71 protein-coding genes (2 of these 71 running past the window's edge) are annotated in these 52,389 nt (G+C 71.1%); 50 read left to right on the top strand and 21 right to left on the bottom strand.

All coding sequences use genetic code 11. The annotated features are described in order from the left end of the window. The 6 genes from ACYVOM_RS34110 to ACYVOM_RS34085 form a co-directional block, all read right to left on the bottom strand. Positions 1 to 96, bottom strand: the 5' end (the start) of a protein-coding gene (locus tag ACYVOM_RS34110; RefSeq protein ID WP_460307708.1) for a hypothetical protein. Its footprint begins 273 nt before the window's first position; the window shows 96 of its 369 coding nt (coding positions 1–96); it begins with the start codon at positions 94 to 96; its stop codon lies off the left edge, out of view. Between the two features lie 93 nt (positions 97 to 189). Then, the gene (locus ACYVOM_RS34105) at positions 190 to 459 is read right to left on the bottom strand and encodes a hypothetical protein (protein ID WP_460307707.1); all 270 of its coding nucleotides are present in this window, start codon (positions 457 to 459) and stop codon (positions 190 to 192) included. A 493-nt stretch (positions 460 to 952) separates the two neighbouring features. Continuing rightward, complete coding sequence (locus tag ACYVOM_RS34100) at positions 953 to 1,573, bottom strand: hypothetical protein (RefSeq protein ID WP_460307706.1); 621 nt, start codon at positions 1,571 to 1,573, stop codon at positions 953 to 955. 25 nt (positions 1,574 to 1,598) lie between these two features. Continuing rightward, complete coding sequence (locus tag ACYVOM_RS34095) at positions 1,599 to 2,159, bottom strand: hypothetical protein (RefSeq protein WP_460307705.1); 561 nt, start codon at positions 2,157 to 2,159, stop codon at positions 1,599 to 1,601. Positions 2,160 to 2,284: 125 nt separating this feature from the next. After that, the gene (locus ACYVOM_RS34090; protein WP_460307704.1) at positions 2,285 to 2,794 is read right to left on the bottom strand and encodes a hypothetical protein; all 510 of its coding nucleotides are present in this window, start codon (positions 2,792 to 2,794) and stop codon (positions 2,285 to 2,287) included. A 135-nt stretch (positions 2,795 to 2,929) separates the two neighbouring features. After that, positions 2,930 to 3,277, bottom strand: a complete 348-nt coding sequence (locus tag ACYVOM_RS34085; RefSeq protein ID WP_460307703.1) for a winged helix-turn-helix domain-containing protein — start codon at positions 3,275 to 3,277, stop codon at positions 2,930 to 2,932. Positions 3,278 to 3,398: 121 nt separating this feature from the next. Here ACYVOM_RS34085 and ACYVOM_RS34080 point away from each other — a divergent pair, with 121 nt between their 5' ends. The 3 genes from ACYVOM_RS34080 to ACYVOM_RS34070 all read left to right on the top strand — a co-directional run bounded on the left by ACYVOM_RS34080 (position 3,399) and on the right by ACYVOM_RS34070 (position 10,408). Beyond that, entirely contained in the window at positions 3,399 to 6,059 is a 2,661-nt protein-coding gene (locus ACYVOM_RS34080; protein ID WP_460307702.1) for a glycosyl hydrolase family 28-related protein, read from the top strand. 97 nt (positions 6,060 to 6,156) lie between these two features. Next, a complete protein-coding gene (locus tag ACYVOM_RS34075) occupies positions 6,157 to 8,790 on the top strand; it encodes a hypothetical protein (protein WP_460307701.1) in 2,634 nt (877 codons plus the stop codon). 67 nt (positions 8,791 to 8,857) lie between these two features. Beyond that, positions 8,858 to 10,408 (top strand): PIN-like domain-containing protein, encoded by a 1,551-nt coding sequence (locus ACYVOM_RS34070; RefSeq protein WP_460307700.1) that lies wholly within the window; start codon positions 8,858 to 8,860, stop codon positions 10,406 to 10,408. Positions 10,409 to 10,522: 114 nt separating this feature from the next. On the opposite strand, the gene ACYVOM_RS34065 is transcribed toward ACYVOM_RS34070, so the two are convergent. The 7 genes from ACYVOM_RS34065 to ACYVOM_RS34035 form a co-directional block, all read right to left on the bottom strand. Beyond that, positions 10,523 to 11,410 (bottom strand): hypothetical protein, encoded by an 888-nt coding sequence (locus tag ACYVOM_RS34065; protein ID WP_460307699.1) that lies wholly within the window; start codon positions 11,408 to 11,410, stop codon positions 10,523 to 10,525. Between the two features lie 175 nt (positions 11,411 to 11,585). Beyond that, positions 11,586 to 13,595, bottom strand: coding sequence for a hypothetical protein (locus ACYVOM_RS34060; RefSeq protein WP_460307698.1), 2,010 nt, complete (start codon positions 13,593 to 13,595; stop codon positions 11,586 to 11,588). Further along, the gene (locus ACYVOM_RS34055; protein ID WP_460307697.1) at positions 13,592 to 14,224 is read right to left on the bottom strand and encodes a hypothetical protein; all 633 of its coding nucleotides are present in this window, start codon (positions 14,222 to 14,224) and stop codon (positions 13,592 to 13,594) included. The genes ACYVOM_RS34060 and ACYVOM_RS34055 overlap by 4 nt, the downstream gene beginning before the upstream one ends. Positions 14,225 to 14,236: 12 nt before the next feature. Beyond that, entirely contained in the window at positions 14,237 to 14,467 is a 231-nt protein-coding gene (locus ACYVOM_RS34050) for a hypothetical protein (RefSeq protein ID WP_460307696.1), read from the bottom strand. Continuing rightward, positions 14,464 to 14,775, bottom strand: a complete 312-nt coding sequence (locus ACYVOM_RS34045; protein ID WP_460307695.1) for a hypothetical protein — start codon at positions 14,773 to 14,775, stop codon at positions 14,464 to 14,466. The genes ACYVOM_RS34050 and ACYVOM_RS34045 overlap by 4 nt, the downstream gene beginning before the upstream one ends. Before the next feature lie 159 nt (positions 14,776 to 14,934). Further along, positions 14,935 to 15,546: a hypothetical protein gene (locus ACYVOM_RS34040; RefSeq protein ID WP_460307694.1), complete on the bottom strand. Its 612-nt coding sequence runs from the start codon at positions 15,544 to 15,546 to the stop codon at positions 14,935 to 14,937. Positions 15,547 to 15,613: 67 nt separating this feature from the next. Next, positions 15,614 to 16,129 carry an ArdC-like ssDNA-binding domain-containing protein gene (locus ACYVOM_RS34035; protein WP_460307693.1) on the bottom strand — a complete coding sequence of 172 codons (516 nt, stop codon included), beginning with the start codon at positions 16,127 to 16,129 and terminating at the stop codon, positions 15,614 to 15,616. Between the two features lie 189 nt (positions 16,130 to 16,318). On the opposite strand from ACYVOM_RS34035, the gene ACYVOM_RS34030 reads away from it, so the two are divergent. The 3 genes from ACYVOM_RS34030 (at position 16,319) to ACYVOM_RS34020 (ending at position 17,192) form a co-directional block, all read left to right on the top strand. After that, on the top strand, positions 16,319 to 16,453 hold the full coding sequence (locus ACYVOM_RS34030; protein ID WP_460307692.1) for a hypothetical protein: 135 nt from the start codon (positions 16,319 to 16,321) through the stop codon (positions 16,451 to 16,453). Further along, on the top strand, positions 16,450 to 16,743 hold the full coding sequence (locus ACYVOM_RS34025; RefSeq protein ID WP_460307691.1) for a hypothetical protein: 294 nt from the start codon (positions 16,450 to 16,452) through the stop codon (positions 16,741 to 16,743). Before ACYVOM_RS34030 ends, ACYVOM_RS34025 begins: the two co-directional genes overlap by 4 nt. A 230-nt stretch (positions 16,744 to 16,973) precedes the next feature. Further along, a complete protein-coding gene (locus ACYVOM_RS34020; RefSeq protein ID WP_460307690.1) occupies positions 16,974 to 17,192 on the top strand; it encodes a hypothetical protein in 219 nt (72 codons plus the stop codon). 98 nt (positions 17,193 to 17,290) lie between these two features. Here the strand turns inward: ACYVOM_RS34020 and ACYVOM_RS34015 are convergent, their stop codons facing one another. Both ACYVOM_RS34015 and ACYVOM_RS34010 read right to left on the bottom strand, forming a co-directional pair. Beyond that, positions 17,291 to 17,761 (bottom strand): hypothetical protein, encoded by a 471-nt coding sequence (locus ACYVOM_RS34015; protein ID WP_460307689.1) that lies wholly within the window; start codon positions 17,759 to 17,761, stop codon positions 17,291 to 17,293. Positions 17,762 to 17,878: 117 nt separating this feature from the next. Next, the gene (locus ACYVOM_RS34010) at positions 17,879 to 18,544 is read right to left on the bottom strand and encodes a hypothetical protein (RefSeq protein WP_460307688.1); all 666 of its coding nucleotides are present in this window, start codon (positions 18,542 to 18,544) and stop codon (positions 17,879 to 17,881) included. A gap of 155 nt (positions 18,545 to 18,699) precedes the next feature. On the opposite strand from ACYVOM_RS34010, the gene ACYVOM_RS34005 reads away from it, so the two are divergent. The 11 genes from ACYVOM_RS34005 to ACYVOM_RS33955 all read left to right on the top strand — a co-directional run bounded on the left by ACYVOM_RS34005 (position 18,700) and on the right by ACYVOM_RS33955 (position 27,862). After that, a complete protein-coding gene (locus ACYVOM_RS34005) occupies positions 18,700 to 19,179 on the top strand; it encodes a hypothetical protein (RefSeq protein ID WP_460307687.1) in 480 nt (159 codons plus the stop codon). Positions 19,180 to 19,252: 73 nt separating this feature from the next. Further along, positions 19,253 to 19,951, top strand: coding sequence for a hypothetical protein (locus tag ACYVOM_RS34000; protein WP_460307686.1), 699 nt, complete (start codon positions 19,253 to 19,255; stop codon positions 19,949 to 19,951). 87 nt (positions 19,952 to 20,038) lie between these two features. Then, a complete protein-coding gene (locus ACYVOM_RS33995) occupies positions 20,039 to 20,437 on the top strand; it encodes a hypothetical protein (protein ID WP_460307685.1) in 399 nt (132 codons plus the stop codon). Positions 20,438 to 20,535: 98 nt separating this feature from the next. Further along, positions 20,536 to 20,685 carry a hypothetical protein gene (locus tag ACYVOM_RS33990; RefSeq protein ID WP_460307684.1) on the top strand — a complete coding sequence of 50 codons (150 nt, stop codon included), beginning with the start codon at positions 20,536 to 20,538 and terminating at the stop codon, positions 20,683 to 20,685. Next, complete coding sequence (locus ACYVOM_RS33985) at positions 20,682 to 21,158, top strand: hypothetical protein (protein ID WP_460307683.1); 477 nt, start codon at positions 20,682 to 20,684, stop codon at positions 21,156 to 21,158. The genes ACYVOM_RS33990 and ACYVOM_RS33985 overlap by 4 nt, the downstream gene beginning before the upstream one ends. Next, the gene (locus ACYVOM_RS33980; RefSeq protein WP_460307682.1) at positions 21,155 to 21,757 is read left to right on the top strand and encodes a hypothetical protein; all 603 of its coding nucleotides are present in this window, start codon (positions 21,155 to 21,157) and stop codon (positions 21,755 to 21,757) included. The genes ACYVOM_RS33985 and ACYVOM_RS33980 overlap by 4 nt, the downstream gene beginning before the upstream one ends. Continuing rightward, positions 21,754 to 22,050: a hypothetical protein gene (locus ACYVOM_RS33975; protein WP_460307681.1), complete on the top strand. Its 297-nt coding sequence runs from the start codon at positions 21,754 to 21,756 to the stop codon at positions 22,048 to 22,050. Before ACYVOM_RS33980 ends, ACYVOM_RS33975 begins: the two co-directional genes overlap by 4 nt. Then, positions 22,047 to 22,193, top strand: coding sequence for a hypothetical protein (locus ACYVOM_RS33970; RefSeq protein WP_460307680.1), 147 nt, complete (start codon positions 22,047 to 22,049; stop codon positions 22,191 to 22,193). Before ACYVOM_RS33975 ends, ACYVOM_RS33970 begins: the two co-directional genes overlap by 4 nt. A 787-nt stretch (positions 22,194 to 22,980) precedes the next feature. After that, entirely contained in the window at positions 22,981 to 26,010 is a 3,030-nt protein-coding gene (locus tag ACYVOM_RS33965) for a Tn3 family transposase (RefSeq protein ID WP_460307679.1), read from the top strand. A gap of 20 nt (positions 26,011 to 26,030) precedes the next feature. Next, positions 26,031 to 26,762: a DUF6000 family protein gene (locus tag ACYVOM_RS33960; protein WP_460307678.1), complete on the top strand. Its 732-nt coding sequence runs from the start codon at positions 26,031 to 26,033 to the stop codon at positions 26,760 to 26,762. A 224-nt stretch (positions 26,763 to 26,986) separates the two neighbouring features. Next, entirely contained in the window at positions 26,987 to 27,862 is an 876-nt protein-coding gene (locus tag ACYVOM_RS33955; RefSeq protein WP_460307738.1) for a recombinase family protein, read from the top strand. A gap of 230 nt (positions 27,863 to 28,092) precedes the next feature. Here the strand turns inward: ACYVOM_RS33955 and ACYVOM_RS33950 are convergent, their stop codons facing one another. From ACYVOM_RS33950 to amcB, 3 genes are all read right to left on the bottom strand, one after another. Beyond that, positions 28,093 to 28,542 (bottom strand): GNAT family N-acetyltransferase, encoded by a 450-nt coding sequence (locus ACYVOM_RS33950; RefSeq protein WP_460307677.1) that lies wholly within the window; start codon positions 28,540 to 28,542, stop codon positions 28,093 to 28,095. Between the two features lie 146 nt (positions 28,543 to 28,688). Continuing rightward, complete coding sequence (locus tag ACYVOM_RS33945; protein WP_460307676.1) at positions 28,689 to 28,859, bottom strand: hypothetical protein; 171 nt, start codon at positions 28,857 to 28,859, stop codon at positions 28,689 to 28,691. Positions 28,860 to 28,875: 16 nt separating this feature from the next. Continuing rightward, complete coding sequence (amcB, locus tag ACYVOM_RS33940; RefSeq protein WP_460307675.1) at positions 28,876 to 29,991, bottom strand: cyclophane-forming radical SAM peptide maturase AmcB; 1,116 nt, start codon at positions 29,989 to 29,991, stop codon at positions 28,876 to 28,878. Between the two features lie 186 nt (positions 29,992 to 30,177). Here amcB and ACYVOM_RS33935 point away from each other — a divergent pair, with 186 nt between their 5' ends. Continuing rightward, positions 30,178 to 31,572, top strand: coding sequence for a hypothetical protein (locus ACYVOM_RS33935; RefSeq protein ID WP_460307674.1), 1,395 nt, complete (start codon positions 30,178 to 30,180; stop codon positions 31,570 to 31,572). Positions 31,573 to 31,582: 10 nt separating this feature from the next. On the opposite strand, the gene ACYVOM_RS33930 is transcribed toward ACYVOM_RS33935, so the two are convergent. Further along, a complete protein-coding gene (locus ACYVOM_RS33930) occupies positions 31,583 to 32,590 on the bottom strand; it encodes an NAD-dependent epimerase/dehydratase family protein (RefSeq protein ID WP_460307673.1) in 1,008 nt (335 codons plus the stop codon). A 66-nt stretch (positions 32,591 to 32,656) separates the two neighbouring features. Here ACYVOM_RS33930 and ACYVOM_RS33925 point away from each other — a divergent pair, with 66 nt between their 5' ends. From ACYVOM_RS33925 to ACYVOM_RS33815, 23 genes are all read left to right on the top strand, one after another. Further along, complete coding sequence (locus ACYVOM_RS33925; protein ID WP_460307672.1) at positions 32,657 to 33,268, top strand: hypothetical protein; 612 nt, start codon at positions 32,657 to 32,659, stop codon at positions 33,266 to 33,268. Between the two features lie 55 nt (positions 33,269 to 33,323). Continuing rightward, entirely contained in the window at positions 33,324 to 33,635 is a 312-nt protein-coding gene (locus ACYVOM_RS33920; RefSeq protein WP_460307671.1) for a hypothetical protein, read from the top strand. Positions 33,636 to 33,714: 79 nt separating this feature from the next. Continuing rightward, positions 33,715 to 33,894: a hypothetical protein gene (locus tag ACYVOM_RS33915; protein WP_460307670.1), complete on the top strand. Its 180-nt coding sequence runs from the start codon at positions 33,715 to 33,717 to the stop codon at positions 33,892 to 33,894. Between the two features lie 14 nt (positions 33,895 to 33,908). Further along, positions 33,909 to 34,463: a hypothetical protein gene (locus tag ACYVOM_RS33910; protein ID WP_460307669.1), complete on the top strand. Its 555-nt coding sequence runs from the start codon at positions 33,909 to 33,911 to the stop codon at positions 34,461 to 34,463. Positions 34,464 to 34,541: 78 nt separating this feature from the next. Continuing rightward, positions 34,542 to 35,126, top strand: a complete 585-nt coding sequence (locus ACYVOM_RS33905) for a hypothetical protein (RefSeq protein ID WP_460307668.1) — start codon at positions 34,542 to 34,544, stop codon at positions 35,124 to 35,126. 50 nt (positions 35,127 to 35,176) lie between these two features. Then, positions 35,177 to 35,386 carry a hypothetical protein gene (locus ACYVOM_RS33900; protein WP_460307667.1) on the top strand — a complete coding sequence of 70 codons (210 nt, stop codon included), beginning with the start codon at positions 35,177 to 35,179 and terminating at the stop codon, positions 35,384 to 35,386. Then, positions 35,383 to 36,303 carry a hypothetical protein gene (locus ACYVOM_RS33895; RefSeq protein ID WP_460307666.1) on the top strand — a complete coding sequence of 307 codons (921 nt, stop codon included), beginning with the start codon at positions 35,383 to 35,385 and terminating at the stop codon, positions 36,301 to 36,303. The genes ACYVOM_RS33900 and ACYVOM_RS33895 overlap by 4 nt, the downstream gene beginning before the upstream one ends. 72 nt (positions 36,304 to 36,375) lie before the next feature. After that, entirely contained in the window at positions 36,376 to 37,149 is a 774-nt protein-coding gene (locus ACYVOM_RS33890) for a hypothetical protein (RefSeq protein ID WP_460307665.1), read from the top strand. Positions 37,150 to 37,211: 62 nt separating this feature from the next. Beyond that, on the top strand, positions 37,212 to 37,727 hold the full coding sequence (locus ACYVOM_RS33885; protein ID WP_460307664.1) for a hypothetical protein: 516 nt from the start codon (positions 37,212 to 37,214) through the stop codon (positions 37,725 to 37,727). Between the two features lie 191 nt (positions 37,728 to 37,918). Continuing rightward, the gene (locus ACYVOM_RS33880; RefSeq protein ID WP_460307663.1) at positions 37,919 to 38,344 is read left to right on the top strand and encodes a DUF6573 family protein; all 426 of its coding nucleotides are present in this window, start codon (positions 37,919 to 37,921) and stop codon (positions 38,342 to 38,344) included. 68 nt (positions 38,345 to 38,412) lie between these two features. Next, on the top strand, positions 38,413 to 38,814 hold the full coding sequence (locus tag ACYVOM_RS33875; RefSeq protein ID WP_460307662.1) for a hypothetical protein: 402 nt from the start codon (positions 38,413 to 38,415) through the stop codon (positions 38,812 to 38,814). Positions 38,815 to 38,948: 134 nt separating this feature from the next. After that, positions 38,949 to 39,341: a hypothetical protein gene (locus tag ACYVOM_RS33870; protein ID WP_460307661.1), complete on the top strand. Its 393-nt coding sequence runs from the start codon at positions 38,949 to 38,951 to the stop codon at positions 39,339 to 39,341. 143 nt (positions 39,342 to 39,484) lie between these two features. Beyond that, positions 39,485 to 39,886 (top strand): hypothetical protein, encoded by a 402-nt coding sequence (locus ACYVOM_RS33865; protein WP_460307660.1) that lies wholly within the window; start codon positions 39,485 to 39,487, stop codon positions 39,884 to 39,886. A gap of 80 nt (positions 39,887 to 39,966) precedes the next feature. Then, complete coding sequence (locus tag ACYVOM_RS33860; RefSeq protein ID WP_460307659.1) at positions 39,967 to 40,506, top strand: hypothetical protein; 540 nt, start codon at positions 39,967 to 39,969, stop codon at positions 40,504 to 40,506. A gap of 609 nt (positions 40,507 to 41,115) precedes the next feature. Beyond that, positions 41,116 to 41,424 carry a hypothetical protein gene (locus ACYVOM_RS33855; RefSeq protein WP_460307658.1) on the top strand — a complete coding sequence of 103 codons (309 nt, stop codon included), beginning with the start codon at positions 41,116 to 41,118 and terminating at the stop codon, positions 41,422 to 41,424. A 57-nt stretch (positions 41,425 to 41,481) separates the two neighbouring features. Beyond that, positions 41,482 to 42,324, top strand: a complete 843-nt coding sequence (locus tag ACYVOM_RS33850; RefSeq protein ID WP_460307657.1) for a hypothetical protein — start codon at positions 41,482 to 41,484, stop codon at positions 42,322 to 42,324. 26 nt (positions 42,325 to 42,350) lie between these two features. Beyond that, the gene (locus ACYVOM_RS33845; protein WP_460307656.1) at positions 42,351 to 42,911 is read left to right on the top strand and encodes a hypothetical protein; all 561 of its coding nucleotides are present in this window, start codon (positions 42,351 to 42,353) and stop codon (positions 42,909 to 42,911) included. A gap of 61 nt (positions 42,912 to 42,972) precedes the next feature. Beyond that, the gene (locus ACYVOM_RS33840; RefSeq protein WP_460307655.1) at positions 42,973 to 43,521 is read left to right on the top strand and encodes a hypothetical protein; all 549 of its coding nucleotides are present in this window, start codon (positions 42,973 to 42,975) and stop codon (positions 43,519 to 43,521) included. A 50-nt stretch (positions 43,522 to 43,571) separates the two neighbouring features. Beyond that, positions 43,572 to 44,354: a hypothetical protein gene (locus ACYVOM_RS33835; protein ID WP_460307654.1), complete on the top strand. Its 783-nt coding sequence runs from the start codon at positions 43,572 to 43,574 to the stop codon at positions 44,352 to 44,354. A 72-nt stretch (positions 44,355 to 44,426) separates the two neighbouring features. After that, the gene (locus ACYVOM_RS33830) at positions 44,427 to 44,774 is read left to right on the top strand and encodes a hypothetical protein (RefSeq protein WP_460307653.1); all 348 of its coding nucleotides are present in this window, start codon (positions 44,427 to 44,429) and stop codon (positions 44,772 to 44,774) included. A gap of 103 nt (positions 44,775 to 44,877) precedes the next feature. Next, a complete protein-coding gene (locus ACYVOM_RS33825; protein WP_460307652.1) occupies positions 44,878 to 45,222 on the top strand; it encodes a DUF6247 family protein in 345 nt (114 codons plus the stop codon). A gap of 4 nt (positions 45,223 to 45,226) precedes the next feature. Further along, positions 45,227 to 45,514, top strand: a complete 288-nt coding sequence (locus tag ACYVOM_RS33820; RefSeq protein ID WP_460307651.1) for a hypothetical protein — start codon at positions 45,227 to 45,229, stop codon at positions 45,512 to 45,514. Then, positions 45,511 to 45,738: a hypothetical protein gene (locus ACYVOM_RS33815; protein WP_460307650.1), complete on the top strand. Its 228-nt coding sequence runs from the start codon at positions 45,511 to 45,513 to the stop codon at positions 45,736 to 45,738. The genes ACYVOM_RS33820 and ACYVOM_RS33815 overlap by 4 nt, the downstream gene beginning before the upstream one ends. A 273-nt stretch (positions 45,739 to 46,011) precedes the next feature. Here the strand turns inward: ACYVOM_RS33815 and ACYVOM_RS33810 are convergent, their stop codons facing one another. Then, on the bottom strand, positions 46,012 to 46,791 hold the full coding sequence (locus ACYVOM_RS33810; RefSeq protein ID WP_460307649.1) for a hypothetical protein: 780 nt from the start codon (positions 46,789 to 46,791) through the stop codon (positions 46,012 to 46,014). Positions 46,792 to 46,950: 159 nt separating this feature from the next. Beyond that, positions 46,951 to 47,838: a hypothetical protein gene (locus tag ACYVOM_RS33805; protein ID WP_460307648.1), complete on the bottom strand. Its 888-nt coding sequence runs from the start codon at positions 47,836 to 47,838 to the stop codon at positions 46,951 to 46,953. A gap of 107 nt (positions 47,839 to 47,945) precedes the next feature. Here ACYVOM_RS33805 and ACYVOM_RS33800 point away from each other — a divergent pair, with 107 nt between their 5' ends. From ACYVOM_RS33800 to ACYVOM_RS33760, 9 genes are all read left to right on the top strand, one after another. Continuing rightward, positions 47,946 to 48,953 carry an N-acetylmuramoyl-L-alanine amidase gene (locus ACYVOM_RS33800; protein ID WP_460307647.1) on the top strand — a complete coding sequence of 336 codons (1,008 nt, stop codon included), beginning with the start codon at positions 47,946 to 47,948 and terminating at the stop codon, positions 48,951 to 48,953. After that, complete coding sequence (locus tag ACYVOM_RS33795) at positions 48,953 to 49,192, top strand: hypothetical protein (protein WP_460307646.1); 240 nt, start codon at positions 48,953 to 48,955, stop codon at positions 49,190 to 49,192. Before ACYVOM_RS33800 ends, ACYVOM_RS33795 begins: the two co-directional genes overlap by 1 nt. Then, positions 49,189 to 49,911, top strand: coding sequence for a C1 family peptidase (locus ACYVOM_RS33790; protein WP_460307645.1), 723 nt, complete (start codon positions 49,189 to 49,191; stop codon positions 49,909 to 49,911). Before ACYVOM_RS33795 ends, ACYVOM_RS33790 begins: the two co-directional genes overlap by 4 nt. Continuing rightward, entirely contained in the window at positions 49,908 to 50,204 is a 297-nt protein-coding gene (locus ACYVOM_RS33785) for a hypothetical protein (protein WP_460307644.1), read from the top strand. Before ACYVOM_RS33790 ends, ACYVOM_RS33785 begins: the two co-directional genes overlap by 4 nt. A gap of 91 nt (positions 50,205 to 50,295) precedes the next feature. After that, positions 50,296 to 50,739, top strand: a complete 444-nt coding sequence (locus ACYVOM_RS33780; RefSeq protein WP_460307643.1) for a single-stranded DNA-binding protein — start codon at positions 50,296 to 50,298, stop codon at positions 50,737 to 50,739. 75 nt (positions 50,740 to 50,814) lie between these two features. Further along, positions 50,815 to 51,126, top strand: a complete 312-nt coding sequence (locus ACYVOM_RS33775) for a hypothetical protein (protein WP_460307642.1) — start codon at positions 50,815 to 50,817, stop codon at positions 51,124 to 51,126. 62 nt (positions 51,127 to 51,188) lie between these two features. Further along, the gene (locus ACYVOM_RS33770) at positions 51,189 to 51,428 is read left to right on the top strand and encodes a hypothetical protein (RefSeq protein ID WP_460307641.1); all 240 of its coding nucleotides are present in this window, start codon (positions 51,189 to 51,191) and stop codon (positions 51,426 to 51,428) included. Positions 51,429 to 51,451: 23 nt separating this feature from the next. Continuing rightward, a complete protein-coding gene (locus tag ACYVOM_RS33765) occupies positions 51,452 to 51,751 on the top strand; it encodes a WhiB family transcriptional regulator (protein ID WP_460307640.1) in 300 nt (99 codons plus the stop codon). Positions 51,752 to 51,908: 157 nt separating this feature from the next. Further along, positions 51,909 to 52,389 carry the 5' portion of a hypothetical protein gene (locus ACYVOM_RS33760; RefSeq protein WP_460307639.1) on the top strand. The gene runs 362 nt beyond the window's last position, so 481 of the gene's 843 nt are visible here — the first part of the coding sequence; it begins with the start codon at positions 51,909 to 51,911; its stop codon lies beyond the right edge, outside the window.

The raw sequence follows: 52,389 nt of genomic DNA, 5'->3' as shown, positions 1-52,389 counted from the left end.
CTCACGGCGCATCACGCGGGTCTGCTCGTTATGGCCCTCGCGGGCGTCGTCATCGCGGGCACCGTTGCGCCAGCGCGAGTCCGGACTGGTCGGCATGATCCTCCTCGTGTCTCGAACTCGCCCCGCGGGCGGCACCGATGAAGGCGGTTCCGCGCGTCCGGGCAGAGGAGACGGGCCCTGCGCTATCGGCTACCAGCCGGTGAGACGGCGGAGCTGCTCGGCCGTGACTTCCTCGCGGAACCAGCCGCGGACCCTGTCAAGCTGCGCGTGCACGTCCGAGACCGCGACCGTGAGGCCCTCCTTTTCGAACAGCAGGCGGGCGAGGTTCTTCGCCTCCGTCACCTCCACCCGGGGGACCCACCGGTCCCATCCGGACGGGCAGGGCAGCGGGTGGTACTCCGGGCGGGGCGGCTCGTTGTCGACGTCGTCGAACCAGCTCGATGAACTGCGCTCGCTCATGGATTGCGCTCCTCCGTGATGGGTCTGCACGAAGAAGACCCGCGTCATAGACACGGATCTTCTGATCTCCGCGCGCGCGGAGCAGAACCCGAACAAGGCCCCTGAAGCCATCAACGGGCCATCCCCGCAGGTGCGGGGCAGACGTGCAGCAACACCACAACGTCAACCGACGGTACATCCCCGCTAGCGCGCGGCCAAGTCCCTGGTCAGGCAGGCCTGTGGGACATCCCCGCCTACGCGGGGAACACGGCTTTGTGGATCTCGGCCGATATAAGGGCCCCCCGCTTCCGCGGGGAACAGGGTCTCGCCGATACCACCCGATATACGGGCCAACCCCGCCTTCGCGGGGAGCATGTTGCTGTGTCTGGCGCAGATATCAGGGCCACCCCCGCTTCCGCGGGGAACAGGGTCTGGCGGATGCCACCCGATATACGGGCCAACCCCGCCTGCGCGGGGAACTCTGTGCCGATGCTACGGGACGGCGCAGGAGCTGTCAGGCGTTCGGGGTGTCCTGCCCGTAGGTGGCGGCGAATGCCTCTTTGATCTGGCCGGCCGTCTCGCGGGTGATCTTCTCCCAGTATGTGACGTCGAGGGCGTGCGGGTTATCGTCCAGCAGCTCCGGCCGGGTGGGGCGGCGGCTGAGCACGACGCTGTCGCCGCCCAGGTCCGCGAGGAACGCCCGGATCGACTCGTGGGCCTCCCGCCGGTCCAGCCCGTACCGGTCGACGACCTCCTCCAGCAGGTCGTAGCTGTCGATCGCGCGGCCCGGGATCCCGTCGAACACGTCAGTGTGGGCCGCGGCGTCCTCGGCCACCCAGGCGTAAGCGGCGTCGACGCGCTGCTTGAAGTGCCGGGCGGCCAGCACGCCGGCCTCCTCGCCGTGGTGCGCCTTGTCGTAGACCGCGACGCGCTTGACCTTGGACAGCGGCCCCTCCCACACCTCGAAGGCGTCAAGGTCCGCGGTGTCGAGCAGCACCATGACCGCGCACAGGGTGCTGTCGTCGGGGTCGTGGTAGGTGAGGATCTCGTAGACGCCCCTGCCGCCCGCGCGGTCGATCGCGCGCAGGAGGTCCGCCGGGTCGTCGGCCCAGAAGTGGGCGGGGGGTTCAGCCATGATGCGCTCCTTCGTCGTGTCGGGATCAGATGTCGGCGGTGGCCCGGGCCCGCTCCAAGTACTGCCGCTCCTCGGTGGCCCGGCTCTCGGCGGCCTCGGCGCGGGCGACGTCGTCCCCCAGCGCTTCGAGGCGCATCCTGCGGTAGCCGTCCTCGCCCTGCCAGCCGCGCTCGTACGCGGCCCGACCGAGGAAGCTCCAGCGGGCGTCCCCCGCCGGGGTGGGGGTGGCCAGGTGGCCGGTGCACACGGCCGTGACGGTCGCGCCGAGCGCGGCATGCTCGCATCCGGCGACGTCGCACAGCCGGAAAGCGGGCTGCGCGTCCGGCGACAGGTCGGTGTCGACCTGGTAGCGCATGCCTCCCACGACCAGGACGGCGATGCCGTAGCCGTCCTGGTCGCGCTCGATCGCGGACTCCGCCTCGACCTCCCACGAGGTGAGCGGCAGGACGTCCCGGTCGTAGCGGCGGATGTTCGCGTCGGCGCTGACCGCGGCGATCACCAGCGCGATGGACTCTGCCTGCCAGCGCAGCCCGGCGAGGTCCAAGGTGCCCGCGTGCGCGGCGGCGAAGGCTTCAGCAAGGTTCATGGGTTTCTCCCGTGGGATGCGTGACCAGCGCGACGCGCTGGGGTGGTGGGCTGAGCGTGCCCCCGCCTTCGCAGGGAGTGGTGCGTGCCGCACGCTACGGCACCGGCCTGACAAACCTCAGGCGGTTACCGAGGGATGGCGGCGGCCGCTTCGCGGATGCCAGCGCGGATGCGGGTGACGAGCTCGGCGCAGGTGACCTTGCGCGGGCTCGCGTACCCAGCGTCCACGACGATCTCGCCGGTGACGAGGTCGACGTAGACCTTCCGGACCGCCATGAAGATCTTGGACGCCTCGCCGTTGCTGATCGGCTCACCGTCGAGGACCGCGGACGCGATGCTCCCGCTCTTGTAGCGGGAGACCTCCAGGCCGGCGAAGGCCGCCCAGCGGTCGAAGTAGACGCGGTCATGCTCGCCGCGCTGCCACCGGCTCCCGCCGATCGCCTCCAGGTTCTCGGCGGTGAGCTGGACGGGCTTCGGCTGGCTCATCTGGGCTCCGATCATGATGCGGCGCAGCAGGCTCGCGGTTGCGATCACCCAGCGGCCGGCGACCTTCGCCGCCGCGGCTGCCCAGGGTTCGACGACCGCGCCGTCACCGCCGCGGCTGCGGGCGGCGGGACGCTCAAGCTCCTCGCCCACCCGCCCTGCCCCGGCAACCTGTGCGGGACCCCCACTGGCTACGACTACGGGTGCCGCGAAGCCGCGTGCCGGGAAGCGAAGTCCGCGAAGGTCATCGCGGCCCGTAAGCGCAAGACCTGACGGTCGTGAGCCGCGCTACCGGCGCAGGGCCTTGACCTCGGTCTCCAGAGCCGTGACCCGGGCGCGCAACGCCTGGAGTTCGCCCATCAGCTCCTCGACCAGGGCAGCCGTACCGTCTTTCGCCTCGCTCGGGGCTGCGCGGTCGGCGACGAAGACGCCGCGTCCCTGCTGCCCGATCACCAGGCCCTCGGTCCGCAGTACCCCGACGGCGGTCTTCGCGACGCTCACCGACACCCCGTGCCTGCGCGCCAGCACCGCCAGGCTCGGCAGCACATCGCCAGGGCGGAGTTCGTCGGCGCGGATCTGGTCGCGGTAGTGGTCGGCGACCTGGAGGTAGGCGGCCCGCCCGGACAGTTCAACCATGGTGGGCAGCCTAGCCGCCCATGTCGCCCAGGACGAGCCGCGCGGTAGGACGTAAGCGGCATCCTCGCGGCATCGTGCCTGGTGTCGCCAGCACCCCCGCTGACCAGCGTGGGGTGCCGTCATGCCGTTCCAGACCCGTATCGTCACCGGCCGGTTCGCCAACGCCCAAGGACTGCCCGCCGCGGGCACCGTGACGTTCACGCCGTCGATGCGGCTGCGGGACTTCGCGGTCCCGGCGGGCATCGTGAACGGGCCCGCGTCGACGACGCTCGGCCCGGACGGCACGTTCCGGATCGCGCTCATTCCGACCGACGCTGGCAGCGTCGTCCCGCCCGGCTGGCACTACCACGTCGTCGAGCAGATCAACGGCCACCACCGGATCTACGACATCGTGATCCCGTCCGGCACCGGACCGCTCAACCTCGCCGACCTCGCCCCCATCCCCGACGATCCCGACCCGATTCCGTCGAGCGACTTCCTGCGCGTCGACCAGCTCGGCATCCCCGGAGGCGTTGCCGTCCTGGGCCCCGACGGGATCGTCCCCTACACGCTGCTCCCGGACCTGAGCGCCTTCGTCCCCGCCACCCGGGCGATCTCCGCCGGGCCCGGCCTGGCCGGCGGCGGCGCCCTCGACCAGGACCGCACCCTGTCCGTCGTCTTCGGCACGACGGCCGGCACCGCGGCCGCGGGCAACGACCCGCGCCTGTCCGACGCCCGGCCCGCGGCCGCCGGGTCGGTCACCGACGGCTCGGTCGCGGCCGACGCCGCGATCGCCCTGTCGAAGCTCGCCGTCGACCCGCGCGCCCGCGCCACCCACACCGGAACCCAGACCGCCGCGACCATCTCGAACTTCGACGCCGCGGTCCGCACGAACAGGCTCGATCAGCTCGCCGCCCCCATTGCGCCGGTTCCGTTCGGCGGGCAGCGCATCACCGGCCTGGCCGCCGCGGCGGCCGCCACCGACGCCGTCACCAAGCAGCAGCTCGACGACGCCGTCGCCAACGTGACGGTCGATCTGCCCTGGCTGACCGTGACGGACTTCGGGGCGGTCGGCGACGACGTGGCCGACGACATCGAAGCGTTCCAGGCAGCCGTCGACGCGCTGCCCCCGCACGGCGGCATCATCTGGATCCCGCCCGGCACCTACCGGCTCACCGCGGCCCTCATCCTGCGCTCCAACGTGACGTTTCTCGGCGCGGGCACCGACGCCACGGTGCTGCACCAGGTCACCACGACCGCGCACGGCCTGGCGGGTGTCGACGTCCACACCATCACGCTGAGGGACCTCCAGATCAAGGGGCCAGGCTCCGGTACCGGCACCGGTCTCACCCTCACCCGCGACACCGAGGACAACGTCCGCTACATCCGCTTGGACAACGTCTACATCCGCATGTTCGGCCAGGACGGCATCGAGATCAGCAACGGCATCGTCAGCAGCTTCGACCAGGTGCGGGCCGAGAACAACAACCGGCACGGCTTCTACCTGCACGGCGTCGTCGGCGGCGCCGCCGGAACGTCCCTCGCGCTGTCCGGCTGCTACGGCAACACCAACGGCCTCACCGGCTTCACCATCGTCAACATGGCCTACCTGGACCTGTCCGGCTGCGCCAGCGAGGGCCACCCGATCAACTTCGCGCTGGAGGCCTGCCAGGGCGTCGCCCTCACCGGCTGCGGCTCGGAGCTCGTCACCGCGGGCGGCACCGGCTTCAAAGTGACCGGCGGCTTCGCTATCACCTTCACCTCTTGCTGGGACCTCACCAACCGCGGCCGCGCCTACTGGATCACCGGCGGCGCCTACTGCATCAACCTCGTCGGCATCGCCGAGAACACCCCCGGCGCGGGCGCGGTCGCCTCCCTCCAGGTCGACGCCGGATGCACCGGCGTGAACCTCCACGGCATCGCCGCAACCTCGCCGCTGGCCCTCGCCCCCACCACCACGAACATCCTGAACGACGGCGCGAACGGCCTCACGATCCACGGCTACCTCTACACCGACGGAATGTCGGAGTTCAACGGCCCCGTCATCTTCGACCAGGCCGTCACCCACTACGGCACGACAACCCTCGCAGGCGACCCCACCGACCCGCTTCACGCCGCCACCAAGGCCTACGTCGACGCCCACAGCGCCGCCGTCACCTACGGCACCACGGCCGGAACCGCGGCCCAGGGCAACGACAGCCGGATCGTCGGGGCCGCCCAGAAGGCCTCCAACCTGTCCGACCTCGCCAGCGCAGCGACGGCCCGCACGAACCTCGGCCTCGGTGGCGCCGCCGTCCTGAACGTCGGCACCACCGCCGGGACCGTGGCCGCCGGAAACGACTCCCGCCTGCCGAGCGCCACCACGACGCCGCGCCTGCGCCTCGACAGGGTCGCCGACCTCACCCTCACCACCGGCGTGGTCACCGCCGTCCCGGGACTGGCCGCCGCCTACCAGATCGGCGGTACCTGGTGGACCGCCGGAGCGAACATGGTCGTGCCCCCAGGCGCCACCGGCCTGTACCTCGCCGCCGTCCGCGCCATCTTCAAGAACGCAGGAGCGAACACCGGCGAGAGGTCGGTGTGGATCCGCAAGCTCAACGGCGGCGCCCTCGTCGACGACCCGCCCATCGTCGCCATGACCACCACCGCGCCCGGCGGAGCCATCTGGCCAGACGTCACCGCCGCCAGCGCCGCACTCCTGACGGCCGGCGAAACCTACTACGTCAGCGTCCGCCAGTCCCTCGGCGCCGACGTCGTCCTGTACGGCATCGAAATGTCCTTCACCCGCATCCTCGCCACCTGACGACCAGGCAGTCTGCCCGGGACGCAAGCCCGGGCAGGCACCCATCCTGGGCTGCGCATCCCCGTGCACGGACCTTTTCACGCCCACGGGGGACACGATGGCGCTGCCGACCCGCACCGTTACCGGCCGATACCTGAACGGCCACGGCGACCCTGCCGAAGGCGTCGTCCATTTCGCACCGCCCGGCCCGCTCCGCCACATCGGCGAAGGCATCACCATCATCGGCGGCTACAGCGTTCCCCTGGACGCCACCGGGGCTTTCACCGTCGACCTCATCCCCACCGACGTCGACGGCATGGAACCCGACACGTGGGCGTACGCCGTCCTGGAGGAGATCGGCCGCACCCAACGCCGCTACTTCGTCCTCATCCCCTCCGGAACCGAGCCGCTCGACCTCACCGGCGTCCCACCCGTCTACCCCGCGACGGAACTCACCGGCTACGTCCAGCAGTCCGCCATCGGCGCGCCCAGCGGCGTCGCCTCCCTCGACCTCGCCGGCCAGGTCCCGGCCTCGCAGCTCGGCAACGTCGACACCACCAGCGTCGTCCCACTCTCCCGCATCCCCGCCCTCCCCGCCGCCCACCTCACGAGCGGCATCCTCGACCTCGACCGCATCCCCGACCTGTCCGGCCGGTACATCGTCGTCCCGGCCGCGGCCGACGACGGCACCGTCTTGACCGCCGACTCCACCGCCGCGAGCGGCTACGGCTGGGAGACCGTGCTTCGGCCCGGACTTCTCGGCGTCCCAGGCGGTATCGCCGTCCTCAGCGCCGACGGCAAACTGGTGCCCGCGCTGCTGCCCGACCTCGATGCCGCCCGCATCGCCTCCGGCATCCTCGACCTCGCCCGCATCCCCGAACTCCCCGCCTCCAAAGTCACCGCGGGCCAGTGGGCGACGGAGCAGATCCCGAACCTGCCCGCCACGAAGATCACCACCGGAAAGCTCGACCGGGCCCGCCTGCCCGACCTCGCCGCGACCGGCCTCGTCCAGCGCTCCGGCCCCCTGTACGCCTACGACTACGGGTACCGGGCCGACTCCAACCCCGCCACCGCCGTCGCCAACACCGCCGCCCTCCAGAACGCGTTGAACGACGCGGCCAACACGTGGGCGCGCGTCATCCTGCCGCCCGGCCTCGCCTACGTCACCACCCCCGGCATCGTCGTGCCTGGCCGCGTCCGCCTCGAAGGCGCCGCCAACCGCTCCAGCGTGCTCCGCCTCGCCGACGGCGCGAACTGCCACCTCATCCGCAACCACGTCTCCTCCGACGCGGGAGCCGCCGACCCCAACGGCATGTTCATCGAACTCGCCCACCTCACCCTGGACGCCCGCGGCGCCGCCCAGCCCGCCGGAGGCCCCTTCCACGGCATCTACCTCACCACCGACCCCGCCGCCGCCGCAGGAGCCGTCGACCCCGGCTTCTACGCCCGCCACCTCGTCGACGACGTCACCGTGCTGTCCGCCAAGGGCGACGCCTTCCATGTCCGCGGCCGCTCGGGCACCCGCCTGACCCGCTGCAACGCCCTCGACTCCGGACGGCACGGCTTCAACCTCGGCGGCGGCACCCGCGCCATCGACTGCGACGCAGGCGGCTCCGGGCAAGCCGCCTACCGGCTGTCCGGAGCCGACGTCATCCTGACCGGCTGCCACGCCTCCGGAGCAGGCCTCGACACCTCCGCCGCCACCGGCACCGCCCCCACCCCCGCGACCGGCCACGGCTTCCACCTCGACGGGCCCGGGGCCTCCACCCTCACCGGCTGCTACGCCGTCGACGTCACCGGCCACGGCGCCTACCTCGCCGCAGGAGCCACCGCGTGTCGCATCGACGTCGTCGTCGACGGCTCGGCCGCCGCGGCGCTCGCCCTCGACGGCTCCAGCCGCAACGTCATCCACCTCACCTCGACGCACTCCGCTGCCGTCAACGCCGTCCACCTCACCACCGCCGCCGACGGCAACACCCTCACCGTCGGCCACTCCCCCCGCACCGGCGCCGCCCCGACGACCATCCTCACCGGCACCTCCACCCTGCTCGGCAACCGCATCATCGCCAACGGCGCCCCCCTCGCCGTCCGCCAGGAATGGGCCCCGTCGACGGCCTACGTGCGCGGCCAGGAACTCACCCGCCGCGGCGCCACCTACACCGCCACCACCGACCACACCTCCCTGCCCACCTTCACCCCCAACTCCAACCTCCTGCTCACCCGCGGCCCCTGGCCGTCTATCAGCGTCCCGCCGGGCGACTACGCCCACCTGTCCGGCCCGGCCACCGGCACCGCCCAGCTCGGCACCGAGACGCTGCGGGCGTTCGCCTGGCACCTCCCCCACACCGCCACCCTCCAGAGCATCGGCGCGGAGATCGTCACCGCGGGGGACACCGGCTCGCTGTACCGGCTCGGCATCTACGCCGACACCGGCAACCAACGCCCCGGCGCCCTCATCGCCGACGCCGGAACCCTCCTCGGAGACTCCGACACCCTCCAGGACCTCGCGATCGCCCTCACCCTCGCCCCGGGCCTCTACTGGGTCGCCGGCGTCGCCCAAGCCGTCACCGCAGTGCAGCCCACCTTGCGGACCGGCTCCCCCACCATCCCCATCACCAGCGGCATCCTCGTCGAGGACGCCGCCGTCCACGGCTGGACCCACAGCACGCCCGTCCCCGGTGCGCTCCCCGCCACGTTCGTCCCCTCCGGACAGATCGGCGCGATCCCCCGCGTCCAAGTCCGCGCGGTCTAATCGGGCCGCGTCGCACCGCCGGACAACCGAGGTGCGACGCGGCCCGCCCGCGCGTACCCTGCGACCTGTGACCGATCCTCAACCCTCCGTGGGAGGAACCCTCAAAGACCTCTTCCCCGGGCTCCACACGCCCGGACAGGAGGCGCTCGAAAGCTTTTACACCAGCGGAATCGTCGCCCTCGACACGAACGCCCTGTTCGACGTCTACCGGCTCACCGGCGATGCCCGCAAACAGTTCCTCGACGCGCTCGCACTCCTGGGCGAGCGCCTGTGGATCCCCCACCGCGTCGGCAACGAGTTCATGCAGACCCGGCCCACCGTCATCCGCGACTGCCACGCCGAGACTGCGAACCTCGCCCTCAAGGTCGGCGCGACCGTCGCCGAGCTGCGAAGGATGATCGAGTACTTCGCGACCCGCCGCGGCCTCAAGGAGACCGCGGAGTACCCGGAACTGCTGGAGGTCTTCCAGGACGCCCAGAACCGGTTCGTCAGCCTCTTGGAGGCCACCACGAACGAAGCCGTCCCGGTCCGAGAGGGGACCTCTCCCGATGACGACCCGATCTACTTGCAGATCTCCGCTCTCATCGCGGACAAGATCGGGCAGCCACTGCCCGACACCGCGGCCGCGATCGACGAGGTGTTCCGCCGCTACGAGAAGAACATCCCGCCGGGAACGGCCGACAAGAAGAAGCGCGACCGGGTCGACCAGGCCGGGGACGGACTCATCTGGCTGCAACTCATCGAGCACGCCAAGGAACAGCAGAAGCCCATCCTGCTGATCACACGAGATTCGAAACCCGACTGGGTGAGACCACTCGTCACACCGAAAGACGACGCCGACCCCGCCGAGATGCCCAGCGCCCCACGGACCGAACTCATCGAGGAGATGCGGGACAAGACGGGCCAGCCCTTCCACCTCGTTGACCCCCGCACGTTCCTCATGCACGCCGAGCGCTACCTGGAGGCCGTCGTCGACGCGGGGACGGTCAGGCAAGCCGAGCACCTCAATGAGGCCAGCGGGTCCGAGGGCGAAGAAGGCGACGACGACGAGGAGGAAGACGACCGCGAAGGGCACTTCGAAGACGCCCGATCCCGGGTCGCCCAGGTCTCCCGCAGCCCCATCGAAGACATACTCAGGGGCACCGCCATTGGCCATGGCGAGGTGCCGATGCCGTCGGTCGCGGCCAAGCTAGGAGCTGACTTCGCGGCGCTGTGGCAACCGCCGATCACTCCGGACCTCGCCCACCTCGCGCGGGTTCTGGACCCGCCCCTCCAGCTCAACCCCGCACTGTTTGAGCTCGGGCTCTCCCCCAAACTCCAAGCTGCTCTAGCGGAGCTGGGACCGTACCCCGAGGTCAGGGCCGCCCTCGACCGGCTTTCCGGCCACCCAAGCGCCCGTAGCGCCCTGGACGCGGCCAAGGCCGACCTCTTCCGAGCCGCCCGCACCAAGGTCGAGATCCCGGAACTTTCCCCCACCACATACGAAGCCAGAGCGGAGCAACTCCGGCGCCTGGTCGACGCGGGCGGCGAGCAAGCGCCGCCAGAGATCGAGTCGGATCAGACGGTTGTTCTGAAATCAGAGACGAATCAGAGAAAGCCAAAGCGTCGCAGGCGCTAATTCTTCGATTAGTGATGAGCCCCGGAAATCTACTTTGTAAAGGCCGGGGCTCATCACCGTCTTCAACCGGATAAAAAGGATGCCCTTCGGGCACCGTTTATCCAGCGGGGCCGGTCAGGACGCCTTCGTGATGGCCTGGTCGCGGGCGGCCATGAGGAGACGCTGGCCGGTGCGGTCGTCGAAGGTGCGGCCGGTGGCAGCGCCGAGCGCGTCGGCGACCTGCCGGCCGGTGAGCTTGATGTCGGAGGTGTCGGCGAGGGTGACGAGCTGGACGGCCCACGGGATGCGGTCCTTCTGGTCGGCGGGGGCGCCGACCAGAAGTGCGTCGATGTCGGCCTGCCCGACGGTCGGGGCCGCCGGGGCGACGACGGCGGTCTCCTTCCGGGTGTTGTCGCGTCGTGTCGACGGAGCGGGCTCGGTGTCGGCGGGTGCCGCGGTGTCGGCCGGCATGGTGTCGGTGACGATGTCGGGTGTCGCCGGGGCGGGGGCGACATCCGGGGCTGTCGTGTCGCCTGTCGCCTGTCGCGCTGGGGGCGACACCGACACCGGGGCGGCGACACCGACACGGGCGGGGGCGACGTCGGGTGCCGACACGGTCCTCGGCGACACCGGAAGGGTCGCCTTGTCGGCGACGGCGGCGGTGTCGCCGATGAGGACGTTGAGGCAGACGATGGTCGCGATGTCGCACACGGCCGGGTAGAGGATGGCGACGCTCATGTTCCCGATCGCGGCGTACAAGACGCCGTACTGGGCGACCACGGACAGGGCGATGGTGCCGAGCATCACCGCCCACACCAGGGCGCGGACGAGCGGGCCGACGTGCTTCTCCTCGGCGATCACGGAGACCGCGGCGGCCAGGAGGACGGGCACGGTGCCGAACGCGGCTGCGAGCGGGTCGGCCAGGCCGGTCTCGTAGGCGTGCCAGAGGTTGAACAGCAGGCCGTTGCCGGCGGACAGGACCATGCCGAAGGCGGCCCATCGGCGGGCGCGTCGCGTGGCCATATAGGCCTCCTCAGGGGGTGTCAGGGGCGGGTGTCACTGGGGTGTCACCCGGGTGTTCGTGGGGTGTGTCAGGGGGTCTGAGCGGGGGAAGGCCGGGGTGACGGGCGGGTGCTGTCACCCCCCACCCCCTGCGCGGGCGCCGGGCGCGGCATCGGGTGCGCTGGCGCAAGGGCGGTCAGTTCAGCCGGGCCTCCTCGCCGGGGCACATCCAGACGCCGGCGTCTTCGTCGCGCACCAGGAGACCGCCCTCGACGCGCCGCCCGAGCCGCTGGTACACCCACCCCCGAGACCGGCCGACCTCGCCGAGAAGGTCCGCGCCGAGATCGCTGTACTTGAACGTCGGCTGCTTCGCGAGGAGCTCCTCGACGCGCCGGTCCAGGACGGCGGCGGCCGCTTCGGCCGACAGGCGGCTGTCGGGTTCCAGGGAGACGGGGGCGCCCGGGTGTCGCATGTCGGTGTCGCTGACGGGCGGCGTGGCGGGTGACGGGTCGGGTGTCGTCATGTGGATCTTGGCGAAGTCGTGTCGCCTCTGCTCCTCGGTGCCGTCGCCGGTGTCGCCCTCATCGGTGTCGTCCGCAATGTCGGTGTCTGTGTCGTCGTCCAGGGGTGTCGCGGTGGCGGTGTCGCGCCGGACCGGTGTCGCCTCGTCCGCGGCGACGTCCTGGAGGAACGAGCGCGTCACCGGGTCGACGTGCTTGCCGGCGGCGGGACAGGCGGCGGCGTGGGCCGACATCTGCTCCTTGGTCCAGGCCCAGCCGCGCATCGGGACGGCGATCCGCTCGATCGGGATGGTGGGCACGTCCAGGACGGACATGCCGGGGTAGCGGATGCCCCACTCCTCCGGCTTGGCCCCGGCTGCCTGCTGCCGGTCCGACAGGCCGAACGCGGCGTCTTCGGCGGTGTCGGTGCCGAAGACCCACTTGGAGGTCTGCGCGCGCAGCATGGTCGGGGTCTGCGTCCAGTCCGACCGCTGGAGGGACTGCACGACCATGAACCCGGCGTCCCGGCACGTCCGTAGAAAGGACGTGTACTGGCCGAGATCGAGGTGCTTGACGATCTCGGCGAACTCCTCGAACCACACGATGATGAAAGGAATTCCGCATCCCTCTTCCCACTGGGAGAGGCCGCGCGAGTCGAGAATTTCGCGGCGCGCGCCCGCGAGCGCGTAAAGCCTTTTCATGAGCTTCCGCAATTGCGCGGGAGTGGTCGCCAGGGCGTGCAGCGCGGGCTCCAGCGGGCCGAGCGTGGTCTTCTTCTTCTCGACGTCGGCCGCGACGATGATGACGTCGTGCCGGGTGACGGCCTCGCCGAGGAACGCGTACGCGCCGCCGAGCGTCTTGCCCGACCCGGTCATGCCGTTGATCGTGACGTGGTGGCCCAGGCTGATGATGTCCCACAGGCAGGGCATGCCGTCCTGCCAGTTCCCGACGTGCAGCGGCTCGGAGATCGAGCCGCCCGGCCGCGACGGGCCCGGGTAGGGCTGCGGTTCGCGCATCGGCCGCGGGTCCGACACGGTCACGGTCGCCTGCCCGGCGTTGTCGGGGTCGTCGGCGACGTCCAAGGCGCCGCGCGGCAGCCCGGCGGAGGCCTCCAGCGCGTCGACGGCGCCCCGGAGTTCCTTCGTGGTGCGCCGCGCCGGGAGGGCGATGGTGAGTCGGCCGACGCCGATGCGGTCGCGCACGACGTCCAGGACGCGGGTGCCGGTCCAGCCGATGCGCTCGGCGTTGTCCTCGACGAGGGAGGCGAGCGGGTCGCCGTGCACGCCGCCGCCGGGGGCGTGGAAAACGGCGCGGATGTTCCAGGCGAGCGCGAGGACGACGGCGAGGCCGACACCCCAGTCCAGGACCCCGGACGCGGTCGGCCCGGCGATCATCGCCGCGATCATCCACACCGACGCCAGCGCGACGCTGGAGGCCGCGAGGATCCGGCCGGCAGGCCCGCGCCGGGCGACCTTCCACGTGAGGGCGGTGAGCAGGAGGCCGCCGCCGCTCATTGCGGACGCGGCGACCGGCGCCGCGCTGGTGGAACCCCAGCGGGCGTGCGCGACGGCCGCGAGGACGAACAGGCCCGCGGGCACGAGCCACGGCGGCGCGAGCGGCGCGAGCTTGGAGGCGGTGCGGGCTTTGACCCGGTCCCACGTGTCGGTGTCGCCGAGCGCGGGACCGGTGCGGTCGCCGAGCTTCATGCGGTCCTCCTTCCGGACTTGTGCTGGGGGATGAGGGGGGCGAACTCGGCCCAGGCGAGGCGGATCTCGTCGGCGGCCAGACGCTGCCCGGAGGCGGCGCGGCGCAGGGTGCGGCGGAGCTTGCGGCCCTGGGAGCGCCGCCCGACACGCCACATCCACGGCTCGCCGGGCTGGTCCATGTGGCGGACCATCCCGTCTGCCGTCGCGTCCAGCTCAACGCCGAGCGTCTGCATGTGGCTGGAGGCCCAGGTGCACCAGCGGTGAACCAGGGCGGTGTCGTCGAACTCGATGCGGCGCAGCGGTGCGAGGTTGCGGCCCGGGGTCTCGACGGGCGTGTTGAACAGCGGCTCGACCTCCAGACCGTCGGCCCAGCAGAAGGTCGCGTAGTCCTGGGCGAAGTCGTTCACGGTGAGGGCGACGCCGCGCTGGGCTTCGGCGGCGCGCAGGATCCGATCGCGCATGCGGAAGCCGCGGATGGACTTGTCGACGCCGAGCAGCAGCAGCGACCCGCGGCCGAGCCGGACGACGGCGCGTTGCAGGTCGACGGACCGGTCGTCGAGCTCGACGGCGAGGTGCCGCATGTGGGAGCGGGAGGACGCCGCCCACAGGGCGACTTCGTCGGGGGTCACCGCGGTTCCTTTCTAGGGGCGGGGGACGACGGTGCCGTGCAGCGCGCCAGCCTCGTCCGGCTCGTGCTGCCCGCGCAGGTGCCGGACGAGCGCGTCGACGTCGGCCGGGTCGATGGGCGGGAAGCGAAGGACGAGCAGGACGGTGTCGACGGCCGCGAGCGCGGCGAGGCCGAGCAGGCGGACGGCGAGCCGCCGGGCGGTCCGGGCCCGGCGGCTGGGCAGGTCGGTGACGGTGTACTTCATCGGGCCGGTGTCACCGGGCGGGCGTCGTCGCCGACGGCGAACCCGCTGCCGACGGCGGGCTCCGCGGGCGGGGTGGCGGACAGGTGGGTGTCGCCGAGGCCGGCGAACTCGCGGTCGCCGGCGCGGGCCCGCAGCATCCCGACCACGAGGCAGGCGCCGGTGGCGATGAGGCCGGCGCCGACGACGATGAGGCCGAAGCGCTGCCCGAAGGCGGGCTCGGTCATCCAGTAGACGGCGATGGAGGCGGCGCCTCCGGCGGCGAGGAGCTTGAGGCCTTCGCGTACGGGCATGTCGGGGGGGCTGGTCATGGGGTCCGTCCTCACAAGCAGTGACCAAAGATGATATGATTTATCCTATCGGATTTGGTCAGTGTAAGCCCTTGGCTCCGCCTGCGCGCACCCGCACCACCCGCCCCGCACATGACGAAGGGGCGGAACGCACAGCGCCCCGCCCCGCTCGACCCGCCCTCACCGCCCCGCGGGCATCTCCGCGGCCGCCATGAACGCCTCCAGCCGGGCGTGCTTGTCGGCCAGCTCCCAATGGGCATCCGTCACCGACCGCTGCGCCTTCGACACCTCGCCCCACACGTCCGCCATCGCCGCCCGCGCCCGGTGCCCGGCCGCGGCGAGCCGCAGCGCGTACCCCTCCGTCGGCCGCGTCAGCCAGTGCACGACCGCACCATGGACCGCCAGCGCTGCGCGGTCGCCCGTCTTGTCCGGCACCCGCCGATGCCACACCCGCGACCCGCGGTCGGCGTAGATATCACGGTGGGTCAGCCGCCCTTTGCGCATCACGTCGAGGTAGACGTAGGACTGGCCGACGAGCCGGATGCCGAAGACCTCCAACCGGTCCTCCCGATCGTCGAAGTACCGGCTCCCCGACGGGCCGCGCCCGTACTCCACCAACACCTTCTGATAGTCGGCGTCGATGGGCTCGCGCAGGATCCCGGGGTAGTCACCCGCCAGCGTCACCGACAGGCAGCCCGACACCCGCGGCCCCTCCACCCGGTACGTCGTGCGGCCCTCGCTCCAGTCGTCCTCCCACGTGTACCGGAACTTCATGTCATCGAACTGCGCCACATAGCGCACGGCATTGCCTCCCATGGAAAGGGCCGGAGCGCACGCGACGCCCCGGCCCGAGAGCAGGTCAGAGGGACAGCACGACCGTGCCGGGCGAGGCCTCGGCCACATGGCGGACTGTGGCGGGCTCGCTCGTCGCCGCCACGTCGGCGACCTCCTCGACGGGGTCGGTCTGGGATACGTCGAAGACCGGCAGCCACCGGATCAGCGTCCGCGTCCGGGGCTCGTCCTGACCGGCGGCCGAACCGTCGGCGGGCGTCTCCTCGCGGCCGAGGTCCTCACGTCCGCGAGGAGCGGCGACGCGCAGTGCCTTCGACCCCTTGGAGACGTGGCGGCCGAACGCGCGCCAGCCGTTGGCCGTGTAGACCTCGGTCAGCGTCATGTCGCGCTTGATCGCCTGCGCGGCGAGAAAAGCCCGGTTCCAGTCGCTGTAGGTCGCGAGGTGGCTGGATGGGTCCATCCTTCCGACCATCGCCAGGACGTCGGGGTCCTCCTGCGCGGCCTGGCCGTCTACGTAGAACTGCTCACGCATGGCGTCCCACTCGGCGTCCTGCTCGGGGGTGCGCGTCTTCTTCTTCCCCATGGGGGTGTTCCTTCCTGTCACGCCCGGGCGTCTCAAACCCGAACAGGAAAATCATATCACCATTGGTCCTGGTCAGGGGCTGTTTTGCGCAGATTCCGAAAGGGCCGCGGGCGGGCGGATGGGACGTAAACCACGGCGGCCGCCCACCATGCGACCCGCCCGCCACCAACCCCGAACGGAGCCCCCGCGATGCGCAGCCTGTTCCGCCGCAACCGCCCCGACGCCGACCCCTACGCGGCGCCCTCCACCGACGACATCGACCTCTATCTGTCCGCGCTGGGCGCCGCCGGCGACCCGGCCGCCGGCCAGCAGGTGCAGCGATGAGCCCGCACACGGCCCTGCTGCTGGTCCTGGCCGCAGGACTCGCCGGCATCGTGTTCGGCTTCCACCTCGACCGCTCCGGCAGGCCCGCCCGCCTGGCCTACCTGGAGCGGCTCACCCGGGCGCTCGCCGACCGGCACAACCGCGCCCACGCCGTGCTGCTCGGCAGCGACCGGGCAGGCCGCACCGACGCGCAGAAGATCGAGGCGGCCTCCGGCCTCCTCGCCGACGGCCTGGCCGAACTGCTCGCCGAGACCCGCGAACCCCCCACCCCACCTCATGGCCAAATCTGATAGAATTTTTCCTATCGGGTTTGAGACACCCGGTGTGGCAGGAGGAACACGATGGGACGCCCCTGAAGGCCCGAGAGCCAGCGCAACCGGCCCACCCCGGCCGAACCGCCGCACGGCCTCATCACCAGCCCCGCGCCACCCATCCACCCGGCCCCAGCGGCCGACGCGCCTGAGAGAAACACATGATCGACAGCACCGACGGCTCCGCCCCCCATGGCACCATGGACCCCATGCCCCAACTAGTCCGCAGCCTGACCGACGAAGAACTGGCCGCGCTCGGCGACGTCGACCCGGCCACGGTCAGCCGCTCCTGCGCAGCAGGGGAGCACGAGAAGTGCCTGGCCGAGGTCGTGGACACCCGACCCCAGGACCAGGGCGGCACCGGCCGCGTGCTCCCGTGCGCCTGCCCCGTCCCGAAGTGCGGCCACAAGGCCGTGCGCGGCCGGTAAGGCACCCGCGCCACACCCTCCGGCCGTCCGACCGCGAAGGCGCATCGCTCAACGCGATGCCGAACCCACGCGGACCGGGCGGCCGTTCCTTTGCCGGTTCAGCGCGCTTGGAACCTCGCGACCGCCGCGGCGACCATCTTCGTCAAGGCCTCCAGCGGGACGGGCAGGACGGCGACGCCCCCGCAGCTACCGGTCGCCTTCACCACCGCGTCCATCGCGTCGCGGGCTCGGGTGAGCAGGTCCTCCCAGGCAGGCCGGCCGTCACCGTTCAGCAGGTAGAGCGCGAACCCGTAGACGATCATCTGGTGGCCGGCCACCTCGTCGCCCAGACCCTGGCGCTCCGCGAGGGCGATCCCGGCGGCCTCCTCTTCGGGGAGGATCTCCTGCTGGTACAGATCGGCGCGGATCACCCATGCGGGCCCTCGCTCGTCGGCGACGTCGGACGCGGCCGCCACGGCGTCGACCAGGTCCCGCCCGAGCTGCTCCGTGTCGACGTCGTCCGGCACTGTCATGGATGCCACCGCGACCGTCATCGTCCAGTGCTCGGGGCCGATCGCTGGGATGCTCACGCGCATCAACGTATCGGCAGGCTGGGTCCTCGGGCTGGAACCCGCGCCCGGCGGGCCTTGAACGAGCAGCGGCCCCCGCACTTCGGTGCGGGGGCCGCTGCTGTTGCGCGTACCGGGCTACCCGGCCGAGGCGGGCTCGCCCATGAGCGCCTCGACCTTGTAGATGAGGTCGAGGGCGGCGTCGTGCTCGGCGTCGTTGCCCTCGGTCTCGCCTTCGGCCGCGCGCCGGAACGCCCGAACGGCCTTGCGGAGATTGTCGGCCTCGGGCGATGCCAGGAACGCGCCGTCGCCGGGGCGGCGCTTCAGCGGCGCGACGGTCCCGTCGGGCTTGAGGAGTTCGGCCGCGATGATGGAGCGGAGGCTCGTCTCGGTGACGAGCGCGGGCACGAGAAGTTCGCTGCCGCCCTCGGGCACGGTCACGGCCGCGTTCAGGTCGACGCCGTCGAACCGGCCCACGGCCTCGCGGGCGGCGTCCTCGTCGCGGGCGTAGACGTGGACGCACATGCTCGCGGTCACGTGGAACAGGAAGTCTTCGAGCCTGTGGGCCTCGATCTCGGTGATGTCGCGTTCGGTGGTGGCGTCGTAGGAGTAGCCGCCCTCGTACTCGCTGGTGGGGAAGCCGTCCTCGCTCTCGTCGAAGGCGGCCTGGGGGTCGGCGCGGACCTGGTCGACGGGCAGGCCGAGCCGGTCGGCGAGCTCCTCGACGGGGATGGTGGCGCTGTGCTGCTCGGTGACTTCCCAACTGATGGTGACGGAGCCGATCGGCGGCTTGGTGGTGGTCATGGGTGTTCTCTCCTGTCCACCCGGGTTTCTCAATCCCGAGTAGAAAGATCATATCAGCTTTGGGCAGGAGAAACAGTGTGTGCACGTGTTGCCCGAAACTGATATGATTCTCTTGTTCGGGTTTGAGACACCCGGCGTCGACAGGAGGAACACCCATGGCACGCAAGCCCCGCACCCTCGCCGTCCACATCACCGACAGCGAGGAGCACGGCCACTTCCGCCGCTACCTCACCACCAACGGGATGTGCACCTGCCCCCAGTGGACGTTCCGCGTCCAGCTCGGCAAGGCCAAGGACGGCAAGACCACCTGCAAGCACCAGGACGCCCGCCTCACCCCTCGCGGCAACCCCCGCAGCGACGTCCCCGGCAGCTTCGCCAAGTCCGCCCGCGAGGCCCTCAACAGCCACGGCCTCGCCCTGCCCTGGTCGCCCTCCTCCCTCCTCACCATCGGCAGCGTCGTCGCCATCCACGAGGACGCCCCCAGCATCCGCGCCGCCGCCGCGACCGTCGCCGACGTCGTCATCACCACCGAAGGCCGGATCTACGCCGACGTCCGCACCCGGGGCGGCCGCCCCTACCTGGTGCTGTTCGAGCACATCGAGCGCGTCATCGACGCCGCCGAACTCGCCGCCTGACCCACCCTCCCCCGCCCGCCCGGGACCACCCCGGGCGGGCCACCCCCGAACGACTCCACGAAGGAGTACCGCCATGCCCCGAATCATCACCGACCTCACCGACGACGAATACACCGCCGTCACCACCTCCCTCGACATCCACGCCACCACCGACAGCGGCGACCGCCCGTTCACCCTCCACGCCTGGCGCAAGCTCACCGACGACGGCGCGGTCATCCCGAGCCCGGCCCCGACGCCCGCCGACAGCCGCGCCCCGTTCCACGCCGCATACGCCGACGCGGTCGCCGCCGCCCTCACCGCGTCCGGATGCACGAAGGTCACCGTCCACCTGGAGATCGACGACGACGGCACGCCCCGCGCCGAACTGCACCTCACCCACCCCGCAGCCGAGACCGCCCACCTGCTGATGTGGAAGGACCTGCGGTGGATCATCGACGAGGTGGGCATCGGCGCGGAACGGCCCCTGAACGGCGCGGAAGGCCCCCTGCCCCCGCCCGAAGTCATCGCCTACGCCTTCGAACGCCACCTCGGCATCGACTCCGACCAGGAGGCGTTCGGCCGCCGCCTGGCCGCCTACGACCACGGCACGGCCAGCACCTCCCAGCGCGTCACGGTCTTCACCGTCGTCAAGGAGACGGACGGCCACCTCGACATCGTCATCCCGTCCGGCTCGCGCGGCACCCACACCCTGCACTTCACCGAAGAGGCCGCCGTCCGGCTCAAGAACGAGATCGACGACATGGCCGACACCTGGTTCCCCCGGCCGTTCTGACGCGCCGTCCTGCGCCCGGGGCTTCCTCCTCCCCGGGCGCAGGACGCCCCGGACCTTACCGGCCGCCCCCGCGTAGAAAGCCGCGCCATGGACCACGCCCACACCGTGACCCGCCACGACGACGGCACCCTGACCGTCCGCTGCTGCCAGTTCGTCGCCACAGGCCCCGACGACCGCAGCGTCCTGTACCTGCTGCACCTCCACGAGTCCGGCACCGCCGTCACCCACCTGCACATCGGCGACGAAGTCCCAGTCTTCACCGCCTCCGGCCCCATGACCGGCCGCATCAGCGCTCACGTCCTCACGTTCGAGTACAGGCGCGGGCCCAACCCGGACGACCTCGACGAGCTGGGGCTGGTCATCTCCTATGAAGTCGTCCTCGAAGACGGCAACACCGTCACCGCCGCCCACGCCCCGACCCGGCACCACGACCGCCACACCCTCGCCGTCACCGGCACCGCCGACCACCAGCCGAGCAGCAGGTGACCGCGAGCCCGCGCCCCACACCACCCGAGGCGCGGGCCGCGCGACCTTAACCGCCCAGCCCCGGCATGCTTCCCGTCCCCCGAACGGAAGGACCCCCGATGGAACCCCCGACGAGCCCGCGGCCGCCGCGCTCCCCCGTCTCCGTCATCCTGGACGCCATGCGCCAGCGCACGCCCGACACGGACCCGGCGGCCGGCGTCGACGACGCCCAGGACGGCCACGACACCGACGGGCTGGGCCTCGCGTGAGCAGCCCCGCCATCTCCCACGAAAACTACGCGCGCGCCGTCTCCGAGCACCTGAGGGCCGCCGGATACCGCGTCGAGACGACCACCCAGTACCGGTGCGGCTGCATCGGAGAGATCACCATGACCGCCTCCCGCACCGACGCCGACGGCACCCTCCGCACCGTGCGCCTGGACTGGGCGTCGGACCGGACCGGCTTCCCCTGGCGCGCCGACAACCTCGACCGCTACGGCCCGTTCGCCCTCACCCCCCACGAGGCCGAACCCGGCACGCTGCACAGCCCCGACGAGGTCCGCGCCGCACTCGACCGCGTCGTCCTCGGCGAACTCCACCAGCGCCCACTCGGCGAACTCCTCGACCTCTACCGCGGCGCGAAAGACAAGGCCTTCGGCCGCATCCTCGTCGCCTACATCGCCCTCGGCGGCGTCCTGCCCCTCGCGGCCGCCGCCATCACGACCCTGTGGAGTGACCGATGACCAACGGAGGCGCCTACGACTTCGTGTACAACGCCGCCGAAGACGGCGACCTCGTCGGCCGCGAGAAGGACATCCGGGCCGTCGCCGAGCGCCTGGAGGAACTCGGCCACCGTCAGGTCGCCTCCGTCACCCGCGGAGTGCTGCGCAACATCGCCCGCGCGAAGAAGGCGGCAATGCGGCTCACCGACGTGTGGGCCGCGGTGGAATGGCTGGACTCCGGCACCGCCTACGAGGAAGACGTCGCCCGGACGGCCCGGGACTTCAGGGCGGGCCTCGGACTGCCCCAACTCGCCACCGACCCCTCCAGCCCGCCCAAGCCCGGCGATCCCCTCAGGGAAGCCGCCCTCTTCATCACCCGCTCCCGGCGGCTCGACGGCGTCGCCGTCCCCACGCTCGCCGGCGACCGTGACGTCCGCGAGTTTTTTACCCACCTCCTGCACAGCCGCGACGAACTCGCGGTCCTGCTGCGCGCCCTCGCCGACAGGATCGACCTCAACGAGTACCAGCCGCCGCGCCGCCAGTTCGACGGAGCCCCGGCCCTGGCCTACGTCGAATCCCTCCTCGGAGGACCCACCGCGGGGATCGGAGAGGCCCCATGAACGCCAGCGACGACGCCATCGAGCAGATCCTGGACGTCATCCGCTACGACCCGCACAGCGGCCCCGCCCTGATCACGGTCTTCTGCGACCGGTGCGGGATCAAGGAGACCGCCGACTACCTCGTGCACGAAGAGGACTCCCCTCAGACCCGCTACGGCTACGCCCGCAAGCACCTGAGGAAGCGGAAGGGCTGGACGTGCGACCACCGCGGCGACTTCTGCCCTGCCTGCCCGGCGCCCGCAGACGAGGCGGAGACGGACGCCCCTGCCGCTCACGGGCCGGACCCCCGATGAGCGGGGGGTACTACAACTACCTGTACTGCGCCTACAACCTAGGCGAACTGATGAGCCGGACCAGCGACATCGAATCCATGGCGGAGCGCCTGGGCGAACTCGGCCACAGCCCGGCGGCCGCCGCGTGTGACGTGCCGTGGTAGATGGCGCGGTTCCTGCGGAGCTCTCCGGCGTGGGGCCGGGCTGGCTGTGACACCGAATCTGGATTACCTGTCGCAACGGCTCGGACCGCAGTGGCTCCGCGCAGTTCACGCGCGTTCGCCAAGCGCCTGACTCGCCAGCGTTATGTGTCACATCAGCGCCGCAGGAGCGACCCTCTCGGCGACCGACACGACAAGAAGCGCGGCAGAAACCACGCCATCTACCTCTGCACGTCACAGCCGCCGCGACCCGCGCAGTCCTCGCCCGGCTCAACGAGGCTGCAGAAGTTGTCCGGGGCGCTGAGGAAGCCGCCGGAGGCCTCAGCGAAGTCTGGCGGGCGGTCGAGTGGCTCGACTCCGGGGACGGGCGCATGGACAGCGTAGAGACGGCGGTCCGCGCCTTCCGGGAGCAGCCGCCCGCAGGCGAGGGGACGGCCGCGGGCCGCGGTCGGTAGCGCAGCACCGAAGCGTCCGCGCCCTACCGGGTGCGGGCGCTTCGCTCTGTAGGGGCAGAGGCTGAGCACGCCGGGATGTGGCAGAGGGTTTTGCGCCGGTCGGGCAGCTCCCCGCATGTCCGGCACAGGAACGTCCGGTGCCCGCCCGTGTCGGCCATCCTTGCCACGGCACAGGGGCACGGCAGCCATCCGACGAGGATGCGGCCGCCGGCGAGCCGGTGCCCATACGGCCCGCGAGGAGGATTAGTACAGGAATTAGCGCTAAGGCGGCGATCTTGGTTCCGGTTCGGTGACGTGGAGCGTTTGCCCTGGTGGCGGGTCTTACGTTCCGGTTCATGCCTTTCGAGTTTCTGTCTGATGAGCAGGTGGGCCGCTATGGGCGGTTCCTGGGTGAGCCGTCGGGGGCCGAGCTGGAGCGGTTCTTCCGGCTGGATCGGGACGCGCTGCAGCGTGCGGGTGCGCGTCGGAGTCCGGCGACGCGTCTGGGGTGGGCGGTGCAGTGGGGCACCGTCAGGATGCTGGGGGTGTTCCTGACCGAGGACCCCACGGTGGTTCCGGCCGGGGTGGTGGAGTTCGTCGCCGAGCAGGTCGGCGTGGACGCCGGGGAGTTGGCGGCCTACGGGCGGCGCGGGCAGACGGTGTACGAGCATGCGTGGGAGATCCGGGACCTGCTGGGCTACCGGGAGTTTGCCCTGGGCGAGGCGGAGGTGCGGGCGTTCGTCGCCGCCCGGGTGTGGGCGTCGGCGGAGGGTCCGCGGGCGCTGTTCGACCGGGCGGTGGTGCATCTGCTGAAGGCGCGGATCCTGCTGCCGGGGATCTCGGTGCTGAGCAGGCTGGTGGCCGAGGTCCGGCGTGTGGAGAACGCCCGATTGCACGCCCTGCTCGCCGAGTGCACCCCTGCGGAGACGGTGGTCGCGCTGCGGGCGCTGCTCCAGGTGCCCGAGGGGAAGAGGGCTTCGGAGCTGGAGCGGCTGCGGACGCCGCCGGTGCGGGCGTCGGGCAGGGTGCTGGCCTCCCAGCTGGACCGGGTCGCCGAGATCGGCAACCTCGGGGCCGGGAAGGTGGACGCGGGCGAGGTGCCGGCGGCGAAGCTCGCCGCGCTCGCGAAGTACGGGCTGGCCTCCAAGGCGCCGACCTTGCGGGATCTGGAGCCTGATCGGCAGACCGCGACGCTGCTGGCGACGGTCCGGCATCTGGAGACGTCGTCGGTCGACGACGCCCTGGACGTGCTGGATCTGCTGGTGGCCTCGGAGCTGTTGGCGAAGGCGGAGCGGGCGGGCAAGGCCGAGCAGCTGCGCTCTTTGCCGAAGCTGCGGTCGGCGGCCCGGCAGATCGCCTCGGCGATGGAGGTTTTCATGGGCGCTGGCGCGGGCTCGGAGGAGTTCGCGTCGTTGGAGGAGGCGTGGAAGGCGGTGGAGGAGGTCGTGCCGCGCGACAGGCTCGCCGCCGCGGTCGCGACCGTCACCGCGGCCGTGCCGCAGTCCGATGACGATGCCGCGGCGGCGTGGCGGGCGCTGATCGTCAAGCGGTACCGGACGGTGAAGGGCCTGCTGGAGCCGTTGCTGGAGGTCATCGCCTTCCGGGCCGTTGAGGCCGGGCGGCCGGTCTTGGCGATGGTGCGGGCCGCGGCGGCGATGGCGGCCTCGCGCCGCCGTGTCGGCCTAGCTGATGTCGCGGTGCACGAGGATCTGATCACGGGGTCGTGGCGGCCGCTGGTGCTGGCGAACCCGGACCTGTCGGCGGGCACGGTCGACAAGGCGGCGTTTACGCTGTGCGCGCTGATGCACCTGCACGCCGCCTTGCGGCGCAGGGACGTGTTCGCCGCAAGCGCGGACCGGTGGGGCGATCCGCGCGCCCGCCTCCTGGAAGGAGCGTCTTGGGACGCGGCGCGCCCGCACGTGCTGGCGGCGCTGGAGCTGGAGGATGAGTCCGCCGGCCACCTGGCCGAGCTCGCCTCCGCCCTGGAGGGTGCCTACACCCGGGTCCTGGACGGGCTCGGCGGCAACACCGCGGTCCAGTTCGTCGGCGGGAAACTGCGCGTCGACAAGCTCGGCCCCGCCCCGGAGCCGCCGCTGATGGGCGAGTTCCGCGACCTCATCTCGGGGATGCTACCGCGGGTGGACTTCCCTGAGCTGCTCTTGGAGGTGTTCGATCGGACCCAGCTCGCGGCGGAGTTCACGCACATCTCCGGCGCCGACACGGGCATGGAGGACTTCGCGGTGAGCCTGTGCGGGCTGATCGTGGCCGAGGCGTGCAACGTCGGCCTGGTGCCGATCGAGAAGCCGAATGTGCCCGCGCTCACCCGGGCGCGCCTTCAGCAGGTCGACCAGGGCTACTTGCGGGCCGAGACCCTGTCCGCAGCGAACGCCCGCCTCATCGCCGCACAAGGAGGCATCGACCTGGTGGGCTCCTGGGGCGGTGGGCAGATCGCCTCGGCGGACGGGCTGCGCTTCACCGTCCCGGTCGCGAACCTCTCCACCGGCCACAACCCGATCTACTTCGGCCGTCAGCGCGGCGCGACCTGGCTGAACGTCGTCAACGACCAGGTCATGGGTCTGGGCGGCCTCGTCGTCCCAGGCACGTTGCGTGACTCGCTGTTCATCCTGGACGCCATCCACACCCTCGACGGCGGGCCCCGCCCGGAAACGGTCGTGACGGACACAGCCTCGTACTCCGACATCGTGTTCGGGATGTTCGCGATCTGCGGCTACCAGTTCTCCCCGCGCATCGCCGACCTCGGCGACACCCGCCTGTGGCGCACCAACACCCGCGCCGCCTACGGGCCCCTCGACAGCATGTCGCGGCACACGATCCGCCTGGACAAGGTCCGTGCGCACTGGGCGGACATGCTGCGCGTCGCCGGCTCTTTGACCACGGGGTCGGTGCGGGCCTACGACCTCATCCGGATGCTCCAGCGCGATGGCCGCCCGACCGGGCTGGGTGAGGCGTTCGCGCACTACGGGCGCATTTTCAAGACGCTCCATCTTCTCCAGTTCATCAGCGATGAGGGATACCGGCGGATGATCGGCACTCAGCTGAACGTGCAGGAGGCCCGCCACCGGTTGGCCCGCCGCATCGCGTTCGGCCAGCGCGGGCAGCTGCGCCAGCGCTACCGCGAGGGCATGGAGGACCAGCTCGGCGCCCTCGGCCTCGCTCTCAACGCCGTCGTGTGGTGGAACACCCTCTACCTGGACGCAGCCGTCAAGCAGATCCAAGCGGACGGGTTCCCGGTCACGGGCGAGATGTGCGCGCGGCTGTCGCCGATCGCGTTCGAGCACATCAACTTCCTTGGCCGCTATGCCTTCACCCGGGCTGATGCGACGGCGGGACTCCGGCCGTTCCACGACGGGTTCGCCGAACAGTGACTTCGAGAGATTCCCCTGCGGTGGCCGCCGGTACCCCGGCCTTGTGGGGCTGGATGCCGGTGACGGACGATGCCTCGGTGGAGGGTGAAGAGCGGGCCAACCGTGAAGAGCTGATGCGGCATGTCTCCGGGACGACACGGGGGTGGGGGCTGCGGGACAACTGGCGGGGGATCTTGGCGGTCCAGCGTTACGTCGTCTGGCCGCCGTGGAAGCCGCGGTACCTGAAGCTGCTCGCGGGGCTCTGGCCAGGCCTGGGAAAGGCATTCTTCAGATCTCTGAAGCGGGACGCGCGGTGGATCTCCGACAGAAGCCTGGATCTGCTGCTGGACAGCGGCTGGCGGCCACGGCTGGTGGCGGCCTATCTGATCGCGATCGACCGCCGGACCGTCTTTCGAGAGCGGCTGGGGGAACTGCTCCTGGCCAGCGAGGGCCCCTACGCGGGATCCGCGTACTGCGTCGCGCTGGCCAGGTTCGGGGAGGACGCGGACGCCGAGATCCTCGTCGCCTATCTGGAGCGCTATCTCCCGCGCACCGATCTGGACTACGACCAAGGCTCCGCAATGGGCGCACTCCTGTACCTGGACGACCGGCTCGGCCGGCGTCGGGCAGAAGCGTTTCTGGGCGAGGACGGCCCATGGCACTCCTTCCAGCAGCAGAGCAAGCAGGAGACCGGCGCCTCAGAACTCGAGAACCTACGCACCCACTTCGCTACCGAATGCGAGCGAGCCGAGACCCTCTCCCGGAGACAATGACCCCGTTGACCCTGCTGCTAGGCCCTCCGCTCCCGAAGCTGTCCCCAGCCCCAAAGTAGCTGTGGGTGACGTTGGTGACTGTGGGTGGTTCGCAGAAATGACCAGTTCTGCGAGACCCCGGGACGAGCGTTAGGCCGCCGCGTTCCCGCAGGTCGCCGTTCGCAGAATTCCTCTCAGAACCTCCCGGTTCTGCGAGGAGGTTCTGCGAGACTCGCGGCGTGGAGATGACGCCGGAGGAGGCCGCCGCGGCGGTCGAATGCTACGACTGCCCGAACTGCGAAGCGATGGCGCCCTCGCCGTGCCGGACCCGCGGCGGGAAGGTCGCCTCGAAGTACCACACGGCCCGGTTCATCCTCGTGCCCGCGCTCCGCGACCTCCTCGACGTCCCCGTCCCCGCAGGGCGCAGGCCCGGCGCCGCCTGGCAGGCCCGGCCGCCCGTCGCGCCGGCCGAGGTCGCGCCGAGCGCGCCGCCGATCCGCATCGGGTACGCGCGCTGCTCCACCAAGGACCAGGACCTCGAAAGCCAGCTCGTCGCGCTGCGCGCCGCCGGCTGCACGCGCATCTTCGCCGAGAAGATCTCCACCCGGGTGAAGGTGCGGCCCGAGTACGAGTCCGCGCTCGCGCTGTGCCGCGACATCAAATCCGCCGCCCCCGGCCAAGCCGTCGTCTTCACCGTCCACGAGCTCAAACGGCCCGCCCGCAACGCCGCCGAGCTCATGGCCTTCGCCGCCGGCCTGCAAGCCGCCGGGATCCAGCTGGAACTCCTCACCGGCCCCCTCACCGGCATCTACGACCCCGCCGGGCTCGGCGCCATGCTCTTCGCCGTCCTGGCCGTCGCCGCCCAGCTCGACCGCGACTACATCCGAGACAAGACCCTGGAGGGCCAGCAGACCGCCGCGGCCCGTGGCCGCCACGGCGGACGCCCGAAGGTGATCGACGACGACATGCTCACCTTCGCCCAAGCGCTGCGCGACAAAGGTGTTCCCGTCCCCGCCATCGCCGCCAAGCTCACCATCAAGACCGGCAAGAACACCGGTGAGCACCCCTCCGTCGCCTCGGTCTACCGCGCCCTGGCCGACGCCGAGGAACAGACCTCCTAAGACCTGCGCCCCGACCGTCATCGAACCGACGCCGACCCCCGCCCACTACCGCTAATTCCTGTACCGATCCTCCTCGCGGGCCATACGGGCAGTGCTCCGGCACGTAATTCGGATCGACGTCGATCACCGGCCCGCTGTCCATTCGGACACCTTATCGAACGCCTATTCGATCACCTGTTGCGGGTTCCGGTGTATTCGCAGGTCAGCACATCGACAGGAGCCGTGTGGTGTCACCCGATGAGGAACTCCAGGCGGTCGCCTCGCTGGTAGGCGAGGATCCCGCCGAACTTCCCGATCAGGGCCAGCGTCGCCTCGTCGTCGGCGCGGGCCGTCATGGTCGGGGTTGACACCCCCATGCCCGCGGCGATCGGCAGCACCGCATTCATGATCGCCGTCCCGTGTCCGCGGCGGCGCCGCGACGGCCTCACCCGGACCTCCAGGAAGCCGCGCCCGGCGGGCGGCTCGTACAGGAACGCGACACGGCCGAGGTAGGTGTGGCGGCTGTCCGTGGCGGCCTCGCACCACCACCACCATGACTGGCGTGCCTCGATCGACTTGACCGGGTGAGGAGCCCGGCACAAGAGGCTGATGTGCCCGCTGAAGATCTCAGGCTGCTCCAGCTCCCGCACGGACAGGCCGCCCGCGTCGGCCGCCCCGTCGACCTCCTCGTGCTCCCCCATGGCCTCCAAAAAGGACTCACGCATATGCACGCTGGGCGAGGTCAAGAACAACAACGCAGACATGATTCGGAAGCTGGCCTTCTCATCCTGGACGGGGCCCTCTGGACAGCCGAGCCTACCCGGCTGTCCAGAGGGCCCGCTGGGACTCAGGGGTTGCCGTTGGACCAGTTGGACCAGTTGTAGAAGTAGTCCGGCGACAGGCCGGCCTCCTCGATCTGGCCCGCCATCGTGGAGACGAACGCCGCGACGACGGGGGCCGACGACGATTCGAGGAAGCCGAGCGGGTCGGCCTTCGGCTGGGCGGTGGTGGCGGACATGATGCGGTATCCCTTCTCAGGAGACCGTGGCCGCGAGCGCGACCACGGGGGCTTGACGGGTGTTCCGGCAGTGCAGGGTCTCGGTGGAAGTGAAGGAGCCGTTTTCGAACAGCCGGTTGGCCGGCTGGGCGCCCCGGCACATCGACCAGAACGGGCACACCGCCTCGCAGGCGGCCAGGCCGTCCATGAACTCCGCGACGTAGGCGACCTCGTGGGCGCGCGCAAGCATCGCCGGCAGCGGCTCGGCGGTGACAATCCCGACCACGAAGTCGCCGTAGCCGGGGTGGGAGCAGCCGAGGAACTCCGGCGACAGCAGGACGACCTGCCCGTCCCAGGAGACGGCGGGGCCGGGCTCGTGGCGTGCCTCGATCCACACGTTCTTGCGGCCGGTGCGCGCCAGCGCCAGGTAGTCGGCGAGGATCTGGATCTCGCGGACCTTCACTCCGCGGCCGGCCTTCTGGTGTTCGATCGCGGCCTTCCAGAACTCGACGACCGCGGCGTGGTCGACCCCAGGCCGGGAGAGGTTGGCTCCCTCCTTCTCCTCGATGTTGAACCCGACCTGGAAACCGCCGAGCTCGTCGAAGAAGTCGAGCAGCTCCCCGGGCCGCTGGACGGTGTCGGGCGTCACCACGCAGATCGACGTGAACACGATCCCCTCCTCGCGCAGTACGCCGATCCCGCGCATCACCTGGTCGAAGATCGGCCTGCCCGCCCAGTTGACGCGGTTGTGGTTGGCGTCCTGAGGGCCGTCGACGCTGACGCCGACCGACACCTCGTACCGGCGGAACAGGTCGCACCACGCCGCGGTGATCAGGGTCGCGTTCGTCTGGAGCGAATGAATGACCTTCCCCTCCCGGCGCAATTCCTCGAACGGCTCCAGCAGTTGCTCGAACCGGTCCAGGGGCAGCGCGAGGGGTTCGCCCCCGTGCCAGATGACGGTGACGGGGTGGTCGGCGTTCTGCTGCCGGATGCTCGCGGCGACGGCTCGCGCCACCTCCGGCAGCATCCGGTTGTCCTTGTCCCGACCCGGCAGGTAGCAGTACAGGCAGTCGGCGGTGCATCGCGTCGTCGGCTGCATCATGACGTTCGCGAACGTCGGGTTCACGTACTGGTCGTAAAGCTGGCGGCTCATGCTGTCCTCCAAGAGCACAGACGGGATGTTGCGGCCTTGGCCCGAGCATGAGCGCGATCCCCCGACACTGCCGCGCCCTCCACCAGCCGTCTACGACGCCGCCACGTCCTAAGTGCGTCATTCCTCCGTCTTAAAGACGACATCGCCCGCGCGCGATCTACGCTGAGGCCGAAGCTGGAGGTGGATGTGGAGAATCTGCTCAGCCAGTTGGTCCGTGACCGCGGCCTCACCCGCTACGGCCGCTTCAGCCACGCCTACACCCGCACCGGACGCGAACTCGGCCTCGGCACCGTCCACATCGGCCGTCGGCAGTTCGAACGGTGGTTGTCCGGCAGCGTCTCCAGCCTGCCCCGACCGCAGGCCTGCGACATCCTCGAAGCCCTTCTGGGAGCCGACGCCGAAGACCTGTTCCGCCCCGCACCCCAGGCATATGAGCCCGCCCCGGGAGCCCGGCAGAACGGACCCTTCCCGCACGAGGAGCACCCCCTCATAGACAGGCGCCACCCAGACCTGACAGCGCGTCTCGCCGCCGCCGCCGAACTGTCCCGGCACGAGGCCACCCGCGCAGACGACGCCCTGTCCCCCTATGCCGTTGAACAGGCACACCTCGACACCGTCCGCATCGCCCACGACTACATGCTCCGCCCGCCCCTGGATCTCCTCGACGACCTGGACGCCGCCCGCGACCGGACCTACTCGATGCTGGAGACGACCCGCCGCCCCGACCAGATCCGCGACCTCAACTTCTACGCCGGTGTCCTGGCCGGCCTGCTCTCCCAGATCTGCATCGACCTCGGACAGTGGAGGGTCGCCGGAGACCACGCCCTGGCCGCCGTCGCCCACGGCAGCATCATCGGGCACGGCAGCCTCACCGGCTGGGGCCGAAGCATGCAGGCCACCACACACTTCTGGGACCGCCGCCCCAAAGAAGCCCTGACGGCAATGGAAGCCGCCCACCAGCACATCACCACTGGCCCCATGGCCGTGCGCGCGGCGAGCCTCAAAGCCCGAGCCTGGTCCCACAACGGCAACGTCGAGCAGACCCTCACCTCGCTGCGCACCGCCGAAGAACTCGCCTTCAACGGCGGCGACGACGACGACCTGTCGGACGGCATCGGCGGCCTCCTGCGCTGGGACGCCACCCGGCGGGAGATGTGCGCCGCCAGCGCCTGCCTCCAAGTCCTGTGGATCCGCCGCGGCGACCTCGCGCCGACCCGTGCCGAACACCTCGCCGACCAGGCCATCGGTCACGCCCGCCGCGCGCTCGACGCAGCAGACCGCACGAACCCGGGCTCCCGCTCCGCCACCCTGGAAACGTCGATGCGCTTGGACATGGCCACGGCCGCGCTCATCCTCGGAGACCACCAGCGCGCCCGGCATGCTCTCGCGACGGTCGTGGAACTGCCCGTCGAGCACCGCACCTACCCGCTGCTGTACCGGCTCGCCCACGCCCGTGCAGCCCTGTCCGCGCTCCCCAGCGCATGGGCCTCCGAACTCAACGAGGAACTCCGCGGCCTCACCGACCCGGTGACCCCGCTGCCCTCGACCCGCCCGGCCCTGCCCGGCGTCCGCCTGCCCTGACCCCAGACGGTCAGCGCGCGGAAACCGTCTGGGTGTCCCACTCGGCGAGCAGCTCCCGCTCCCACGTCGACGAGATCCCCATCTCCCCGGCACGGTGACTCGCCACCACATCCCCGCCGCCGGTGATCCACGCCCACGTGTCGGCGACGGTGTCGGCCAGAGGACGGCACACCAGGCCCGACGACCAGGCACGCGAGGAGATCCGCCACGTGCCCGGGAAGACCCGCCACAGCGGCAGCCCGGTCCACATCGGCACGTCCCGCTCGACGAGGAAATCGTCCGGCACCCACACAAGCCGAGCGTGGCCTCCCGCAGCGGACGAGCAGGCCTCCAGCAGTTCCCGATACGAGGCATGGCCGAACGGCGCCGTCACGTTGTAGACGCCTTCGAGTCCGGGCATGAGCGCGAACCCCGCCACGTCCCGCACGTCCACGGGCTGGATCTCCCGGCCCGGCTCACCGGGCGCCAGGACACGGCCGCCGCGCTTCATCCTCCCCAGCCACCACGCAAGTCGCCCGATGTACTCGCGCGGCCCCAAGATGACTCCTGGGCGAAGCACAGCCGCGCGCCGGCCGAACACCTCCAGCGCCGCACGCTCACACCCGGCCTTCAACCGCCCGTACCGGTCCCCATAGGTCTCCCCCTGGCGTTCCCCGCCGGCATCGTCATGAGCGCACTCCCTGACCGGGCTGCCCTCATCCAGGGGAACGGTCGGCCACCCGGTGTAGACGTTCACCGTCGACACGAACACGTACCGGCCCGCGCTCCCGACAAGAGCCTGCGCGGAGGACAGAACGTCCCGCGGCACCATCCCGCTGGTATCGACCACGACATCCCACGGGCCCCGCCGAGCAAGCCCGGCGAGGTCTCGCGCATCGGCCCGATCCCCGTGCACCGCCTCGGCCCCGGACACGACCGTGCGCCGCGTGAACGTGGTGACCTCGTGACCCGCGGCACGGGCCTCATCGACAACAGCACGGCCCAAGAACCAGCCGCCTCCCAAGACAAGAACCCGCATGCACCGATCATCACGGCAGCCCGGGGAAGGACACAACACCCTCGTGCTCCGTACGGTCCCGGACCCATGGACGACGAGACCACCCAGCCCGCCCCCGGCCGGCCTCTGAAGCTCCTGGACGACGAAGTACGAGACCGCATTCTCGAAGCCATCTCTCACGGCGCGGCAGCCGTCGACGCATGCGAGTACGCCGGTATCAGCGAATCCACCTATTACGCCTGGGCAGCCCGCGGCAGGGCCGCCCGCGACGAGCTCGATGAGACCGGCACCGCCCCGCCTACCGAGCGGCCATTTCTGGAGTTTCTGGAGTCCCTTACGCGCGCGCACGCGCAAGGCCGTGTGCACGCGGCTGGCCTTCTGCGGAAGCTGATGGACGGCGGCTATGTGGTCAAGACGCGGACGAAGCGGTACCGGGACCCGGCGTCGGGCGACGTAGTGGAGGAGACCGAGGAGGACATCGCTCCCCCGGCGGAGAGGTCGGTGCACTTCTTCTTGGAACGCCGGTCTCCTGAGGTGTTTGGGCGGGGTGCGACGGCGCTGGAGGTGTCGGGTCCGGCGGGGGGTCCGCTGGTGGGCGGGACGGACATGGAGGCGCTTGCGGCGCTGGTTTCGTCGCGTGCCCGGGATGCGGAGGGCGAGGGCGAGGGCGAAACAGTTGAGCCGAATGCCCAAACCTGATATGATTTTCTTGTTCGGGTTTGAGACACCCGGGCCTGACCGGAGGGAACCACCCATGACGATCGTCCTTTCCAGCGACCTGAAGGCCGCCGCCGACGTGCCCGACGTCGCGAAGGCCGTGAACGCCGCGCTCCTGGAGTCCCTCGACACGGACAAGTTCGCGCGCCTCGTCGGGGAGAAGCTCGACAACCGCAGCACGGAGGTCGTCTTCGTCGACGCGCTGGACGACACCGACCCGATCAAGGACGGGATCGGCGTCTCCCTGTCGATCCCGACCCTGTGCGAGCCGGGCCACTGCGCGGACGGCTGCATCATCTCGACCGCCACCCCGACGGTGTACGTCGCGGCCGTCTGGCTCAACGACTGACCCGCCCCTGATCTCCCGCTGGCCGGGGCGTGAGCCCTGAGCCGCCCCGGCCAGCGGGCCCAACCGGCGAGGAATCCCTGTGCCGCCCACCGCTCCCCCGCCCGCCCGAGAACTCGACCTGCGGTGCACCTGCGAGGACGAACCCGCCCCCGACGAGTGGTGCCCCGCGTGCGTGTCGTGCGCGGTGTGCGGCCACCCGGCCGAACTCATCGGCCTCCTGAACGGCGGGCGCGAATGCGCGACCTGCACCGCCCCCTAAACGAAAGCCTGGCCATGACTGACCGCATCACCCCGTTCGCCTCCTCCGGTTGGGTCCTCGACCTCGTTGCCGCCGCTGTGGACCCCCCGGACGGCAAGGGGCAGGACTTCCCCGACGAGGGCGACGCCGCCGCCCTGCGCTCCCTCCTGGCGGAGACCGCCGCCGTGCTGGAGGAGCGGGAGGAAACCCACCCGCTCACCGCCGTGGACGTCCGCCCCCTGTGGGTGGCGGACGGGATCGCGCCGACTCACGTCATGGTGACGGTCCGCATCAACGAGGAAGCGCACCTGCTGTTCGGCCGCGCCGCCCCGATCGCCGTGGCGGACCTGATGCCGCCGATGGAGTGCGACGCCGAGCTGATGCTGTGCCGGGCGTTCATGAGCGTGCTGGGCGCGGCCCTGGGCGGTGTGGAGGCGTACAGCATCCGGCCGGACGAGATGGCGGGGTTCGTCCCGACGTGGCCCGCCGAAGTCGCCGCCTGGGAAGACCAGGCCGTCGCCGCGCTCGACCAGTTCCGCGCGATCGAGGCGCGCCTGCTCCGCTCGATCGCCCGCCCGCTCCCTGCCTGACCAGCCGCTCCAGGGCGCGCGGCGTGGGGCCGCGCGCCCTCCACTCCCCGTACCGACCCCCGCACCAGGAGGCCCCCCATGTACGCATCAGTTGACCGCGTCGTCCCCGTCATCGCCGACGTGCTCAGCCACACGGTGCGGCTGTCCGAGCTGCCCGTGTCGGCCGACCGCATGGGCCCCGTCCTCCTTGAGGCGAACGCCCAGCTTGAGGAGGAGGAGATCTTCCACCCGGTCACGGCCGTTGCGCTCGTGTCGGTCCCGAGCATCGACGTGAGGAGCGCGAAGGTGCGCGCCATCGTGGAAGTGCCGATAGTCGGCCTGTCCCTGTGCTCCCTGCCCGCCGCCCCGGAGGATCTCGTCCCGGAGTTCGCCCCGGACACCTACGAGGGAGCGGCGACCTACCTGGTTCGCGCCGCCCTGCGTATCGCCCTCACCGCCGTCCGCGATGTGACGCTGCGCAACCTCGCCGACGACGCCTGCACCGAGGCGGAGGAGTGGCAGGAGAGCGCCCGCAAAGCCATCAACGAGCAGGCGATCCACCTCGACCCGTTCACCGGGATGGCGGCCTGCCAGGCGTGCGGGCACACGCTCGCCGACCGCGTCGCCCCGTACAAGACCATCGCCGACCTTCGCAGCCTCCTGGCTATGCACACCTGCCGGTAACCCGAACCGCCGCCCGGCCCCTCCCGCAGAACGGAGAAACCCTGGTGAACATGCCCACCGAACGGTGCCTGGGTCTGCCGCCCGCCCTTACCGGCCTCTTCGAGGCGATCGAGCTGCGCGCCTCGAAGGACACGGTCAAGACCGACCTGGAGGTCACGTGCCGCCGGTGCGACGCCGAAGACCGCGACACCTTGCTCGTCCTCGTTCACACCGCCCTCGCTCACACATGCCCTCCCCCTGAAAGCGAGCCCGCCCAATGACCAGCGACCCGCGACTGATCGACGTCCCGCTCAAGGACTGCGCCGCTCGCCTGATCGTCGGCCACGACCTCAAGGTGAGCGACCCGCGCGCGATCGCCGACGCCCGCATCCTTAACCCGCCCGGCCCCCACCGCGCCGCCGCAATCGCTGAGACGGCTGAAAAGCTGCTCCTGGACGACGGCGACGCCCTGGACATCCGGACGGGCGCGCTGGCGGTCTGGGAGCGGATCCTGGGCGCGAGGCTCGCATGCGCCGAGGTGACCGAGTTCCGGGTGCGCACCCTCCTGGACGGCACCGACACGGCTTATGCGGCGCTGTGGCTCATCGCCGATGCCTTCCTCCAGCACACCGGCGGCCGCCCCAGCTTCATCCTGAACCCGTTCACCCGGGCGGGTCTGCGCCGCTTCCCCTCCCACGGCCCCACGTTCGCCCTGTCGGACTGGGTGACCATCGACGACCGCGACGGCGACGAACCCCGGCACCTGCGCGAGGTCACCACCAAGGGCATGACACAGTTCGGGCTCCCCGAGATCGCCGCGTCCTGCCCGCCCGGCGGGGAGCACGCGATCGGCAACGCCGTCCGCGCGTACGCCTTCCACCTGTGGTCTGTGGCACGCGGCAACGAACCACACCGGGTGCGGCTGTTCGACGAGCCGACCCTGATGCCGTCCGACCTGTGGATGTTCTGGGGCACCACCGCGCCGGGCGCCGCCGAGCCGACGGTCGCTGCGGTCGGCTTCGACGGCGAGACGCTCCGGCTCCGGCCGGTCGGCGACCCCGGCATCACCACCCATGTCCGGATCGGTAGCCGCACCCTCACGAACGTCTGTGAACGCGTCGTCCTGCACGAGCGGTGGCTGCGCGACATCGAAGGCTCCTTCCCGCCCCTCGCGAGGCCGTACACGACCCGCCGCTGACCCCTCCCGCCCCGTGCGGCCCTGCCGGGGCCGCACGGGCCCTGCCAGCCACACACAGACAGGAAACGACCAGTGTTCACCCTCGACCTTCCCGAACGGTGCACGGCCCGCCTCATCGTCGGCCACCACCTGGCCATCAGCACTGCGGCGCTCGGCGTCGACACCGTGCACGTCGAGACCACGCCCGCGCAGGAGTGGGCTCTTCGCAACGACCGGCCGACCATCCCGTGGGGGACGTACGTCACCGAACTTCGCCTGGACGCCGATGCCGCCCACGCTCCCGACGCCCTCAGCGCGTTGTGGCTCCTCGCCGACGAGTTCCGCGAGAAGGCGGCCGCGCCCCTCCACGCACTCACCAATCCCGACACCGGAGCCGAACCCGGCCGCTTCCCCGACCGCGGCGCCGGTTTCGCACTGGCCGACTGGGTGTCGGTCACCGCCGACACCGACGCCGGCCAGGTCTCCACCACGGGGATGGAGGTGCTCGGCCTGCCGAACATCCGAGCCTTCTACCCCGACCGGGGGGAGCTGCCCATCGGCAACCTGGTGCGCGCCTACGCATGGGGGCTGTGGGCCCTGTCGCGCGGTGCCCGCCGCGAGGAGGTCACGCCGATGCCCGTCAACGACATCGAGTTCCTCGGGCCGCGCGGCCTGTGGCAGTTCTGGGGAGCCACCCCCTACACGGACAACGGCGCGACCGTCGGCCTCACGGCCGGCCTCACAGCTGGCAGTGAGGCCGGGCACATCGAGCTGTTCCCGTACGGCCTGAACTCCTACGAGGTGTGGGCCGACCGCATCAACAGGGCGTTCCCGCCCCTCCTGCGCCCCTACACGGCCCGCGACTAAACGATCAGCCCGGCGGCCCCGCGCGGACTGCCGGGGCCTCTCAAGGAATCTGGGAGCCTCCCATGAACCGCACCGCCGCCCAGACCCGCCATGCCGCCGCCGTAGCGGGCACGGGCCAAATCTCCCTACCCGTCGAGGGCGCCGGACTGCCGGTGCTGTGGTCGACAGACTGGAGGACCGCCCGCACCCGATACGACCTGACCGGCGGCCGCGCCGACGGCGCCGTACTGCTGTCCCTCGACCGCGCCATGCCGGCCGACGCGACCCGGCCGGCCTCCGCCTACGTCACGTTCGGCGTTCCGGAGTTCCGCGGCCGCCGCCGCGGCTTCCGCCACCAGCCCCACTTCCATGGCTGCACCGCCCACGGGTCCGCCCTGGTCGACCTCGCCCAGCCCGACACCCTCGCCGCCCGGCTCGCCACCATCGCCCACTGGCCGAACCGCCCCGACGCCGCGGCGCTCGCCATCGCCACCGTGCGCGCCCTGCTCGCGCACTGGCGCAGCCGCTCGGACATGGCCGACCTCATCACCGCGCACCGCGCGGCCACCGCGGCCGCCGAGAACGCGCCCCGACGCTGACGCCCGGAATCGGCATGGGCCGAGGGGACGGTCAGATTGGGGCGCTGGGACTATCCGGCGGGAATTGAACGCTAAGCCCTTCCGCCGCAGATTGCCCTCTCCATCCGCGACCTGCATAGACACCGATGCCCAAATCCGATATGATAATTCTGTTCGGGTTTGAGACATCCGGGCCTGACAGGGAGGAACCCATGGACATCTTCGACGGTGCCGAGATCATCGACGTGTACTCGTTCGCCCAGGCGGTCGAGGACGGTCATTACCGGCTCGCCGACCCGGGCGAGTCGCGCGCGGCCCGCTGGAAGGTCCCCGTCTACTTGTCGGCCGACGCCTACGCCCGCTACGTCTCCTGGACCGAGGCGGACGCGCAGCGGACCGGCATGTACCAGGACGAGTCCGGCCGCCTGTGGGACCTCCTGTGGATGTCGAACCGGGCAGCCGCCCGCGCGGCCCGCGCCCCGGAGCACACCGTCACCTTCCCGGTCTACGTCGTCCTGACCGACGCCGAGCCCGGCCCTGACGGCGTCGAGGCCGAAGAGGTCCGCCCGTACCTCTGCCTCGGACAGGACGATGACGGCAACCCGATCGCGAAGATCTTCACTGTCGCCGACGCCTGACGGCTCCTGCCCGCCGCCCCGGCCCGCGCCGGGGCGGCTCGATCCACCCGACACCAGGAGGAACCGTCTTGAACATCATCCGCGTGCCCTACTCGTTCGCCGCCGACGTCGCGCACGGCCGCTACGTCCTCGCCGACCCGGAAGAGTCCCGCCTGGCCCGGTGGCAAGTGCCCGTCTACCTGTCGGCCGCCGCCCACTCCAGCTACGTCGCCTGGAGCCCGGACGACTTCGCCGAGACCGGCGCGTTCCTCGACGAGCCCGGCCGCCTGTGGGAGCTGCTGAAGGCCGCGCACACCGCCCTCGACGCCGCCGAGAAGGCCCAGGGCGGCGCGGCCCCGTTCGCCCTCGACGTCGTCCTTCCCGGAGGCGGGTACGGGTACGGCCCGACCCGCCTGACGGCGTACCTGTGCCGGACCCGCGATGACGAGGGCGCGCCGATCGCGAAGGTGTTCACCGCCGCCGACTGGTGACCCCGCGCCCATCTGAGGCCGCCCCGGGGATCGGGGCGGCCTGTTCTCCCGCGCCCATAGACACAGGTGCCCAAACACGATATGGTTTTTCTGTTCGGGTTTGAGACACCCGGGCCTGACAGGGAGGAACCCCCATGCTGAACACCCCCGCCACCATCACCGCCACCGGTGCCCTCTTCCGCCCGGTCGACGTCGCTCTGTCGGTCGCCGCCGCGTTCCCCGGCAAGGTCGCGATCTCCCCCGCCGCCTACGCCCGTCACGTCGCCTGGACCGCCGCCGACACCGCCCGCACCGAAAGCCACCAGGACGCCGAGCAGCGCCTGTGGTCGCTCCTGGTGGAGGCCCGCATGGCCTACGACCAGGCCGTGAAGCACAGCATCGCGGGCTTCAAGATGCCGTCCGTCGACCCCCAGGGCGTTCGCAACTCCGTCGGCGAGGTCGTCCCCGCCGAGCAGGTCCTGTTCCTGGAGGCCGACACCGACGCCGACGGCCGCCCCGTCTTCCGGATCTCCACCCCCGACGACTGACCCACCGCCGCCCCACCGGCCGCCCCGCAGGAGTGCGGGGCGGCCGGTGGGGTTTTCCCATGCCCATAGACACAGATGCCCATACCTGATATGGTTTTTCTGTTCGGGTTTGAGACACCCGGGCTCGACAGGGAGGGAACCCCATGCAGAACGCCGCCGCCATCACCGGCACCGTCTACCAGCCCGCCGACCCGGCCAAGGTTGCGGAGGCGCGCTTCCCCGGCCCCGTCCTCATCTCCTCCACCGTCCACAAGCGCTACATCGCTTGGACCGACGCCGACAGCGACCGCACCGGCGTCTACCAGGAGCCCGGCGGCCGCATGTGGGACGTGCTGTGCAGCGCGCGCGGAGTCCTGGAGCTGGCGCAGGCCGACCCGGACCACATCGCCTACTTCTCCCTGCTCACCTACGAGCGCGGCGACCACCGGGACCGCGACGCCCGCACCTGCCAGGTGGAGCACGAGCTGTACCTGGAGATCGACACCGACGCCGACGGCGGCCCCTCCTTCCGCATCGTCACCCTCTTCGAGGACCTGGACGACTGACCACCGCACCCGCGCGGCCGCCCCACCCACACGGGGCGGCCTCCCCCTTGCCCTGCCTCTTTTCCCGGAGGGAACCCTCTTTGAAGCCCGCCACCTCGCACGGCGACTACCTGCACTTCGTCGCCGCCTACCTCACCCTCACGTTCGGGCCCGTCGGCGTCGACGAGGACAACGGCGACGGCCAGGCCCTCATCGTCCTCGACGACGGGCACGCCGTCCTATGGGACCGCGACACCGGCTGGAAGCTCGCCGGGATCGCCACCGCGCCCCTGTGCGACGGCCGCATCGTCCCGCACCCCGCCGTCGTGGCCGGTGCCGTCGCCGCCGCCCTGCGGCCCGAACTGCTCGACGTCGACGCCGCCCTCAACTCCTGGCATCCCCGCCAGCCCGCGCACGGCGTCGACGCCGACGAGTTCGCCGCCAAGCTCCTGCACGACCAGTGCGAGGACCTGGGGTACTTCGACATCTGGGAGGCCGCCGACGGCCAGGTGGCGCCCGGACTCGACGAGGCGACCCGCGACGAGTTCGCCGACTCCATGGTCGACCACGTCCGGGGGTCGGTCGTGGTGGTCGCGCCCGAGCCCGGACGCCCCTACCTGTGGACCATCACCCGCGACTGACCCCTTCGGAGTGGCATCCGAAAACGGCGGTGCCGCCCTGGGAAGCAGCCCGGGGCGGCACCTGGGGTCCCTGCGGACGGCTTTGGACGCAAAGGCCAGCGCGCTGGTGAGGTCGCTCGGTCCCGGCCGGCCTCACCCCTGGAGCCCTCGTGCACGAGCAGCCCGTCTTCCCGCGCCCCGTCCTCGACGCGTTCGGCGTCCCGGTGCTCCCGCGGCTCATCCCGCACCCGCCGGCGTGGGCGTCCCTGTTCGTGGCGAGGCAGCGCCGGCCTGCCCCCGCCGGGATGGTCGGCCTCCTGGCCGCGATGCGCGCCGCCGAGGGAGTGGTGCCGCGGTTCCGGCTGCGGGTGGAGTGCGAAGACGGACTGCGGCCGGTCCTGAGGGAGCAGGTGGTGACGGTGCACGGGCAGGGCTGGGCCCGGTGGGAGCGGTCGTTCCCGCTGCGGGTGGCCCCGTGGGTGTGGGTCGGCGGGTGGTGGGGCGGGCAGTGGCCGCCACTGCCCGCGGCGTGGCCGGTGGAATGCGGTTTTCCTCCCCCACAATGTGCCCATTTATGATATGATTTTTCTGTTCGGGTTTGAGACACCCGGGCGGACAGGAGGAACACCCATGCAGCCCCAGATCGCCTTCCGGCTCCACCGCAACCACGGCCCCATGAACGCCATCGCGTTCCTGGCGTGGCTCGCGCTCACCGCCCAGCACGGCGACACCGCCGAGTACCGGCGCACAGACCGCTCCCGCTGGTGCCCCCTCACCGTGCGCGCCTACGACCCGGAGACCCTCGACACCGGTTCCGGCCCCTACCGGATCGCCACGACCGGCGACGACCACACCTGGCGCGCCCTCCAGGCCGACCTGAAGGGCCTGCCGTTCGGCGAGGAGTTCCACACGATCTCCTCCCCCGTCTTCCGCCCCTGATGAGCACGGCCGCCGGGGCACTACACCCGGCGGCCGCCCCCTTCCCGGAGTACCCGCGTGTCTGAGCTGCTTGCCCCCGCCCCCGAAGGCCTCTTCGCCCCCCTCGCCCCGTCTCTCCCCGCCCCGTCGGCCGCGCCCGCCCTGCCCGTCCCCGCGTTCCCCGGCGGCCCCGACACACACCTCGCCCACCTGCGCGCCCACATCAAGACCACCGGCGTCCCCCTGTACTTCGCGCCGCCCACGACCGAGGTCGTTCGCGAGCAGATCCGCGCCGGGACGCTGGGCGCGATCCTCACCCCCGCCCAGGGCAACCTGATCGAACCGGGCTGGTGGCACATCATCGACAACGGCTGCTTTCAGCAGGGCGACGGCTACCCCGGAGACACCGCCTACCTGCGCATGCTGGAGAAGCTGCGGCCCTTTCAGCAGTGGTGCGTGCTGGTGAACCTGCCCGACGTCGTCGGCAACCACTGGGCCACCCTGGAGCGCTCGTACCCGATGCTCCCCCGCGTCCAGGAACTCGGCTACCCCGCGTCCTTCGTCCTCCAGGACGGCGAGGAGATGGGCTACCCGTCCTGGCACCCCTGGGACGAAGGGTGGGACGCGTTCTTCATCGGCGGCACCGACCGCTACAAGCTCGCCGACCACACCGCCTCCCTCGCCCGCCTCGCATCCTCGCTCGGCCTGTGGGTCCACATGGGCCGCGTCAACAGCGGCGGCCGCCTCACCTACGCCGCCCGCCAGTGCTGGGCCCACTCCGCCGACGGGACCCGCATCCTGCGCCAGCCCACCGAGATGACCGCCGAAGCACTCCGCTGGCGCGCCCGCCTCGCCGCCGACCCGAACCGGTTCACCCCCGCCCCCGACGGCCCCGAGATCGACCAACCCGACCTGTTCTGACCGACCCCACCCGGAAGGACCCCCCGATGACGCACACCGTTTCCCTGGGCAAGAACGACGCTGAAGACCTCGCGTCCGGCGCACTCGACACCGCTGGCCAGTGGACCGCCGTGGAACGCGCCCGCCTCGACGACGCGGACGGCGACCTCTGGCGGCTCGTCATCCGCGACGACACCACCGGCCGCTTCTACGCCGCCCCCTACCGGTTCGCCGCCCACCGCGCCTTCATGGTCGCCGACGGCCGCAACGTGCTGTTCGGCGAGATGGCCGCCCGCGCAAAGGTCATCACCGAATACGTGCCCCTCCCCGAAGGCGGCACCTACCCGCGCGGCCGCGACGTCTCCCGCGTCCTCACCGAGGTCCGCACCGTCCACTCCCGCGCCGAAAACGCGCTGAGGCGGTTCGACTTCACCGGAGCGACCGAGTGGCAGCCGCTCCCCGGCAACCCGAAACGGCCCAACCTCGACGAGCCCATGGTCGCGGACGCCGACGGGCCCGCGATCGGCGAGGCCCTGCGCGGCGTCGTAGCCCTGCTCGACCCGTGGCGCAAGACCGGCAGCACCCTCCGCCGCACCCCGAACGCCTGACCCACCCGAACGCCGGGACGGCCCCGCGCCGTCCCGGCCCCACCCGCTCATGGAGAAGCCCATGCCCGGCACCATCACCGTGACCGTGCGAGACCGCTCCGCCGAATCCCCCTGGGGCGTCGGCCGCACCAACCCCGTCGTGCGGCCCATCGTCATCAGCGCCCTGTGCCCGCCCTGCGGCGGGCCGCGCGGACAGCGCCGCACTCTCCGGCAGCACGAAGACGGCGTGACCTTCTACGTGGACACGTGGACGAACCCGTGCGGCCACGTCGACCTCTACGAGGCCGTCGTGCGGGAGGCCGCGCGGATCATCCGCAGGACGCGCCGGTCCGGCGTGCTCCCGTACCTGTGGGCGAGCGAGCCGGACGCGGTCACGCGGCACGCGCTCAAGTTCCCGCCGAGCGGCTGCCAGCACTGCGCGCTCGGCGAGCGCTTCCACTTCACCAGCTACACCGGCACCGACGGCCCCCACGTCTACACGGCCCCGACGTCGGCCCAGATCAAGGAACGGATGCTGGCCCGCCGCGCCGCCCGCCCTGACTCCACAACTACCGGGCAGGAACCGCACCCCATGACCAAGCAGCACTCCACCGACGCCGACCGCGCCTGACCCTCCACCCGGCTGCCGGGCCCGGCAGCGTCCTCACAGAAAGAGCGATCATGACCGCTGAACTCAACACCCACTACGTCCTCACCGACGGCACCCGTTTCTTCTACTACCTGTCCGGACTGGGCATCTACGGAGGCGCGTTCCCCTGCGCGGACGGCACGCCCCTCGCCCGCACCAACGTGAACGGGTGGTGGGCGAGCGACCACGAAGCCGAGAAGCTGGAGATCCACCGGCCGATCACGTCTAAGGCCACCGGCTACGTACTGAAGAACCCCAACGCCCAATCCGAGGAATACCCGGCCACCATCAGCGTCGACGACTACGAGGCCGCGTTCGACCGCGACGACCCCATCGTCCCAAACCTGTACGAGGCCGTCACGGAGGAAGTGCCCGGCGAGGTCGAGCTGATCGAGGGGACCTTCGTCCGGCTCGACGGCGCGCCCCCAGCCGACGACGGCCGCGAGTGGAGGGCGTCCCTGCCGAACGCCCTGTGGAACCTGCCTCAGTACGAGCACCTGTTCCCCGGCTGGCTCCGTGGCTTCCACAAGCACGTCTTCAAGCTCGCCGAAGCCCACCCCCGCATCAAGCGGATCAGCCAGTTCGACGGCCCCAACGCCCGCGTCTGGGCGAACGACGGCCACTCCTCGATGTTCATGATGAGCGTCCCTGATCAGATCGGCGCGGACAACCGCGCGGTGGCCGCCGCCGAGTGGGACGCGCTGTCGGGCCGCGTCGTCGCCTGGTTCGACGAGATCGCGGTGGACTACTGCACCTCCTGCAACGGCCACGGAAAGATCGTCACGGGAGGCACGTTCGACGCGTTCGCCCAGTAGCGCCCGCAGCCACCACCCGCCGCCGGGCGACCCGCCCGGCGGCACCCTCCCTAGAAAGGCAACCCCCCTGCCATGGCGACCGCCCAGATCCTCGACCTCTACCGCCGGTACCACGCTCTCAAGGAAAGCGGCGGCGTCCCCGGCTCCGAAGCCGTCGACCTCCTCGACGCCTTCTTCGCCGAGAACGGCATCCGCGACGACAGCGCCCCCGACGACCTCCGCACCTACCGGGCCGTGATCACGGTCGACCTGACGTCCTGGTGGGACCTGGAGGTCGACGAGCTCCCCACCGCGCTCCGGTACGCGCTCAACGGCGCCAAGGTGCACGTCAGGGAATACGACTCTCAGGAGATCGTGGTGAGCGAGGTGTTCGTGCACAGCGCCGAGATCACCCAGCAGCCCGAACCCGAACCCGAGTGAGCAGCCCCTGGCCGTGACGGCGCGCACCCCAAGGGGTGTGCGCCGTCTGCCGTTTCCGGCCCGAACCCCGCACCCATCGCGCCCATGCAGGTACTGTGCGGTCATGAGCGCTCAACCGATCGAGCCGCATCCGGCCGCCCCCGTCCCGCCCGCCGGCCTGCCCGCCTCGATCCGCGCCGCCCTCAAGGCGCGCGGCGATGAGGACGGGTTGGAGGCCTTCACCGACGAGTACCGGGCCGCCCTCGCCGCGGCCGGCGCCGACGACGTGTTCAACCTCGGGGAGCTGCACGCCGTCCTGGAGCGGTGGCACCGGTACGTGAGGCTCCCGGCGCCGACCGGCGACATGGTCGAGATCGCGGAGCGGGCCGCGTCCGGGCACGACCTTCTCGGCCTCATCGGCAACCTCAGCGGCGCGGAGCTCGTCGACGCGCTGCGCCGGGCCGGCTGAGTCCTTGACCGAGCCTCCGCAGCGGCCCGAACGCGACGAGCCGTTCGTGCCCGTGTTCGCCGCCCAGTTCGAGATCCAGCTCCCCACCCTGCCGGTGGACTGCCGTATGGCGCTCGCCGACGTCCTGGAGTCCCTCGTGTGGGACCCGTGGAGCGCATCCGAGCGGTACAGCCCCCGCCAGGCACCGGAGTGGCGGACGGTCGCGTTCGGCGACGGCCGCGGCCTCCTGTCGTTCGTCATCTCCGAGAAGCGAAGCGTGATCATCGCGCTGGACGCGCAGTGGCTGGGGTGAGCGGATACCCCGCGGCGCCGGCCGACGGGCCGCTGGTGTCGCTGTCGGACTTCGAGACCGACCACGAGCTGGACGTGTGGCTGGCGTCCGTCCCGGTAGAGCATCTGCCCGCGGTGCTGGCATCTCTGTCGGCCCAGGCCGATCAGGCTTTGAAGGCCCACCGCGACCGCATCGCGGACGGCCTGGAGGCGCTCGCCCAGCGCTGGATCACCCGCGGACCGTGATCCACGTTCCGTGACGAGAGTGCGGGATTCCCCGGGGCGAGCAACTACTGTCTGTGAAATCCGGGGGGTTGGGGCTGTCTCCCGGCAAAGAGTGGGCAGCCCCAACCCCGCAACGCGAGGTGTTCCCTGCCTCCTCGCGCCGGTGCCGACGGCCCGGAGGGACCGCCCAAGGGGTGGTCCGACCGTCAGCGCGGCGCCGGTCCGGAATCCGGCCGTGATCCCGACCCGGCATGTGGTCCGGTAGAAGGCTTATCGGACAGGGTGTGCTGGATGTTACGGCTGTTCCGCCGAAAGTCTCAACTTCCGCTCCGCGAAGTAGACCGCGCGGTTGAGCGTGTCCATCCGCGCCGCCAGCATGATCAGCTCCTGTTGCAGGGCCAGAAGGGGCCGGTCCCACTCGCTGCCGGCGTCGACGGGGCCGTGGAAGTTGAACACCACGGCTGCGTTCCTGGCCGTCACGTCCATGACCTTGTAGACGGCCGCGAGGAACGTTTCGCACTCCCGCGCGGAGGTGTACCCGGGTGCTACCTCGACCCGCGCCGCTGTCAGGTTCTCCAGCGCTTCGTGCAGGCTGGGGCCGAGCCGGTCGAACGCGCCCAGCGGCAGGGGCTCCATCGCCCACGTGACGCGCTGGGCTGCCTCCCACAGGGACTGCATCGGCTCGCGGACCCTCTCGCCGCCGCCCGGCTCGGCGACGTCGAGGCGCTCGGCGACCGACACGAACGCCTTGCCCTTCGTCCTCGCCGGCGGCGGGAACTGCGTCCGCTCGGCGCTCGTCGTCGGCTCCAGGTCCGTCGGCATCTGCGCGATGTCCTCGAAGGAGGTCTCGCGGCACTGCACTCCGTACACGCCGTCCTCAGCGTCGGAGACCTTCCAGCCGTCCCAGGTCGACCAGCCGTAGCCTCCACCGGTCACAGCGAACGTGCCGTACAGCGCCTTCTCGTTGTCGGGGTCAGGGACCTCGATGCGGACGCGGGTCCCCTTGGGGAGCGCGGCGAACATGGCGGCGAGATCCTCGGACCGCAGCTCGCGGTCCTGGTGGTCATCGGTCATGCCACCCAGCCTTCCATCTGAGTCTCCACCGTGTTCCCGAATGCGCACAAGCCGCGAAGCCACGGATCTGTACCCTGGTCGTGAAGCACTCTGCTGGTCCAGAGGAAGGCCCGCCGGCACACTGGGAGCTGCAACTCCCCGCCGGTGGGCCTTCGGCGGCTACCAGCCCTCTTCTTGGATCTCCCGCAGCAGCGACACCACCAGCATGACGGCGATGAGCGCGTTGCCCGCGTTCACCTGGACCGGGTTATGGACGTCGTGGGCGGTCGCGTGCCGGCTGAACACCGCCGGGACCGGGTCCCCCTTGTCCGGCCAGTACTCCGCGAGAGCCTGCACCGCGGGGCTGACGGCAGTCGCCGTCCGGAACTGCGAGAACGTCATGCCCTCGCCGACGGCATGCGCGGCAAGGCTCGTCTGCATCGTCTTGTACACGTACTTCTGCTGTGCGGGCACCAGGAGGCCGCGCTTGGCGAGGTCCCGGAGAAGCCGGTCGAACAGGTTGCTCGCGTGGGACTGCGCGGGGCCGTGGAGCCCGTGGTCCAGGGCGTCGACGGCCACGGCCGCCGCTCCCGCGAGGCCGCTCAGTTCCGGCTGTGTCACTTCGGCGAGCACAAGGCGGCAGTCCTCGACGATGTCGACAGTGCGCGCGACCAGGATGCCGACCCGCTCCGCCCGGCCATCGGCCGCGACCAGCTTCTGCACGATGTCCTTGCGCGGGACGTAGCTCAGGGGGATCCCGTCGTCGAGCAGGATCGAGAAGACGGTCTCCAGCCTGCGGTCACCGACGACCTCTCCGTACGGGTTGTCGGCGCCCCAGTTCGGCGGCGCCCACCCCTCCGGCAGGCGGAGTTTGCTGAGCGTCTCAAAGAGCGGCTTAAGGCCCTCCATCATGCCCGTGGCCACCTGCGTGTGCGTCAGGCTGATCAGCTTGACCTGTTCGGCGAAGCGCGTGAGCGCCGGCCCCAGCACAGCTGTGAGAGTCGTCTGAAGGGCGGCGAGCCCCTGGAGCGTCTGCTGGGTGGCTTCGTCGGGGGAGGGTTCGTTCACGATCCAAGCCTGCCCGCAGGCGGGGTACCGGCACAAACGGTTTCGCGCGGCAAACCTGCAACGCTCCCGCAGGACGTTAAAGCATCGGGCGAGACAGCATCCGGGCCATGGGGGAACCGAAGGTCACCGTCCGCGCCGTCCACTACTCGACGGCGCTGAACACGCCCATCAAACGGATCGTCATTCACGCGACCTGCCCGCCGGGCGTGCCGTTCCCGACGGCGTCCGCCCGCGGCAAGGCCGCCTCTACAGCCAAGTACTTCGCGTCTCAGGCCTCCGGCGGGTCCGCCCACTACATCGTCGACGCGGGCGGCGCCTCAACCGAGGAGCACTGTCTGCCCGACGACGCCGTCGCCTGGCACGCGCCGCCGAACACCGGCTCCATCGGCATCGAGATCTGCGGGCAGGCCACCTACACGCGCGCCCAGTGGCTCGATTCGAAGGTGTGGCCGGCGGTCGCCGCGGCCGCGGCGCGCACCCGGGAGCTGTGCGAGCGGCACGGCGTCCCGGTCAAGCGGCTGACCGTCGCCCAGGTCGCGCGCGGGGAGCGCGGCGTGTGCGGCCACGTCGACGTGTCGCAGGCGTTCGACAAGTCCGACCACACCGACCCGGGCCCGAACTTCCCCTGGGAGGAGTTCATGAAGGCCGTCAGGGGCGAGTCCACCACGAAGCAGGAGAGCGGTTCGTTGAAGATCCTGGCGTCGCTGAAGGCGACCAAGCCCCTCGTCATCCAGCCCGGCCAGCGCCGCTCGATCGTGTTCGACACCGAGCTGAAGGACCCGAAGAACATGCACGCGGACGGCGCCTACCCGGCGCTGTTCCCCCACCTCGGCGAAGAGGCCCTCGCCACCCTGTCCCTCACCGTGTCCGGCCTGGCGCCCGACGCCGCGGTGCGGGTGGCGTTCGCCCGCTACGAGCGCGACACCAACACGCTCGCCGGCGACGTGTACGGCGAGGACAAGGCCGCGGGGACCGGGAACGCCGACGGCGTCGCCGAGTTCGTCCTGACGGGTCTGCTGTGGCTCGATCCCGACCAGAAGTACCGGGCCGACGTCGTCAACCTGTCCGGCCAGCCCATCACGGTCACCAAGGCCTGGTGGAAGGTGGACCACTGATGGGCCGCGCCTCGGCCGTCCTGCGCCGGTACGCCGCGCCGATCCTCACCCACAGCGGCATGGCCGCCGTCATCTGCTCGATCGGCGTGGACCGCGGCTTCACTGCGGCCCTGACGGTGGGCGGCCTGTGGCTGATGTCCGCCGGCCTGTGCCGCGCGGCCGCCGACAGCGCCCACCGCGCCGCCAAGGCCCGCGAGGCCTCGCAGATGGCGAAGCCGCCGGGAGCGCCGCCGCGATGACGACGGTACGGCTGCCGGAGGTGCCCGGGCGTGCGCTCGGGCGGCACATCGAGCACGACGAGCGGTCCCGCGCCTACGCGCTCCCCGAACCGAGCGCGGTCCGCCGGCTTCGCGGACGGGGCAGGTCGGTGTACTGGGAGCGGCGCGCCCCCATCTGGGACCAGGGCGACGTCGCCATGTGCACCGGTATGGCGATGGCCGGGATCATCGCGACGGACTCGGCCGGCCGCGGCGGCGACGCCCGCGTCACCGACACGACCGCCTTCCAGCTCTACACCGTCGGGACCGCCCTGGACGACATCGCGGGCGACTGGCCCGACGTCGACACCGGCTCTACCGGGCTCGCCGTCGCCAAGGCCGCGCAGGTGATGGGGTTCATCGCCGGGTACCGGCACGCGTTCACCGCCGCGGCGGCGATCGCCGCGCTTGATCGCGGCCCGCTCATCGTCGGCCTCCAGTGGCTGTCCGGCCTCGACGAGCCCGACAGCGCGGGCGTCGCCTCCTACCGGGGCTATCCGCAGGGCGGCCACGAGGTCGCGCTGATCGGCCGCGACACCAAGGCGCGGGTCGTGTGGTTCGCGAACTCCTGGGGCCCCTCGTGGGGGGTCGGCGGGTACTTCGCGCTCGGCTACGGCGACTTCGCGGCCGCGCTCGCTTCCGGCGGGGACTGCACCCAGCCGGACCTCTACCTCCCCTACAGCGAAGGGATTTTCCTATGAGCAGGCTCATCAGCCGCGTCGTCGACGCCTACGTCACCAGCTACATCCGGACCGCCGTCCCGGCCGGCGTCGCCGTCGTCGTCGCCTGGCTGGCCACGCACGGCCTCACGCTGCCGGACGCGGCCGTCCTGGAGTCCACCGAGGCGTTCACCGGCTACGTGTTCCTCGGCTACTACGGGCTCGTGCGGGCGCTGGAGGGCCGGTTCCCGTGGGTCGGGTGGCTGCTCGGCAAGGCCACCGAGCCGCAGTACGCGTGGACCAGCAAGGCGCTGAGGTTGCCGCGCCGCTTCTGAGACCGGATGGGCCCGGGACGTTCCGGCGCCGCGCAGCCTTGCGGGTGCCCCGTCCCGGGCCCATCCCCATTCACCGAGACAAGGGGGGTGCGTGGTGGCTGGGGAGACGCCCATCACGATCGTCGGGAACCTCGTGGAGGATCCGACGCTGCGGTTCACGCCGGGCGGGCACGCCGTCGTGTCGTTCCGGATCGCGTCGACGCCGCGGTTCTTCGACAAGGCGGCGAACGCGTGGAAGGACGGCGAGTCGATCTTCCTGACGGTGCGGGCGTGGCGGACGCTCGCGGAGAACGTCGCGGAGTCCCTGAGCAAGGGGCAGCGGGCCATCGTCCAGGGCCGCCTCGCCCAGCGGTCCTACCAGACCGAGGAAGGGCAGAAGCGAACCGTGTACGAGGTGGAGGCCGACGACATCGGGCCGTCCCTACAGCGGGCTACGGCGCGGGTGGAGCGGGTGGACAGGGGCGGCGGCCGGGAGGCGTTCGCGCGGGCTCGGGGGGAGGTCGGCAGGGAGCAGGACCCGTGGGAAACCTCCTAGACAAAGGGTGCCCAAACCCGATATGATTTTTCATGTCGGGTTTGAGACACCCGGCGCTGACAGGGAGGAACACCCATGCACCGCAAGCTTCCGAACACCCGCGCCGCCGCCATCGGCAACGCCATCCTCGCCGCCCTGAAGTGGATCAGCCGCACCCTCTGGGAGTTCCTGGCCATCCTCGCCTTCGTGCTCATCGGCTGCTCCTGGATCACGGTCCTGGACCTGTTCTGGGGCTTCGACCCGACGTCGGAGTGGACCCCCGCCATCTTCAGCGGCGCGGCGATCCTCCTGCTCCTCGCCGCCGCGCCCGGCGCGCTCCACTACTTCGAGCGCCGCGAGAACACCGACCGCCCCACCACCCCCGGCGACGACCCCGACGCGTCCTGACGCACCGCGCGGCCCCCAGAGCACTGGGGGCCGCCCCTCCCGGCAGCGAAGGACACAAGCCCATGCGCACCGACAGCATCCCCGCCATGCCCAAACCGCCCGCGACCCGGGGCCGCCGCCGCTCCTGCCGAGCGTGCGCCGTCCTGTGGGTCGACCGGTCCGGCCACCCCACCGGCTGCTGGTCCTGCGGCGGACCCGACACCCCCGACTGGGAGCCCCGTCTCCCCACCGGCCTCTACCTCGACCCGTTCTTCACCCCCAAGCCCCAGCCCGCCGCCGTGCCCCCGGCGTACGTCCACTAACCCCCCGGAAGGACCCACACCCCATGAAGAACGACGTCTCGTTCAAGAAGACCGTCCTGACCTGGGAAGAAACCCCCGCCTGCAAGGACCAGCCGTTCGAGCTGTTCTTCCCGCCCGACGGCGTGCGGGGCGAGGCGTTGAAGCTCCTCGTCGCGGACGCAAAGCAGATCTGCAACGGCTGCCCGCTCCGTATCCGCTGCGCCGACTACGCCCTCAACAAGCCCGAGAAGTACGGCGTGTGGGGCGGCCTCGACGAAGACGAGCGGACCACCAAGCGCCGCCGCGTCGCGCGCCGCCGCTCCGCCTCCGGACAGGCCGCGTGAGCGACTCCTGGAAGGCCCGGCAGTGCCCTCACCCGCCCTGCCGGGCCCGCCCCAACGAGCCCTGCACCGACGTGAACGGGCGGCCCCTGAGCAAGTCGATCGCCCACCACTCCCGCCTCAACCCGCCGACCGTCCCCCCACAGGAAGAGACCGCACAATGACCGGCACCCGCACCAAGCTCCCCACCGACCAGGTCACCCAGGAGAACGCCTGGCACGTCCTGCACACCCTCGGCGGCCCCGACACAGAAGGCGGCTACGCGGCCGGACACGTCACCGTGAACGTCATCCGCTCCCTCCGCTGCGCCTACCCCTCCACCGTCGCGAAGTTCCAGCCCGGCTTCCCTGGACTCATCCAGGCCGTCGCCCTCTACGAGTCCGGCAAGAACGGCATCAAGACCCTCCAGCGCATCGCCCAGGGTGACCCCGACCGGCCCGCCGTCGACGTCGACGCGCCCAGCCTCGACGCCGTGGAGGGCGAGATCAACCGGATCGCGGGCGTCATCAGCCGGGCCAGCGCCGACATCGTCCAGCCCGTCCTCTACGCCGCCGCGTCCGAAATCCGTGCGGTGTGCCCGACCGCGGCCTACCTCCAGGTGGAGCCCTCCACCGACGGTTCGGGGCGGGGTATCGCGCGCC

This window comes from Actinocorallia aurea, assembly GCF_054783995.1.
This window is presented reverse-complemented; position numbering and strand designations above follow the sequence as displayed.

Bases quoted from the DNA above. Each gene is read 5' to 3' on its own strand.
- ACYVOM_RS33800 (WP_460307647.1), top strand. From the start codon at position 47,946: ATGGGGGAACCGAAGGTCACCGTCCGCGCCGTCCACTACTCGACGGCG.
- ACYVOM_RS33840 (WP_460307655.1), top strand. From the start codon at position 42,973: ATGCCCGGCACCATCACCGTGACCGTGCGAGACCGCTCCGCCGAATCC.
- ACYVOM_RS33845 (WP_460307656.1), top strand. From the start codon at position 42,351: ATGACGCACACCGTTTCCCTGGGCAAGAACGACGCTGAAGACCTCGCG.
- amcB (WP_460307675.1), bottom strand. From the start codon at position 29,991: ATGAGCCGCCAGCTTTACGACCAGTACGTGAACCCGACGTTCGCGAAC.
- ACYVOM_RS34000 (WP_460307686.1), top strand. From the start codon at position 19,253: ATGCCCCGAATCATCACCGACCTCACCGACGACGAATACACCGCCGTC.
- ACYVOM_RS33900 (WP_460307667.1), top strand. From the start codon at position 35,177: ATGCCCACCGAACGGTGCCTGGGTCTGCCGCCCGCCCTTACCGGCCTC.
- ACYVOM_RS33810 (WP_460307649.1), bottom strand. From the start codon at position 46,791: ATGACCGATGACCACCAGGACCGCGAGCTGCGGTCCGAGGATCTCGCC.
- ACYVOM_RS34080 (WP_460307702.1), top strand. From the start codon at position 3,399: ATGCCGTTCCAGACCCGTATCGTCACCGGCCGGTTCGCCAACGCCCAA.
- ACYVOM_RS34060 (WP_460307698.1), bottom strand. From the start codon at position 13,595: ATGAAGCTCGGCGACCGCACCGGTCCCGCGCTCGGCGACACCGACACG.
- ACYVOM_RS33775 (WP_460307642.1), top strand. From the start codon at position 50,815: ATGCACCGCAAGCTTCCGAACACCCGCGCCGCCGCCATCGGCAACGCC.
- ACYVOM_RS33925 (WP_460307672.1), top strand. From the start codon at position 32,657: ATGGACGACGAGACCACCCAGCCCGCCCCCGGCCGGCCTCTGAAGCTC.
- ACYVOM_RS33795 (WP_460307646.1), top strand. From the start codon at position 48,953: ATGGGCCGCGCCTCGGCCGTCCTGCGCCGGTACGCCGCGCCGATCCTC.
- ACYVOM_RS33855 (WP_460307658.1), top strand. From the start codon at position 41,116: ATGCAGCCCCAGATCGCCTTCCGGCTCCACCGCAACCACGGCCCCATG.
- ACYVOM_RS34105 (WP_460307707.1), bottom strand. From the start codon at position 459: ATGAGCGAGCGCAGTTCATCGAGCTGGTTCGACGACGTCGACAACGAG.
- ACYVOM_RS33975 (WP_460307681.1), top strand. From the start codon at position 21,754: ATGAACGCCAGCGACGACGCCATCGAGCAGATCCTGGACGTCATCCGC.
- ACYVOM_RS33955 (WP_460307738.1), top strand. From the start codon at position 26,987: ATGACGCCGGAGGAGGCCGCCGCGGCGGTCGAATGCTACGACTGCCCG.
- ACYVOM_RS33865 (WP_460307660.1), top strand. From the start codon at position 39,485: ATGCAGAACGCCGCCGCCATCACCGGCACCGTCTACCAGCCCGCCGAC.
- ACYVOM_RS34050 (WP_460307696.1), bottom strand. From the start codon at position 14,467: ATGAAGTACACCGTCACCGACCTGCCCAGCCGCCGGGCCCGGACCGCC.
- ACYVOM_RS33930 (WP_460307673.1), bottom strand. From the start codon at position 32,590: ATGCGGGTTCTTGTCTTGGGAGGCGGCTGGTTCTTGGGCCGTGCTGTT.
- ACYVOM_RS33950 (WP_460307677.1), bottom strand. From the start codon at position 28,542: ATGGGGGAGCACGAGGAGGTCGACGGGGCGGCCGACGCGGGCGGCCTG.
- ACYVOM_RS34025 (WP_460307691.1), top strand. From the start codon at position 16,450: ATGAGCCCGCACACGGCCCTGCTGCTGGTCCTGGCCGCAGGACTCGCC.
- ACYVOM_RS34075 (WP_460307701.1), top strand. From the start codon at position 6,157: ATGGCGCTGCCGACCCGCACCGTTACCGGCCGATACCTGAACGGCCAC.
- ACYVOM_RS34020 (WP_460307690.1), top strand. From the start codon at position 16,974: ATGCCCCAACTAGTCCGCAGCCTGACCGACGAAGAACTGGCCGCGCTC.
- ACYVOM_RS33905 (WP_460307668.1), top strand. From the start codon at position 34,542: ATGTACGCATCAGTTGACCGCGTCGTCCCCGTCATCGCCGACGTGCTC.
- ACYVOM_RS33835 (WP_460307654.1), top strand. From the start codon at position 43,572: ATGACCGCTGAACTCAACACCCACTACGTCCTCACCGACGGCACCCGT.
- ACYVOM_RS33785 (WP_460307644.1), top strand. From the start codon at position 49,908: ATGAGCAGGCTCATCAGCCGCGTCGTCGACGCCTACGTCACCAGCTAC.
- ACYVOM_RS34045 (WP_460307695.1), bottom strand. From the start codon at position 14,775: ATGACCAGCCCCCCCGACATGCCCGTACGCGAAGGCCTCAAGCTCCTC.
- ACYVOM_RS33895 (WP_460307666.1), top strand. From the start codon at position 35,383: ATGACCAGCGACCCGCGACTGATCGACGTCCCGCTCAAGGACTGCGCC.
- ACYVOM_RS33980 (WP_460307682.1), top strand. From the start codon at position 21,155: ATGACCAACGGAGGCGCCTACGACTTCGTGTACAACGCCGCCGAAGAC.
- ACYVOM_RS33825 (WP_460307652.1), top strand. From the start codon at position 44,878: ATGAGCGCTCAACCGATCGAGCCGCATCCGGCCGCCCCCGTCCCGCCC.
- ACYVOM_RS34010 (WP_460307688.1), bottom strand. From the start codon at position 18,544: ATGACCACCACCAAGCCGCCGATCGGCTCCGTCACCATCAGTTGGGAA.
- ACYVOM_RS34005 (WP_460307687.1), top strand. From the start codon at position 18,700: ATGGCACGCAAGCCCCGCACCCTCGCCGTCCACATCACCGACAGCGAG.
- ACYVOM_RS33790 (WP_460307645.1), top strand. From the start codon at position 49,189: ATGACGACGGTACGGCTGCCGGAGGTGCCCGGGCGTGCGCTCGGGCGG.
- ACYVOM_RS34095 (WP_460307705.1), bottom strand. From the start codon at position 2,159: ATGAACCTTGCTGAAGCCTTCGCCGCCGCGCACGCGGGCACCTTGGAC.
- ACYVOM_RS33970 (WP_460307680.1), top strand. From the start codon at position 22,047: ATGAGCGGGGGGTACTACAACTACCTGTACTGCGCCTACAACCTAGGC.
- ACYVOM_RS34035 (WP_460307693.1), bottom strand. From the start codon at position 16,129: ATGGGGAAGAAGAAGACGCGCACCCCCGAGCAGGACGCCGAGTGGGAC.
- ACYVOM_RS33945 (WP_460307676.1), bottom strand. From the start codon at position 28,859: ATGTCCGCCACCACCGCCCAGCCGAAGGCCGACCCGCTCGGCTTCCTC.
- ACYVOM_RS33995 (WP_460307685.1), top strand. From the start codon at position 20,039: ATGGACCACGCCCACACCGTGACCCGCCACGACGACGGCACCCTGACC.
- ACYVOM_RS33765 (WP_460307640.1), top strand. From the start codon at position 51,452: ATGAAGAACGACGTCTCGTTCAAGAAGACCGTCCTGACCTGGGAAGAA.
- ACYVOM_RS33830 (WP_460307653.1), top strand. From the start codon at position 44,427: ATGGCGACCGCCCAGATCCTCGACCTCTACCGCCGGTACCACGCTCTC.
- ACYVOM_RS33880 (WP_460307663.1), top strand. From the start codon at position 37,919: ATGGACATCTTCGACGGTGCCGAGATCATCGACGTGTACTCGTTCGCC.
- ACYVOM_RS33965 (WP_460307679.1), top strand. From the start codon at position 22,981: ATGCCTTTCGAGTTTCTGTCTGATGAGCAGGTGGGCCGCTATGGGCGG.
- ACYVOM_RS33770 (WP_460307641.1), top strand. From the start codon at position 51,189: ATGCGCACCGACAGCATCCCCGCCATGCCCAAACCGCCCGCGACCCGG.
- ACYVOM_RS33910 (WP_460307669.1), top strand. From the start codon at position 33,909: ATGACTGACCGCATCACCCCGTTCGCCTCCTCCGGTTGGGTCCTCGAC.
- ACYVOM_RS33870 (WP_460307661.1), top strand. From the start codon at position 38,949: ATGCTGAACACCCCCGCCACCATCACCGCCACCGGTGCCCTCTTCCGC.
- ACYVOM_RS33920 (WP_460307671.1), top strand. From the start codon at position 33,324: ATGACGATCGTCCTTTCCAGCGACCTGAAGGCCGCCGCCGACGTGCCC.
- ACYVOM_RS34030 (WP_460307692.1), top strand. From the start codon at position 16,319: ATGCGCAGCCTGTTCCGCCGCAACCGCCCCGACGCCGACCCCTACGCG.
- ACYVOM_RS34065 (WP_460307699.1), bottom strand. From the start codon at position 11,410: ATGGCCACGCGACGCGCCCGCCGATGGGCCGCCTTCGGCATGGTCCTG.
- ACYVOM_RS33990 (WP_460307684.1), top strand. From the start codon at position 20,536: ATGGAACCCCCGACGAGCCCGCGGCCGCCGCGCTCCCCCGTCTCCGTC.
- ACYVOM_RS34100 (WP_460307706.1), bottom strand. From the start codon at position 1,573: ATGGCTGAACCCCCCGCCCACTTCTGGGCCGACGACCCGGCGGACCTC.
- ACYVOM_RS34085 (WP_460307703.1), bottom strand. From the start codon at position 3,277: ATGGTTGAACTGTCCGGGCGGGCCGCCTACCTCCAGGTCGCCGACCAC.
- ACYVOM_RS33885 (WP_460307664.1), top strand. From the start codon at position 37,212: ATGAACCGCACCGCCGCCCAGACCCGCCATGCCGCCGCCGTAGCGGGC.